This is a genomic window from Candidatus Dorea massiliensis AP6, assembly GCF_964245105.1.
GTDB classification, from domain to species: Bacteria; Bacillota; Clostridia; order Lachnospirales; family Lachnospiraceae; genus Laedolimicola; species Laedolimicola intestinihominis.
The window spans coordinates 115343-173013 of sequence record NZ_CAXTKW010000003.1 but is presented as its reverse complement, the minus strand read 5'-3'; the positions used below and the strand labels follow the sequence as shown (position 1 = coordinate 173013).

Here is a 57671-nt window from a genome sequence, read left to right as displayed (position 1 = left end):
GACGGGCGGGTCGGCAATGGCTGCACGGGCGATGGTCAGAAGCTGACGCTGTCCCTGGGACAGGTTGCCGCCGTCTCCGGTGAGCATGGTATCATAGCCCTGGGGCAGGTGCCTGATAAAGCTGTCTGCGCCTGCCAGCATGGCTGCGCCCTTGACCTCGCTGTCGGTGGCGTCCAGCTTGCCGTACCGGATATTGTCGGCTACGGTGCCGGTAAACAGGTGGCTGTCCTGAAGTACCATACCCAGGGAACGACGCAGATCCTGTTTCTTAATCTTATTGATGTTGATACCGTCGTAACGGATCTTTCCGTCCTGAATATCGTAAAACCGGTTGATCAGGTTGGTAATGGTCGTTTTTCCGGCTCCGGTAGCGCCTACGAAGGCCACCTTCTGTCCGGGCTTCGCGTAGAGCTTAATGTCGTGAAGTACGGTTTTTTCCGGTGTATAACCGAAGTCTACCCCGTCCATGACTACGTCGCCCTTCAGCTCCGTGTATGTGATGGTACCGTCATGATGGGGATGCTTCCAGGCCCAGATACCGGTACGCTCCGGCACCTCCACCAGCTTATCACCCTCATAACGGGCATTGACCAGGGTCACATAACCGCCGTCCTGCTCAGAGGGCTCATCCATCAGGTTGAAGATTCGCTCCGCGCCTGCCAGGGCCATAATGATAGAGTTAAACTGCTGGGCAATCTGCGCAATCGGCTGATTGAAGCTTCTTGTCAGCTGCAGGAAGGAGGCAAGACCGCCCAGGGTCAGGCCGCCGATCCCGCCGATGGCCAGCAGAGATCCTACAATGGTGGTCAGCACATAATTGATATTTCCAATATTTCCCATTACCGGCATCAGCACATTGGCATAGACGTTCGCGTTGCTGGCGCTGTCGAAAAGCTTGTCGTTCAGCTCCTTGAATTTTGCCTTGGCTTCTTCCTCATGGCAGAAGACTTTTACCACCTTCTGGCCGTCCATCATTTCCTCGATGTAGCCGTTGACTTTACCCAGATCCTGCTGCTGCGCCATGAAGTACCGGCCGGACTGGCCGCCAATTTTCTTGATGACGTTTGTCATGACGAATACCATGGCAACGATCATCAGGGTCAGAATCGGGCTTAAGTATACCATGGACGCGAAGACGCTGACGATGGTAATGGCGGAGGACAGCAGCTGCGGGATACTCTGGCTGATCATCTGCCGCAGGGTATCTGTATCATTGGTGTAGATACTCATCAGGTCTCCGTGGGTATGGGTGTCAAAATACGGAATCGCCAGGGTCTCCATGTGGTCGAACAGGCCGTCCCTTACTTTTTTCAGGCTGCCCTCGGAAATGTAAATCATCAGGCGGTTGTACATATAGTTGGAGACCACGCCCACCAGATAAATCACCGCCATAGTGGCCAGTGCCTTCAAAAGCGGCGTGAAATCCGGCGCGGAGCTTCCCACCAGGGGTGTAATGTAGTCATCGATCAGGGACTGCAGGAATAAGCTGCCGTATACGTTGGCCAGTACTCCGACTACGATACCGATGATAACCAGTACGCACTGAATCGGATAGCCCTTTACGATGATGGCGAAGATTCGCTTCAGCGTCTTCATGGGGTTTTTCGCCTTGGGGCCTTTTCTCATGCCTCTGGGTCCTCCGGGACCTCCGGGTCTTTTGCTGTTGCTCATTCTGCGTCACCTCCTTCGCTGTCTGTGGGCTTCTGCTGGGATTCGTATACTTCCCGGTAGATTGCGTTATTTTTCAATAATTCCGCATGGGTTCCGACGCCGCTAACCGCGCCGTCATCCAGCACGATAATCTTATCCGAATCCTGTACGGAAGAGATACGCTGGGCAATGATAATCTTGGTGGTATCGGGAATCTCCTCCCGGAAAGCCTTCCGGATCATGGCGTCCGTATGGGTATCCACCGCGCTGGTGGAATCGTCCAGAATCAGGATTCTCGGCTTCTTCAACAGGGCTCTGGCAATACAGAGACGCTGCTTCTGTCCGCCGGACACATTGCTGCCGCCCTGCTCAATCCAGGTGTCATACTGCTCCGGGAAGCGCTGGATAAATTCATCGGCGCAGGCCAGCTTACAGACGCGGATCAGCTCCTCATCGCTGGCGTCCTTATCGCCCCAGCGCAGGTTTTCCTTGATGGTGCCGGAAAACAGCACGTTCTTCTGAAGCACCATGGACACCTGATTCCGGAGGGAATCCAGGTCGTAATCCCGGACGTCGATGCCGCCTACCCGGACGCTTCCTCCTGTTACGTCATACAATCTGGGAATCAGCTGTACCAGCGTAGACTTGGCGCTTCCGGTGCCGCCCAGGATCCCTACAGTCTCGCCGGATTTGATTTCCAGATTGATATGATCCAGATTCAGATTACCCTCGTCGTTCCGATAGCTGAAGGATACGTTGTCAAAGGTAATGGAACCGTCGGGAACCTCTGTAACAGCCTGCTCCTTATTGGTCAGGCTGCTCTTTTCATTTAAGACCTCGCAGATACGCTCTGCGGAGGATTTGGCCATGGTCAGCATAACAGCTACCATAGCGATGAACATCAGGCTCATCATGATATTCATGGTATAGGTAAAGAGGCTCATCAGCTGGCCGGTGGTCATATTGCCTGCTACGATGGTTCTGGCACCCAGCCAGGACACCGCGATGATACAGGCGTAAACCGTAAACTGCATGGTGGGCATCATGCTGACCATCAGCTTCTGGGCCCGGACCGCGCAGCGATATACGGCCTCGGAGGCCTTGCCGAACTTCTGCTTCTCATGCTCCTCACGCACGTATGCCTTGACTACCCGGATACCGGTCAGATTTTCCTGGATATCCGCGTTCAGGGCGTCGTATTTATCGAACATTTCACGGAAATATTTTCCTACGCGTCCCATCAGGAAGGCAATGACGATTCCTAAGAATACCAGCGCCACCAGATATACACAGGACAGTCTGGCGTTGATGATAAAGGTCATAGTCATGGCCGTAACCAGCATGACCGGCGCACGCATCAGCATACGCATCATCATCTGGAACGCGTTCTGTACATTCGTTACATCGGTGGTCAGACGCGTAACCAGTCCCGCGGTAGAAAAATGGTCGATATTGGAGAAGGAAAATTCCTGGATATGATTGTACATTCCCTCTCTTACATTTTTCGCAAATCCGGTAGACGCGATGGCCGCCTGCTTCGCTGCCATGGATCCGCAGAACAGGGACGCAAAGGATACCAGAAGCATCACCAGTCCCATCGTGATTACATATTTCATGTTGCCTGTCTCAAGTCCGTTGTCGATGATAGCCGCCATCAGAAGCGGAATGATCATCTCAAAGATAACCTCGAAGACAATAAAAATCGGCGCTGAGATGGCCGTTTTTTTGTACTCGCCTATGTAGGCCTTTAATGTCTTCAGCATGTGTGTCCTCCTTGTGTGATTCTTTCTCTATGCTGCTCTACCTGCTCTTCTGCTCCATCATTTTCCGTCATAGTCGCCAGAATCCGATCCAGAAGCTCCAGAAGCTTTGCCTGTTCCTCGTCCGTCATACAGGCGTAGATTCGTTCGTCCAGATTTCTGGCTCCCTCTCCCATATCCTCCATGATCCGATTGCCTTTTTCCGTCACTTCAATGATCCGGTATCTGCCGTCAGCCGGATTGCGCCGCCTGGTGATATAGCCTTTTTCCTCCAGCCGGTTCAGGATACCGGTCACCGTCGGGTTTTTCAACTGGAACCAGTACTCGATCTCCCGCTGATGGATTTCCTTGTCCGGATTGCATTTCAGGTAGCAGAGTATTTCCATCTGCACGCCGGTCAGGTTGTATTTCAGAAGATTTTTATCCCACAGCTCGCGGAACTTGTTGTTGATAATCCGAATCCGCTTGCTGATTGGGCTGGGCCCCCTCCTCATTGGTTGATCCTCCTTCTGTGAATTTTTTCATAATAAATAGGATGCTATATAGTGTCCTATATAGCATCCTATATGTTATTACGATTGTTATGGATTGTCAAGAAAATAAATCTTAAAAATGTGTGAACAGTTATAAATTTCTTATGCTTTTTTAGCGTCCAATATTTTTACAGCAAGAACGGAGGGACAGTCGAAATCATCGCCTTTTTCATTCATCAGCGCTATATAAACACCGGGGCTCATACTACTCAGACATGCTGCCACTGCAACAGCCGACACTCTCTGAAGCCGGGCTCTTTAATCTGCTAAGAAATGGGTAATAAGTGCATACGAGCGCAGATATCGCCATTGGAATCAGCATCAGGCTTCCCGGAATCGCAGTTATCCTTTTTTCATCTCTCTTTATCCTTTTAAAAGACTGGCTGTTAAAGTTGCCTTCAACAGCCAGTCTTTTACATATTTTTTTCCTCTATAAACCTGTAATTTTTCCCGCCAAAATCGTTCAGATCCCTTGCAAGATATTGTACCGCTTTCTCTATATCACGCTCGCGTAATGCCTGTATAATCATTGCATGATTTCGTGTATCCAGTTCCAGTTCCGGCTCATATTGCTCCCAGCAAAATCTCGTATATGCGCGTTTTAATCTGTCCATACACCTTTTCAATTCTTCCATCGCAAAATTATTTCTTCCAAATCCAATCAGCTTCAGATGGAATTCCGTGTTTAAGCTCCAATGCTCCCACATTGTATTTTCTTTTTTTTTGCACTGCTTATCTATATCTTCCAGAATAGAAAAATGAACTTCCGTCAGATCTGAATATTGTTTGCGAAGAATTCCCGCCTCCAAAAGATAGCGGAATTCTATCATTTCACGCACATCATCCATTGTAATTTTTACCACTTCATATCCATATCTCGGAATATTGCGCAACACATTGTCTTTGCACAGCTCTAAAAGCGCTTCCCTGACTGGCGATTTACTACACTCATACTTTTCAACCAGCGCCTTTTCATTTAAAATATCTCCAGGTTTATATTCCAATGAAAACATATCTTCCAGTATTGCATTATAGATAGTGTCCTTCAGGCTCTTTTCGTTTTTCATAATTTCCTCCTTTATTGTTTTGCCATTTCCGCATCTCCTTTCATTCTGCTTTGGCTCTTATATTTCCCTGTTATATCTTATTTTTCAAATTGAACCTGATTCAACATAATTTTCAGGATCTGGTGATCTGTTTCTTTCATTCCCACTCTGCCCACATATCCGACACTTTGTATCGTTTCTTCTACCGTATCCTGTATAATTCCTTCCCCTTCATGGAACGTACGTCCCTTCATACTCAGGCTATGCGCTAAAATCGCCGCATCTACTGCAGAGGCAATTTTAGCAGCGCAGGATGCTTTTGCTCCATCACATACAATGCCACCGACGTTCGCAACCGTATTTATAATAGTTCTTGATACTGCTTCATAAGAACCATCCATCATATAGGTAATTGCCGCTCCCGCGCCGCTGGCTGCAATGACTGCGCCGCAAAACGCGGATAAGCTTCCTATGTAGTGCTTCTGATGAATTGCAACCAGATTACTTACAATCAATGCTCTGTATAATTCTTCTCTTGACTTTCCAAGATACTCTGCGTATACAATGACTGGCAGACTTACTGTCATTCCCTGATTACCGCTTCCAGAATTAATCACCACTGGCAGAGAACAGCCTCCCATTCTGGCATCAGATCCTGCAGCTGCATAGGCACAGGCTCTGGTCCGTACACTTGAATCCGCTTTTTCCATTAAGGTTCTTCCTACTTCAGCACCGTAAGGATTCTTCATTCCCTCATTGGAAACAGCCTGATTCATCTCTATCTGTCTGTTCAAAAGATCCTTCAATTTATCTGTCTCTACTGTATTTGCAAACTCTAAAATATCACGAATCGTTAGCTTTGAATAATCTTCCTTGCTGTTCTCAGCTGCCATATCTATCTGATATATTACTTTTTCATCTTTTACAATCTCTGTAATTAATGTATGCCGGTTGACTATTTTTACTTTTGCCGAATGATTTTTTGCATATACCTCAGCTACAATATATAAGTTCTCCACATCCTTCTGAAGCCTGCATTCAATGAAATCTGTTTTTAACAGCTCCCTTGTCTTTTTTATGTCTTCCTCTGTGATATCCTCTAAAACCTCTAACTCTCTGTCTGCATTTCCGCCTACTGCCCCAAGTACACAGGCTGCGTCTACTCCACGCATTCCGCCTGAATTCGGTACCGTTACTGCTTTTACATTTTTTATTACATTACCGCTGCAATACACAATCATTTTTTCCGGGAACTGTCCCAGTACTTTGCAGGCCTTTGCCGCTGCATAAGCAAGCGCAATAGGTTCTGTACATCCCAATGCAGGCACCAGTTCTCTCTGCAGTATACGTATGTAGCTCTCCTCCAGTTCTTTTTTTAACATATTCTTCCCTCCCTGATATTATCAGTAGTATTATTAATGGCATATTATCATTCAGTCTACAGTTTGTCAATCAGCAATTTGACATGAAAAACACCCCCGGGCATTCACTGCCCAGCTAACAAAAACATCGGCTGCTTTCTTGCTGCCTCTCTTCTTTCGGAACTGAAATTCCTATGATCTGGTAAATTCCATCCGTGACTTCAGGGAGGCGTTGACAATGACGATGGAACCTATATCAATATGTGTGAACTTATGTTATACTGTCCTTATCTTACTTTAGAAAATCGGGGGGGGGGATTTTACTATGGAATTTTTAGAATTACTGCACCTCATTTTGGAAAATATCGTAGACGGAGCGATTCTGCTCTTTGAATTTATCGGCGTGGGCATTATCATTTTCTCGGGCCTGCGAGGCTTCTGGAGCTACCTGCACCGCTCTCCGGAGACAAAGCTGACCCTGGCCCGGGGGCTGGCCATGGGGCTGGAATTTAAGCTGGGAAGCGAGATCCTGCGAACCGTAGTGGTCCGGGACTGGAAGGAAATCGGAACGGTGGCAGGAATTATTGCGCTCAGGGCTGCGCTGACGTTCCTGATTCACTGGGAGATTAAGGAAGAGGAAAAGGAAGCTTAAAGAATAAGAAATAAAAAGATGCTTCAGAGCCTACACAAATTTCTTTGGAGACTATGAGAAAATCTCTGCAAATTAGATTCTTCTATTTCTGTCAGTATCATCCTATGCACCTCCATTGCGCTTTTTCCCAGGATATCCGACAATACTTCCTTCCGGAGGCATTTCTGAATGCTGAAATCAGTCGCCTCCTCCAATGACCAGCCATCGCTCATATACCGCCGAATCTCTCCGATAAAATATGCATACTCTGCCAGTCTGTGGCATTTACGCATCAGTTCCCGGTTCCGACCTGCATTGATATTCAAGATCAGAGCCTTGCATTCCAGGCAGGGTTCTCCTTCCTCCCGCTCCGGTTTTCCAAAGCAATCCGATAGCCTCAGTTCCACCCGGTCCGGCATATCCTTCGTTCCAGGTACTCTGATGCTCATACAGATTCAGGGTGATCCGAAGCATAAAAGACAGATCATTTTTCATACTCAGATAAATCACATCATCCAGCGTCGTAATCTCCAGCTCATTCGGGTCATCATAATCCGTATCGTTCACCGCGTTATACAAATCCAGTAAATCCTCTTTATCCTGAAAAATGTACCGGAATAATCTGTCCTTATGCTGATGATGTACCTTCTTTTGTGTATTTCTTATTTTTCTCTTTTGTCTGGTTGTGGAAGTATTTCGGTTTCTACTCATGCTATGCTTCTCCTCGCATTATACATGCTAAACCAGACGCCTTCAACCACAGTCTTCGACACTCATAGGCGGACTCCTCCTCTTTTTTACAAATTTTTCCTATATTCAGTTATACTTTTTCGGAATCTCATTTCGAATAGGCTTGTTACTATGATCAATGCATAGGACGCCCGACCATTTGTTGTTTTTCCTTTTTTCTGCCCGATAAGCCCAGGCACACAGGATACTTTCGAGAATCACCAGCGCCAGAATCATCACAGCGCAATGCAGGAAATACAGGTCCGGCAGGATATTGATAACCGGGTCTGTAGCCGGGTCAAAAAGCCAGTAATCATTGTTGAAAGCAATCTCATGGAAAGTGACAAAAGTCCGGTCCCAGTTCAGGGCCACGGCTGCCCCAATAATGGCTGGCAGGGCCACGGTCAGGATAGCGGTCAATTTCAGATAGCCATAGCAATGCTTTCGTCGCATCCACAGGATCCCGGCGGTGCTTGCCAGAGTGCCGCCGATAACCATGTATTTGAAGAGATTGAAGATACTCTTTACTTCTTCAAAATGGATGCGCCCGCCTTCTGACATGGGAAAGGTCGGGAATTCCAGAGGCGCGTTTCCGAAACTCAGGCAGTAATCGATGACTGCATTATAATTCGCTTTAATCTCCGAAATCGTGCAGCCGGTAGTTTCCGGAATATGGAGCGCATGGATGTCCAGATAATACAGCGGCTTGCAGGCCAGGGTCAGAACCACGGCCAGAGATATGATAGTCAGGGTCATAATCAAGGATAACAGAATGTTAGATACTTTTATTTTCATGAAGCATCTCCTTCATACACAGACGGTTTTTCTTCAAGTATAAAGTAATTTGTACCACATTTCCAGTAGTTTGTGGGAGGAAAGACGGAAGACCCCGGTGCCGTGTTTTCTCAAAAACTAGGGCCGAGACTTTGTAGTTATCATTGTCAGATAAACGATGAACACAGATAACTACAAAGCCCCGACCCGTCCGGTTAATCTGATCTAGTCTACGGAGTCAGCAGTGTCTCCCCCTTCAGCTATCACCTCAAAATCACTTAACTGACACGTAAAAGCCGTAGCCAAATAACTGTCGCAAGTATAGATATGATCGCTTTCAGAAGTCATCACATACACATTTCCATCCGATGCAGTACTCCCAATGGAAACCGTAATTTCGGTACTGTCATCGCGGGTGATCCGGATCGTGATAGCCGGGTCTGATAAGCTGTAAGCACTTAAATCCTCCGGCGCTTCGCCCAGATCGCGGACAGCAGACAGCGGATTCAAACGGTTCCACAGATTAGACAGGGCGTCCTGATTGAGTTCCATGGACGGGGCGTCAACGCTGGTCCAGGTTTCACCGTCATAGTGCAGGCGCAGAGTACCGTAGCTGCTGGTAATGGCCGCTTCGCTGATTTCCGCAGGCGCTATGCTTAAGGCCTCAATTTCTTCGACAGCCGTATCGTCTTCCTCACCGTTCCAGTCCGCGCGGCTTACCAAAACATAGAGAAGTCCCAGAGCTGCCAGGGCGGCTATAGCCGCCAGCAGTCTTACCTTTCTCTTTTTCTTTGTCATTTACCGTTTCCTCCTTCCAAACCAGATAATGCCGCCGGTGGCAAGCAGAAGCAACGGAATCAATATAATCGTCAGGATGCCCCAGAAGATGGCGCTTCCGGCCGGTACAGTCAGATATTCCGTACTCATGCTTTTCGGCTCAATGGAGACAGTGCTTTCGTGGTCTACCAGCTGGCTCATGACATTCAGAAACAGGGTACTGTTGCCGCCGGATACCATACTGTCTACCTGTTCATCCAGCAGAGTCTCAGAAGAGAACACGATGAGTTTTGCTTCTGTGTCTTCGTCAATGGTCTTGGTGACGACAGCACCCAGGTCAAAGGGCCCCACAATATCGCCCTCCTCCTGATCGAGATTTTCAGATTCCAGGTTGGTCTTGGAATAAGACTTTGCCGATGTGGTCAGCAGGCTTTCATAAGTCAGATCTTCACTGATATCCGCAGCCTCCGTCATACCCTGAGCAAAGGCCAGTAACACATAACGGGAGCTTACGTCTGAGGTATATGCCGAGGACTGAATATCCGGCAGCAGATAATAGGGATAGTTCGGCAAATGATGCTGACTGTCGCCTTCCAGCACCAGCCCGTCCGCCAAAGTAATTCCATAATCGCCCAGCAGACTGTCCAGATTCGGCGTATCCTTGTCTGTGTATCCAAGCAGCATGACTATCTGTCCGCCCTGTTCCATATAGGCTTCCAGCTTATTTTTTTCATCCTCGGAAATATCAGAAATGGACCCGTAGATAATAACAGCTTTTGCGTCCTCCGGCACAGCCTCCTCCGTCAGCAGACTTAAGGATTTCAGTTCAATATTTTCCTTCTCAATGGACGAAGTGACCGTAGTACTCAGCTCTGCCTCATCATGGCCGGTCAGCGTATAAACAACCGGCATATCCTCAGCGGTTACATAGGCAATGGCACTGGTGATCTGACCCTCACCGTCGAAGCTGCTTAAAGAGCTGTTGTAAGTGGAATAATCCATACTATACTGATAGATATCATAGTAATCGACTGCCTTGGAACGGTTCTGGCCCACCACCAGCACGCTGTTTTCAGACAGATTTTCGCTGGTATACTGAGAGACGAAATTCGGGTAAAGCACCGGATCCTTCGTCTCTACTTTGATGTGGGAGGACAGTCCCGCATAGCGATCCAGCAATTCCTGTAAGGTGGCATCTTCACTGCCCTGCTGGGCAATCAGGTAGAGGGTGATATCCTCGTCCAGACCCTTCACAATCTCTGCCGTCTGGTCTCCGGTTGTGAACAGCTTCTGGTCGCTGACATCGTATTTCAGGTACTGGGAGGGTAATTTTCCTGCTGTCAGGTTCATCAGCACGGCGGCCACACAGGCGAAAACTACCATGCTGGCGCGGTAGGTTCCGTGCTTTTTCTGCATGAGCTGAACCGTCAGAAACAGAGCCAGGACAATGACCGTCACATAGTAAAGAATGCCGGTCAAATCAAACATACCCTGCACGAAATTAATGAACGGCTGATAGATACAAAGGGCGTTAAGAATGGACGCCAGAAGACCACCGGCTCCGATGACATTGGCGATACCGGAGGCCATGTTCAGGAAGAACAGGACGCCAAAGGTCAATACCGCCGCAATGACCTGGCTCTCCGTCACTGCTGACAGAAACAGCCCAATGGCCAGACAGGCTGCGCCAAACAGGGTGTAGCCCAGGATCGCTGTATACGCCATGGGCAATGAGACACTGCCAAATTGCAATAAGATCAGCGGATACAGACACAGGATCGCCATAGAAATCAGAAAAATAGTCACCATAGCCAGATATTTGCCCAGTACAATTTTCCAGAGAGAGACCGGCGCGGTCATCAGGAGCTGGTCGGTCTTCTGGCGCTTTTCCTCGGCCATACTGCGCATGGTCAGCACCGGTACGATAATCAACAGCACAAAATAAACAGAGGACAGGATAGCTCCGAATACCGGATAGCCGCCCACCAGGCAGTTGGCCACGTAGTACAGGCTGGTAACCGCCAGCAGTACAGCCATGAAGATATAGCCTGTCATGGAGGTCAGATACGCCCGCAGTTCTTTTTTGTAAATCGCACACATATTACTTTTCCTCCTTTTCGTCTGATTTTGTTTCTTTCACAGAAAATTCTTTCTCTTCTGTTTTGCGTAGCTTTTTTCTCAGAGAAAATCTCTCTGTTTTTTCCTGTTCCTCTGTTGTCTTTGGATTTCCATTATTTTCCTCATTCGTCAATTCCAGGAATACATCCTCCAACGTTGCTGTCGTGGTCTTCACTTCCAGCCCCTTGACTTGCTTCAGAAGTTCTATGGCCTGCTCACAGGCTTCTTTGCTTCCACGCACCTGCAGCTCCATCGCGTCTGTGTGTTTCATGTAACTGCCCAGATTTTCCGGCGTATCGCTGGCCACCAGCTTTCCATTGGAAATAATCAGGACATGGTCGCAGATACTGCTGATCTCCGAGAGAATGTGGGAGCTCAAAATAACCGTATGCTTCTTCCCAAGCCCGCGGATCAGCTCACGGATTTCAATGATCTGCTTCGGGTCCAGACCCACCATGGGCTCATCCAGAATCAGCACCTCCGGATCCCCAAGCAGCGCCTGAGCCAGTCCCACTCTCTGCTTATATCCTTTGGACAAATGACGAATCAACCGATTTTCCATATCTTTGATGCGTGTTTCATCCATGACCCTCTCTATCTCCGTGCTGCGTTCGTTTTTCGGCACCTGTTTCAGCTCTGCTGCGAAACGCAGATATTCCAGGACAGTCATGTCCGGATAGAGAGGCGGAATCTCCGGCAGATATCCGATGCATTTTCGGGCCTCCATAGGCTCTTCCGCTACGTCGTACCCGTTTATAAGAATCTGCCCTTCCGTGGGAGCCAGATAGCCGGTCATCATATTCATAGTAGTAGATTTTCCGGCTCCGTTGGGACCCAGGAATCCGTAGATCTGACCTTTTTGTACATGAAAATTCAGGTGATCGACCGCAGTGTTTTTGCTGTAGCGTTTCACGAGATCTTTTACTTCAATCAAGATTGTTTCCTCCTTCTCCGTAATCGTCCGGCCCTTTTCTCTCTTCTGCAATAAAAAAGAGGAGTATCCTCGGGCAGACGTATCTGTCTAAGGATATTCCTCTTTTGTGTTTTTTCTGAATGGATTCTGTGATTTTTAAGTGAAACTTTTGTGAACACGAGCAAATGGACGAAAGTCCCGTCCGTCTTTCTATACACTAACCGATAACATCACTCATATCATACCGTCCTGCCGGTTTCCCCGCCAGGAATTTCGCCGCCTGAATCGCCCCTTTGCCGAAAACAGCGCGGGAGTAAGCGCGGTGCTCAAATGTGATGACTTCGTCAGTTCCCGCGAAGATCACGTCATGATCACCCACGATGGTGCCGCCACGAACAGCAGAGATACCGATTTCGCTGCTTTCGCGCTTCTTACGCTCCTGGCTTCTGTCATATACATAGTGATATGCTCCGTCAGATGCCTCATTGATGGCGTCTGCCAGTGCCAGTGCGGTGCCGCTGGGTGCGTCCAGCTTCTGGTTGTGGTGCTTCTCTACAATCTCGATATCAAAACCTGCTGCCGCCAGAGTCGGAGCTGCTTCCTTCAGAAGCTTCATAAGCAGGTTGATACCCAGAGACATGTTGGCGGATTTCAGAACAGCCGTTTCTTTGGCTGCCTCTTCGACTTTCGCAAGCTGTTCCTCGGAAAGTCCGGTGGTGCAGAGAACAACCGGGGTTTTGGTCCGTACACAGTAGTCCAACAGTCCGTCCGCTGCCTTTGCGTTTGAGAAGTCGATAACTACGTCTGCCGGCACATCACACTCGTCAATGCTTGCGAATACCGGGTATTCATTTGCGATACCGGTATATCCGTCTACGCCTGCTGCTACCTCTGCCTCCGGATCCTCTTTCAGGAGTCCGGTCAGCATCTGTCCCATGCGGCCATTACAGCCGTGAAGTATAATTTTTGTCATTTGTTATTTTACCTCGATTCCAAAATCAATCATTGCCTGCTTTAACTGTGCCTGGTGCTCCGGCTCCATCTCGGTCAGCGGCATACGAAGGGGGCCAACCTGGAATCCCAGCTGGTTCAGGGCTGCCTTTACCGGGATCGGATTCACCTCGCAGAACAGCTTATCGATAACCGGAATGGCCGCAAGCTGGATAGCAAGGCTGCCTGCCAGGTCGCCCTCCAGATACTTCATGACCATGTCGTGGGTCTGGCGGGGCGCTACATTGGAAAGTACAGAGATGACGCCATTTCCACCAAGGGAAAGGATCGGAACCACCTGATCGTCATTTCCGGAGTAGAGCTCGATGCATCCGTCTGCCAGCTGCATCAGCTTCGCTACCTGGGAAATATTTCCGCTTGCTTCCTTGATGCCAACGATATTCTTGACATTCTTTGCAAGAGCTACTGCGGTCTCCGGCTGGATATTACATCCGGTACGGGACGGTACGTTGTACATGATAACCGGAAGGCTTACGGACTCTGCCACTGCAGTATAGTGAGCAATCAGACCCTTCTGGGTCGCCTTATTATAATACGGGGTTACTACAAGCAGAGCGTCCGCGCCGTATTTTTCTGCTTCCTGCGACAGATAGATTGCAGTCTCGGTGCAGTTAGAGCCGGTGCCTGCGATGACCGGCACGCGCTTAGCGACATGCTCTACAGTAAAGCGGATAGCCTCCAGATGCTCCTCGTGGCTCAGTGTGGATGACTCGCCGGTGGTTCCGCAGATGACGATGGCGTCTGTTCCATTTTCAATCTGGTAGTCCAGAAGCTCTGCAAGCTTCGGATAGTTAATCTCTCCATTGTCAAAAAACGGTGTTACAATTGCTACTGCTGCTCCCTTAAAAATAGCCATTTTCATTTCCTCCTGCTAGATGAAATAAGGTTTAAAAATGAGGCGTACCTGTGAAGGCCCGCCCCAAAAGAATCGCATGTTCTGTTCTATTCCCCGGATAGCGCCCCATCAGAAACTGATGACAGTCATATCGTTCTTCACGGTATGCCCAAGAAACTACTCACAGGAAACAATCTCTTTCGGCGTCGCCCCCTTTCCCTCTTCTTCGTCTATGCCTGCCATATCCGAAAAGGTACTGATGGAAAACGCAACCTCTATCTTTCTTCCTATTAAATTATATGAATTATGTTCAGATTAGCACAGTGTGTATCGCTTGTCAACGCTTTCCGGACATCTCGCAGCATTTGTCCGTATAGCGGATACATCTGTCTTTACTTTAATGTATCAATGCAAAATACATCCTCTACACACGGATACAGCTCCTCATACATCCGGATACCGGTCAGCATCAGCTCTGTATCGCCGTCTCCGGCTTCAATCAGGGCCTTCAGCTCTTCAATTGTCAGGATTCCCCTGTCGATCAGCCCCAGCACCTCATCCAGGATCAATATGTCACAGCCGTCCGTCGTCAGCACTTTCCTGGCGAAATTCAGGCCGTTGCGGATATTCATGGCCTCTTCCTGCTGCTCCTCCGGCGACAGCGCCTCAAAATTCACATCGGATTTTTCAAAACAGAATACCTTAATCTCAGGCTCCAGACGCTTGATGAAATCAATACGTTCGCCAACCTTTCCCTTCAGGAACTGTATAATAATGACGGATTTTCCTGCGCTGGCCCCGAAGATTCCCTGTCCAAGCGCCGCTGAAGTCTTACCCTTCCCGTTGCCGCAAAAGACAGTTACATGTGCTTTCCCCATTTTTTATACGCTACTCCCTTCTAAAGCAATTCCGTATACTACTCCATAATCAGGCTTATCATACAACAAAACAGGAGGAAATGCAAGCGTATCAGTATTCGTATTCCAGCTTGCTCACGGATACCTCGTAGGCAATCCGCCGCTCAGACTCGGTCTCGCTGAGCTTTTTCACGTATTCGCGACTCTGGATGCGGCCCCAAATCTGGGCGTGGCCTCCCACCTCGAAGCCGGATGCAAAGCGGGCGTTTCTGCCCCAGCAGATGCATGGGATGTAATCTGATTTCCCATAGGGGCGGTTGACCGCGATGAGCAGATCGGCGATCTCCCGGCCCAGCGGCGTCTTCCGGTACACCGGCGGCTTGCAGATATAGCCGTCCAGGAAAATCTGGTTGGTCTTGGCATTTTCCACCTCTTCGTCAAGAAATTCCACCTCTCTGGCAAAGACCGAAAGCACTAGCCGGTTCTTCTTCTCTTCGTGCCGGTTATAGGAACGGAACTGTCCGCCGATACGGATATATTCCCCCACGTAATCCCTGGATATGTCAATCAGCCGCTCGGATATCATCACCGGAATCAGATCCGCCGAATCGGACAGGCGGCGAACCAGAATATCCACCATATAAAAGCCCTCCCCGAATACCTCATGGCTGAACGTAAATCCCGATACAATTTCTCCGCTTACCGACACCTGGTTGTTTTCAATTACCTTATCTGACATAGTTTGTGTTCTCCCTTCTTCTCCCTTTGGAAATGACGTTTTCGCGCAGATTTCCGCCGGACTCCTGTATTATTCATAAATATATATGCCCAGATATTTCCATTTAGAACCATTTCTGTAAATTCTTTCTAAGTTGTTTTCGAAAAAGTACGCGCAAGCCTCAGATTTCCCTTGTAATTGGCCGAAAATGTGATAAACTGTAAAGGTTGACGAAGTATTTTTATTTGCATTGAGGAATTGTTTTATGAAAAGAGAAGATATCAGAAATATTGCGATTATTGCCCATGTAGACCATGGTAAGACCACACTGGTAGACGAGCTTCTGAAGCAGAGCGGCGTATTCCGCGCCAACCAGGAGGTGGCGGAGCGTGTCATGGACTCCGGCGATATTGAGCGTGAGCGAGGCATCACCATTCTGTCCAAGAACACGGCAGTTACTTATAAGGATGTAAAAATCAATATCATCGACACCCCGGGCCATGCGGATTTCGGCGGCGAGGTGGAGCGGGTTCTGAAAATGGTAAACGGCGTTGTTCTGGTGGTTGACGCGTTTGAAGGCGCTATGCCCCAGACCAAGTTCGTGCTCCGTAAGGCCCTGGAGCTGGACCTTCCGGTTATCGTCTGTGTCAATAAGATTGACCGACCCGAGGCCCGTCCGACTGAGGTGGTAGACGAGGTTCTGGAGCTGTTCATGGATCTGGACGCTTCCGACGAGCAGCTGGACTGCCCGTTCATTTTCGCTTCTGCGAAAGCAGGCTATGCAATGCGCAGCCTGGACGATGAGCCGAAGGATATGACTCCGCTGTTCGAGACTATCATCGACTACATCCCCGCTCCGGAGGGAGATCCGGAAGCCGGAACCCAGGTACTGATCAGCACCATCGACTACAACGAGTATGTAGGCCGTATCGGTATCGGTAAGGTGGATAACGGAACTATCCGCATCAACCAGGATATGGTCATGGTGAACCACCACGATCCGGACAAGTTCAAGAAGGTAAAAATCAGCAAGCTCTATGAGTTTGACGGTCTGAATAAGGTAGATGTGAATGAAGCCACTATCGGTTCCATCGTAGCTATCTCCGGTATTGCGGACATCCATATCGGCGATACCCTGTGCTCTCCGGAAAACCCGGTAGCCATTCCGTTCCAGAAGATTTCCGAGCCGACCATTTCCATGGACTTCCTGGTAAATGACAGCCCTCTGGCCGGTAAAGAGGGTAAATATGTCACCTCCCGTCACCTGCGTGACCGTCTGTTCCGCGAGCTGAACACGGATGTCAGCCTGCGTGTGGAGGAGACTGATTCCACTGAGCGTTTCAAGGTATCCGGACGCGGCGAGCTGCATCTGTCCGTCCTTATCGAGAATATGCGCCGCGAAGGTTATGAGTTCGCAGTCAGCAAGGCAGAAGTTCTGTATCACTACGATGAGCACGGCAAGAAGCTGGAGCCCATGGAGCGCGCTTACATCGACGTGGATGACGAGTACGCGGGAAATGTTATCCAGAAGCTGGGCGAGCGGAAAGGTGAGCTTATCAATATGCACAGCAATGGCTCCGGTTCCACCCGTCTGGAGTTCCTGATTCCGGCCAGAGGCCTCATCGGATACAGAGGCGAGTTCATGACCGACACCAAGGGAACCGGCGTGCTGAACACTATTTTTGAGAACTATGGCCCGTACAAGGGAGATATTCAGTACCGGAAGCAGGGATCCCTGATTGCCTTTGAGGCCGGAGAAGCGATTACCTACGGTCTGTTCAATGCCCAGGAGCGCGGTACCCTGTTCATCGGACCGGGCGAGAAGGTTTACGCCGGCATGATCATCGGCCAGAATGGCAAGGCGGAGGACATCGAGCTGAATGTCTGCAAGACCAAGAAGCTGACCAACACCCGTTCCTCCAGCGCCGACGAGGCACTGAAGCTGACCACCCCGAGAGTCTTAAGCCTGGAGCAGTGCCTGGAGTTCATCGACACGGACGAGCTGCTGGAGATTACACCGAAGTCCCTTCGAATCCGTAAGAAGATCCTGGATCCGACCCTGAGAAAGAGAGCGGGATTTAAGAAGGCTTAAGAGCTTAAGATAAGAAATGAGATAAATGAAAAAAAGCTATGAACCATTCTTTTAGCAGTATGGTTCATAGCTTTTCTTATTTTATTGTCCTATTCTACATCCTGCAGGGCATCCATATCCACCTCGCCGGTGCGGACCTTGACCACCTTATCCACATTGTATACAAAGATCTTGCCGTCTCCGATGTGACCGGTGTACAGGGCTTTCTTGGCCGCCTCGATGACTGTATCCACCGGGATGCTGCCGACGATGACCTCGACCTTGACCTTGGGAAGCAGGGTTGCGTCCATCTCGACGCCACGGTATTTCTCGCCAGCGCCCTTCTGGATGCCGCAGCCCATAACCTGTGTCACAGTCATGCCTGTCACGCCGATGTCGTTCATGGCTTTCTTCAACTGATCATACCGGGACAGCTTTGCGATGATAGATACCTTGTAAATACCTGTCGCAGACACGGGAGTCTGTACCACCTTGACCGCCGCGTTCTTCTGAGCTTCGGAAGCCGCCTCGTACTCGCCCACGCCCAGGTTTGTATTTTCGTTGACCTCCATAGTCATGGTGTTGGAGATATCCATGATACTGAAGCCTGCGTATGCGGACGGAAGTCCATGTTCCATGGAATCCAGACCCACAATCTCCTCTTCCTCGCTGACACGAAGTCCAAAGACTGCCTTGATGAAGAAGAATACCAGCGTCATGGTAACTGCGGTCCATGCCAGGACGGAGAACATACCGAGAAGCTGTTTTCCAAGGAGTGTGAAGCCGCCGCCGTAGAAGAGACCGGTCAGGGTATCATTTCCCGGAGCGCTGGTAGTGGCGAACAGACCGACTGCGATAGTTCCCCACATACCATTCATGAAGTGAACGGCTACCGCGCCGACAGGATCGTCTACGCGAAGTACATAATCCAGGAACCATACGCCGAAGACCACCAGGACGCCGGCTACTGCACCGATGACGATAGCGCCGAAGCAGTCTGTCACGTCACAGGGAGCTGTAATGGCTACCAGACCTGCCAGGGAAGCGTTCAGACACATGGATACATCGGGCTTACCATAGCGAACCCAGGTAAACACCATACATACGACGGTTGCCACAGCCGGTGCGACCGTTGTGGTAAGAAATACACTTCCCAGCTGCTCTACGCTGGTGCAGGCAGCGCCGTTGAAGCCGTACCAGCCCAGCCACAGGATGAAGCAGCCGAGGCAGCCAAGGGGCAGATTGTGTCCGGGGAACGCGTTTACCCTTGTAATCTTGCCGTCTTTATCTTTTACAAATTTTCCAATACGGGGTCCAAGGATTTTCGCGCCAATCAGAGCGCTGAGACCGCCCACCATGTGGATGGCACAGGAGCCTGCGAAATCATGGAAGCCAAGCTGGGAGAGCCAGCCGCCGCCCCAGATCCAGTGCGCTTCAATCGGATACACCAGTGCGGAAATGATGCCGGAGTATACACAGTAGGACAAGAACTTCGTACGCTCTGCCATAGCGCCGGATACGATGGTCGCTGTGGTCGCACAGAATACCAGGTTGAATACGAAATTGGAATAATCAAAATTCTCATATGCGGTAAAAATATCAAAGCCGGGCTTTCCGATGAGTCCTACCACATCCTCGCCGAGCAGCAGCCCGAATCCAATCAGAATAAATACAACTGTACCGATACAAAAGTCCATCAGGTTTTTCATCAGGATATTACCGGTGTTCTTGGCTCTGGTAAACCCTGCCTCCACCATGGCAAAGCCTGCCTGCATCCAGAATACCAGTGCGGCTCCTATCAGGAACCAGACGGCAAATAACTGACCGTCGATTGCGCTTAAAATTTCCTGGGTCATAACACTTCCTCCTCTTTCTTACAGATTATTCTGAAGGGCTCCGGAGTTGTAATACATTCCCTGCAGAACGGTATAAAAAAAGGAGACCCGGCTCGCGGAATTTCCGCTTCCAAATCTCCTTTGATATGAGCAATATTATAATCAAACATTCCAGAAACTGTCAATGTTAAGATTATCCAAAATTATTCACGAAATTTTTATAAAATTTTTAGTTTTTTCACAAATTTACGCACAAGCTTCTGCTTCTCGTCTGTCGCGATCCCTGTTTCACGTTCATATTTTATTCATATTTCTTTTAAAAATCGTTCAATTAGTGCTCATATCACATTCATTTTCCGCCCATATAATAACAACATAAGATAAAGAAATACTTAATAAACGCTTATTACCTTATTTTGAATAAACTTTTTCATAATAAATGCCAGGCAGAGCAGCTGCCTGGCATCCTCCCTTTTCAGGGGCTTTTTTAATTATCTGTCTTTTCTTCCCAGTCATCCCCGTAGAGCTCTTCCATGGTGTAGACCTTCACCACAGATTTATCCTCCACATCTTTATAGGCAGGCCACATAATTTTCACCACGCAGAACAGGGCGCAGCCTGCGATCCACAGACACGTAAGCGTCACCAGGACAGACGGAACGCGGCGCACCGCCTCTCTGGCCCGCTGCTCCAGCCATTTTATCCAGAAGCTTACACCCCGGACAATATAGTACATGAGCGGAACCAGCATAGGCATACTATAGCGACCCTGGGGCTGATAATCCGTCGCGTAGGAGTACCAGAAATTCAGCACATTCGGCACCAGAATCGCTACCAGTAATCCCAGATGCCAGAACAGGCGCTCCGGATCCGCCGGGCTTTTCTTTCTCCGGCTGCGGCATTTTCCCACAGCCTCGGCCAGTATTCCCAGAATTCCCGCAGCGAAAATCAGTGCGTAACCTACGTACATCCACCAACGGAGAGCGTACCACAGAGGCCCCAATACACCGATAAAACTCTTTATGACAGAGATAACCCAGTCGGAATGAAACAGCATATAGGCCATGGAATATCCCTGATTCCGATAGTTCTGCCGGTTCGACGGCTTCAGAATATCCATGGCGTAATGCTCTGCGTACTGATCCTGGGTCTTCAGTCCCAGAATATCCCCGTCATACAGAAAATAATTCCGCACAAACCACCAGCCCGCCAGAATCAGAACAATCCCCAGAATCAGAAAACCTTTTTTCCAGAAAACCTTCCAGATTTCTTTTTTCTCCTTCGGATTCGCTGCCTCACGGCTCCATTTCAAATGGCAGCCCAGGTAAATAAGCGCGGCTGTGATCAGGAAGCCGTAGGCATTGTAATAGGACAGGATGCAGACAGAACAGGATACTGCAATCCAGATACAATTTTTTACAGGAAACCGTTCTTCCATCCCTTTTATCATATACCATAAAATCATGGCCGACGCCATCAGCGCCATGGAATCACAATTCAGATACGTAAACAGAAAGCACGCCTGGGGAAGACAGACTGTCAGCAATGTAAACAGCCACTGCATATTCGCCCGGTCAAAGAGCTTCTTGGAAATGGCCCGAACGTAACCTGCGAAAACCATGCCGCAGATTACGCTGACCAGACGGCCCGCGAAGATCAGGGAAAAAGCGTCTTTTGTCCAGAGCATGGCCACGCGCACCAGGACAGCCTCTGCCATCTGGGGAAGGATAGGCCGGAAACCATAGGTGAAGCCCCATGAGTAGTCCATAATCTCCTGCTGATAGCCGGTAGGCAGCTTGCCGTATTCCACGATATAATCCACGATGCGGGAACGCATATATTCATCCGGCCCCTCGTTGAAGGGCAGAATCCAGGCCCAGGCAGTAAAGACCAGCAGGATAAAGGCAAAGAAGGCGATCTCCATCCAGTTTTCTTTCGTAAGCTTTTTCATATGTTTAAACGATCCTTTAATTCATATTTTCTTGCATATTGTTTTTATTATAGCAATAATGCCGGAAGAACACAACCGGGAAAGAAACGAAAACGCCCCTGACACAAGGTCAGAGGCACCACACTTACTCTATCTTTTTATTCCGAATCTTATTTTTTCAAAATCTTTCTTATATCCCAGTCCCAAAGCACCAGGAAAGCCACGCCCGCCGCAATCCAGGAAGCGATGTAGATGGCCACGATGCACTCCATGGTCTCATAGACCGGCAGGACAAACAGGATGCCAATGACACGAAGCAGACAGATGAATACCAGGGTGGTCACCATGGGCTTCAGGGTGTCGCCAGTGCCGCAGCAGGCTCCCGCCAAGGCCTCGGCGATGGCATAGAAGATGAAGAACGGAGCCATCATCCGGACATAGGTGCTGACCAGCGGGGCCAGTTTCACCGCATCCTGTGCGGATACGAACCAGGGCGTCATGAAACCTGCTCCCACGAACAGCACTGCGCTTATCAGCGCCACCACGCCCACCGACATGACCGTTCCGGTGGCTACGCCTGCCTTGAGCCGATGGTGATTCTTTGCGCCCAGATTCTGGGCTGTAAAGGTGGTCAGCACCGGTCCCATGGAATCCGACACGAGCCAGATGAGCATGTTCAGCTTATCACAGATGCCCCAGGCCGCGATCTGACTGGTACCCATGGTATTGACACCTGCCTGCACGATGGTGTTCGCGATGGGGAACAGCATGGACTGCAGGGCCAGCGGCATACCAAGCCGTAACATCTGGGACATATGCTCCGCGCAGAAATGGGGCCACCACAGAGGCTTCTCCCCTTTTTCCATGTGAAGCTTTCTCTTCAGCATGCCAAAGGTAATCACCACGCTGACGATCTGAGACGCCACCGTGGCCAAAGCTGCGCCGGAGACGCCCAGATGCAGACCGCCCACCAGCAGCAAATCGCCCGCGATATTGACTACTGCGCAGCAGATCAGCACATATAGAGGGCTTCTGGAATCACCATTTGCCCGGAGCACGCCCGCCGCCATATTGTAGAGCACCATGGACCAGATACCTGCGAAATAAATCCTGGTATAGGCCGCGGATCTTCCGTAGACCTCTGCAGGCACTGCCAGCAGGTTCAGCATACCCGGCGTCAGAAGTACGCCGCCGATAGAGCATACGATACCCAGCAGCACAGCCACGGTGCAGGCGGTCCGGATGGAGCAGTGCATCTCCTTCTCATTGCCGGAGCCGAAACAGCGGGAAATCAGGATCGTAGCCCCGGAGGCCAGACCATTCATAAAATTAATCGGAAATTTAAACAGAGTATGGACCGAATCGATGGCCGCCAGTCCCAGCTGTCCGGTGAACTGTCCCACCACGATGGCGTCCACTGTCACATATAACTGCTGTACCAGGCTGCCCACGATGATGGGCAGCACAAAATACAGGAGTCCTTTACTGATACTTCCACTGGTAAGAGTGTGTTCTTTCATAAGTCCTTATTTCCTATTTTCTTCTCTGTACCGCAGAATCAAAATCCCACGCAGCCGCCAGGGCCTTCAGGTCATCGAGGGTCGCCTTCGGATTATGGGCCTTACATACTTCCAGCAGATCCTCATAGCTGTAGGCGTTCAGCGCAATGCCAGAAGACAACGCGTACTTTTTCTGGAAATCCGCGTAAGTCGTGGAGGTCCAGAAGCCCTGCTGAATAGCAAAGGCCTTACCGTCCTCACGGAACTCATCGCCGTAGCCGCCGATGGCATTGTAAAGGGCCGCAAAGGCCGGTCCGATGATAGACTCATATTTGCCGCACAGATATTTCAGGTGGCCGTTCTTGAACAGCTCGCCGTTCTGGGCGGTGTAGCAGTCGATGATACCGAAGTCCGCGTCACCCAGGGAATCCGCGATGGTCTGCAGCGGAATGACACTCAGAACCACGTCCGCCTTATCGGCCTGGAACTCTGCCACGGCCTGCTGACCTATCTCATCCACACTGATATAGCCCGGGAAAATACACACCTTCAGATCGCCCGCCTGCACATGCAGCGGTTCCTGGGTTGCCGCCAGCTCCTCACTGGTCTGATCAAACTGTACGCCGTAGTTCTCCTGCAGGGCGTCCAGAACTCCGATGGTACGCTCGGAATGCATGACATTTTGGAAGCCCGCGCCGCCGCTTACCAGAAAGTAGCTGTCGCCGGTCCGCTGCTCCGCAAAATAGCTTCCCATATCATAACCGGCCTGATACTCCATCTCATCGCCCGGTCCGAAATAGCCCAGGAAATAGGGATTATCCGCTACCTTCTCAAACTCCTCCGGCGCTGTGGTACTGGACGGACGGATAAAGTAGACGCCGTTATCCGCGCACAGCTTGAGCTCTGTCTCCAAATCGAAGCTATTGAAGGCCAGAAATCCTTCTACGCCCTCATCGATGGCGCTCTGAAGGAACGCAAGCTCCTCTTCCTCTGTGGTGACGCCCGGCGAATACAGGAAGTCCACATCTGTAAAGTTCTCTGCGATATAGCCCTCCAGGTATTCCCGGAATGCCTGTACCTGCTCGTCCTGCAGATCGTAGACTACTACGCCAATCTTATGTACCTGGGTCTCCTCCTGCTTGTCGGCGCAGGCCGCCGTAGCGGTAAACGCCACAACCAGCGCAAGGAGACAAATGATTTTTAACGCTTTTTTCACTGTTTTTCCTCCTCATCAAACAGATGGCAGGCCACCTCGTGGTCCGTTCCCACCGTCCGAAGCTTTGGCTGTTCCTCCGCGCAGCGCGCAGTCGCCTGCGGGCAGCGTCCCCGGAAGGGGCAGCCTGCCGGTACATCCAGGGGGCTCGGAGCCTCGCCCTCGATGCTCTCGATGGGCCTGGAGAAATCCATGCCAATATCAAAGATAGAACCGATCAGCGCTCTCGTATAGGGATGCTTCGCGTTCTTCGCCAGATCCTCCGCCGGAAGCACCTCCACCACATTGCCCAGATACATAACTGCCACCTCATGGGCGCAGGACTGAATCAGGGAGATGTCATGACAGATGAAACCGATGGTAATATTCTTCTCCTTCTGGAGCTTCACCACCAGCTCGATGATGGTCTTCTGCACGGACACGTCCAAGGCGGAGGTCGCCTCATCGAGAATCAGGATCTCCGGCTCCAGAGCCAATGCGCGGGCGATGGCCACACGCTGTCTCTGTCCACCGGACATATTGTGGGGATAACGGTCCGCGAAATCACCTGGCAGCTCTACCATTTCCAGCAGACGGCGGCAGGCCGCGTCCTTTTCCTTCTTGGTAATCCGTCCGAAGTTCAGAAGGGGCTCGCATACGATGTCCCGGATCCGCATCTTCGGGTTGAAGGAAGAGGTGGGATCCTGAAATACCATCTGGATGTGCTGCCGGTTCTGGCGCAGCTCCTCGCCCGTAAGCTTCGTGATATCCTTGCCGCGGTAGAGAATCTCGCCCTCGGACGGCGTATCCAGGGATACCAGGAAGCGCATGAAGGTGGACTTTCCACAGCCGGACTCGCCGACCAGGCCTAAGGTCTTTCCTTTATAGAATTTCAGATTGATATCATTATTGGCTACCAGAGTCCGTCCGCCGGACGCGGGAAAGCGTCTGGTGATATGTCTGGCTTCCAGAATCACTTCGTTATTTTCACACATATTTTTCCCCTCCCATAGAAGGTACCGCGCTTAAGAGGCTGCGGGTGTACTCGTTCTCAGAATGATGCAGGATATGAGCCCGATCACCCTGATCCTCGATGTGTCCATTTTTCATCACCACGATGTAATCCGACATATAAGCCGCCACGCCCAGGTTATGGGTCACGACGATGATGCCGGTGCCGTAGGTGTCACGAAGCTCCATCATCTGGCGCACAATCTGTGCCTGGGTGGTTACATCCAGTGCGGAAGTGGGCTCGTCGGCCAGCAAAAGTCTGGGCTGATAGGTCATACCCATGGCGATACCCACACGCTGACGCATACCGCCGGACAGCTGGAACGGATAGGAACGCATGATATTATCGGGGCTTGGCAGACGCATTTTGCCCAGCATCTCCTCTCCCTTGGCCCAGGCGTCCTTTTTGGAAATCTTTTCATGGGTCTGCAGGTACTCGGTGAACACCGCTCCGATTTTCCGGGTGGGATTCATCATGGCTCCGCTGTCCTGGAAAATCATGGAAATATCACTGCCGCGCAAAGCCCGCCACTGCTCCGGCGTCCTGGAAAGCAGGGACTCTCCGTCAAAGAGAATGTCGCCCTTGGTGACAGCTCCGCCGCCTGCCAGAAGACCCAGCACCGCGCGGATAACCGTGGTCTTACCGCTGCCGCTCTCGCCCACCAGGCTGACAATCTGGCCCGGCTTCATATCCAGACTGAAATCTACGACAGTGGGAACCTTCTTATAAGAAATCGTTACGTTATCAATTTTCAGCATGTTCCCGCCTCCTACTCTGATCTCGGATCCAGGATATCCCGAAGGGAATCGCCCAGCATGTTAAATACAACGACTACAATAAAGATCGCAAGACCCGGATACAGCATCATCCAAGGCGCGGACTGCATACACGCACGGCCCTCGTTCAGCATATAGCCCCACTCCGGTGTGGGCGGCTTTGCTCCAAAGCCTAAGAAGGACAGCGCCGCGATCTCCAGCATCATGCCTCCCACGTCTGTGGCCGCCGTGATGATCAGGGTCGGCAGAGCGTTCGGCAGCATGTAGCGGAGCAGCATGTACGGGGTCTTAGAACCTGTTACCACGGCTGCGGATACATAATCACGGTCGCGGATCTTCATCACCAGGCTTCGTGCCAAACGGGCATACTTGGTCCAGTTGACCGCCACGATAGCGATAATAGCGTTCCGGATGCTGGCGCCCATGACGCCTGCTACAGCCAGTGCCAGTACCAGACCCGGGAAAGCCAGCATCATATCAGCGATACGCATCAGAACCGCGTCTACCACGCCGCCGAAGTAACCGGCGATGACGCCTACGACACTTCCCACCAGGAAAATCAGAAGGACAACGCCGAAGGTAGAGGTCAGGGATGCCCGCGCTCCGTAGATGACACGGGTATAGATATCGCGGCCCATCTTATCGGTGCCGAAAATATGCGCCTTGCTGGGCGCCTCCAGCGCATCCGTCAGGGAACCCTTCAGCGGATCCACGCCGCCGGTCAAAAGCGGAGCGAAGATTGCCGCCAGAATGATCAGGATCGCCAGAAAAGCAAAAAATGTAAACTGTTTATGTTCACGAAGAAATTTTAACGTCTTTTTCATATGCTTACCTCTTCAGGCGCATCCGGGGATCGATATAGATATAGGATGCATCCACAATCAGATTGATGACCATGTAAATCAGCGCCATCCACAGCACATAGCCCTGAATCAGGTTATAGTCGCTGGATGTGATGGCAGTCACTGCCAGATTGCCCAGGCCCGGGTAGGAAAAGATCACCTCTACCACGCTGGTACCGCCAAGCAGGCTTCCGATGGAGAGACCCAGCATGGTAATCAGGGGCAGAAGGGCATTCGGAAATACATTTTTCCAGATAATGGTAGAGCGCTTGACGCCTCGGGCCTCCGCGCCGATGACATAGTCCTGGCTCAGCTCCTCCAGCACGGCGGTACGTACCTGTCTGGTATACTTGGACGCCATGGCGATGGCCAGGGTCAGGGCCGGCAGGAACAGGCTCTTGAAATCACCACCCGAAGCAATAACAGGGAAAATCTGGATCTTTACGCAAAGTAACAGCATCAGAAGAAGTCCCACCCAGAAGTTTGGCATGGCGCAGCCCACAAAGGTCACTGCACGACAGACATAATCAATGAAACCGTCCTTATGCAGGGCGGAAGCCACTCCCAGGGGCACTGCCAGAACCAGCATTAAAATCAGAGACATGAGCGTCAGCTTCAGGGTCGGCAGAAGACGTGCTGCCAGAAGCTCTACCACAGGCTTATTCAGGCTGTAGGATTTACCGAAATCTCCGCGCAGACAGTTGGTCAGCCAGCGCACATACTGTGTCAGGAAGGGATCGTTAAGTCCCAGCTCATCCCGGGTCTGCTGTACCAGTTCCTCCGTGGGCATCACACCGGTCGCAGAGAACATATTCCGAACCGGGTCGCCGGGAGACAGATAGGTCAGCAGGAACGTGATAAAACTGATACCGATCAGCACGATGACAATCTGTGCCAATCGACGGAAGATCTGCTTTTTATTCAAAATTCTCGCTCCTTTGCTGAAAAATGAAGCTGCCCTCACCCGAAACCACCTCTGCGGGGCCGGATGGGGGCAGCCTGTATGGTTAATAGAGAACTACCGATTACTCAGCCGGAGTAATCTCAGTGGTCAGCCAGTAGTAATCTGCTGTGTGAATGTGCGCATAGCCTACATTCTTGGAGTAAATCATGGAAGAGTTGTAGTAGCCGTCAATCAGGACTGCTGCGTCATCTACCAGAATCTGCTGCATCTGGAAAATCAGATCCTCACGCTTATCCTGGTCCATCTCGCTCTTCAGCTCCTCGAACAGAGCGTCGTACTCCGGATTGGAATATCCGCAGTAGGTGGTGTCGGTAGCCCAGTTTGCCATGTAAGCGTACGGGTCGCCGGTACCTACGGTAATCCAGTTATTGTTATTGAAGTCGTAGTCGCCTGCTGCCAGCTTACTCCACTGGTCGTCGGAGCTGCCGTAGTCTGCGGTGCAGCCGATGCCAATCTCAGCCAGGTACTGGATATGCGCATTCGAGAAGTCGTTCAGCAGACGGTTCTCGTAAGATACATAGTGCAGGTTGATGTTCTGTCCGTCGATCTCACGGATGCCGTCGCCGTCGGTATCTACGATACCAGCGTCGTCCAGGAGCTTCTTAGCGCCTTCCGGATCGTACTGATACGGGTTGTTCAGCTTCTCATAACCGTAGGTCAGAGTGGAGGGCAGTACGGAGAAGCCCGGTGTGTACAGGTCACCGATGGTCTTGGAATGGCAGATGGTGTCATAGTCGATACCCATCAGGATAGCCTGACGCAGAGTCTTATTGCCCAACACGCCGTCGAAGTTCATCCAGCTGAAGCCGCAGCGTACACCGGAAGCGATATCTACGGTGAAATCCGGGTTATCCTTGAAATCCTGGATATCGGATACGTTCGTGATGTTCTCTACCAGGTCTACCTGACCGCTCTGCAGAGCCATGGTCTTCGCGGAAGCGTCGCCCATGTACATCAGCTTTACTTCATCATAGGGAACTTCCTCACGATAGTTCGGGTTTGCTGCCAGATCGTAGCCTACACCTACACCGTTGAATTTCTCGATCATATACGGGCCGGTACCGATGGTGCCGTTGTCGAAGTTCTCGGTATCTGCCACATCGACGATGGCCATGGTCGGATGTGCCAGCTGTCCCGGCAGGTTCGCGTAGGGCTGAGTGGTCTGGATGGTCAGGGTATTGGCCTCATCATCCGCGATGATGGTTGCCTCGAACTCCAGGTACTTCTGGGGCTTTGCGGAACCGCTGGGTCCCATCTCCTTCAGGTACTCGAAATACTCTTTTACCTTGGTCGGCGTCAGATCACAGCCATCGGAGAACTTGATGCCGTCCTTCAGAGTGATGACCCACTCGGTATGCTCGTCGTTGACCGTATAGCTGTCTGCCAGCCAGGGCTCTACTTCCATGCTGTCATTGAACTTGAACAGGCCTTCCGTAATACCATAACGCATGGCGTTCCAGCCGCCGTTCTCGTCGGTTACGGTGTTCACGATACCGTCGGTGTACATCTGACATCCGAAGGTCAGAACCTTTTTATCAGAGTTGCTTGCGCTGGAGCTGGAATTGCTTCCGCTTCCGCCGCAGCCGGACAGCAGCAGTGCTGCAGCCAGTGACATGGTGATACATTTCTTTGCGATTCTCATTAGCGTTTCCTTTCTTTTTCTGCTTTGTTGACTGTTTTCTTTGTTCTCCTGTCAGCGCATCCTTTACGATTGAGAAAAGCTTCCTCCATCTCTTTTCTGCATAAAAAAAGCCGGATTCGCATCCGACTTGTTACTCACCAAAAAAGCGCACGCTTATCCCTGCCTTTTAAAGGAAAAGCATCGCCCTCAAGTAAGAATTATCCTGTCTTCCGCAAGAACTCTCTCTTTTATAAATCTAAAAATAAGCAGGTCTCCTGACTTAAGCGTGAACGCCCGCGGCGCCTTCCCAGAATCTCTTCCAGTGGCATCTTGCTTTGGACTGGCTATCACAGTGACGGGATCGCTCCGGATTCTCACCGGATTCCCTTTTAATTGAACCTTCGCTCAAACTTATCTTTTGCGCGGCATTTGCCGACTTTATGAACTTTTCGTTAATATATTGTCATAGTTTACAACTTCTGTCAATTCACATTTTCTTTTTTTTCGGAATGTTTCCCACAAAATACAATTCAACGCAAAAAAGCCGCTCCTGACACAGCAAGAGCACGACTTTTATGAATTTTTTGAACTTTTTATTCTTTTGGTATTCGACTTGTCCGGCTGCGCCGGGAGAGCGCAACCGCAAGGTCGAATAAAATAAAAGGGAGAGATAGGGCCTGGTGCCCTGAAATATAGAAAAAAGGCGTTACCACGGGAATTGGTAACGCCTTTGTTATCATTAGTTTTTCAATATGTATTATCTTTTGTTGAGATGATTCTACTACGGGAATCCGCAAAAGTCAATACCTTCTGCCGTCGAAAAATATCGGTAATTTCTGCTGCATTTTCTGTAATTTGCACAAAAGCAGTCGAAATATGCCGTCTTTCGCCTATCCTAATATCAGCTTGGCGCAGCCATAGATGCCTGCGTCGTTGCCCAACTCCGCCAGAGCGAAGGCAGTCTCACGGGTAGACTTATATGCTACCGGCTGGTAGTGCTTGCGCACATAATCCAGCAGAATCGAACCTGCTTTGGAGACGCCGCCGCCGATAACGATGACTTCCGGATCCAGAATCGCAGTCATGGAAGCAATCGCCTTGCCCAGGTAATCGCCGAATTCATCCGCGATCTTCTTGGCCAGATCATCATCCTCTTTCACTGCATCAAAGACGGACTTGGCGCTGATTTCATGGTCGCGCAGAATAGAAGGCTCGTCGCTCTTTTCCAGCCACTCCCGCTCCAGGCGCGCAATACCGGTAGCGGACGCATACTGCTCCAGACAGCCCTTGTTGCCGCAGCCACAGCAGTTCTCCTCGCCGTCCTTTACATGGATATGACCGATCTCGCCGCCTGCCCCGTGGGCTCCCACCAGAATCTGTCCGTCGATGACGATACCGCCGCCGACACCGGTGCCCAGGGTAATCATCAGCACGTCCCGGTGCCCTTTTCCACCACCCAGCCACATTTCGCCGAGGGCTGCCACGTTGGCGTCATTGCCTGCCTTGCAGGGCAGTCCGGTAAGCTCTGTCAGTTCTTTTGTAACAGCCTTGTAGCCCCAGCCCAGATTGGCAGTATGCGGAACACTGCCGTCCGCAGCTACCGGTCCCGGTACATCTACGCCGATACCCGCGATTTCTTCTTTGTTCAGCTTTTTCTCTTCTATCTTATCCAAAATGGTCTTTGCCAGATCCGGCAGAATCGCTTCGCCCTCATTTTCTGTGTGGGTCGGCACCTCCCATTTATCCAGAACCATGCCATCCGCGTCAAAGAGTCCCAGCTTCATGGTTGTTCCGCCGATATCAGCTCCAAAACAATATTTTTTCATATCCTATATCCCCCAGTATCCTTTTAATTCTTTCTTGTCATGCTTTCCTGCACACGACGGTACAATTCCTGCGCCGCGTTGTAACCCATCTTCTTCTGACGGTTATTAACTGCCGCAGTCTCTACGATAATAGCCAGGTTCCGGCCCGGACGGATGGGCAGGGAATGGCAGACCACCTTATTGCCCAGGAATTCTGTATACTCCTCGGTCAGTCCCAGACGGTCGTACTCCTTGTCCTTATCCCAGTCTTCCAGCTTGATGACCATGTCAATGGTCTGGGTCTCCTTGACGCACTCCACACCGAACAGTGTCTTTACATCCACAATACCGATGCCGCGCAGCTCAATGAAGTGCTTGGTAATCTCCGGGGAACGGCCCACCAGGGTATCGTCGCTGACCTTGTGAATCTCTACCACGTCGTCGGTAACCAGACGGTGACCACGCTTAATCAGCTCCAGTGCAGCCTCACTCTTACCGATACCGCTCTCGCCCATAATCAGCACGCCCTCGCCGTATACGTCTACCAGCACGCCATGGATGGAGATTCGGGGCGCCAGCTGGACATTCAGCCAGCCGATGATAGCCGCCATGAAGTTCGATGTCTTTTTATCCGAATAAAAGACCGGTACATTGTACTTGTTGGCCATTTCCAACGCATAGGGCTCCGGCTCGGTGCGGGAGGTGTAGACAACGCAGGGAATATTGCTGGAGAAAAACTTCTCATAAATCGGCTTTTTTTCCTCGTCGCTTCTGCTCTGCAGATAAGTGTATTCCACATATCCCAGAATCTGCACACGCTCGGTAGCGAAATGCGCGAAATAACCGGACAGCTGAATGGCCGGGCGGTTAATCTCCGGAGACGACAGCTTCATACCGGTCAGATCGATATCCGGCGTCAGATTTTTCAGCTTCAGCTTCTCTACCATCAACGTCATGTCTACATTTTGTACACTTCCCATGTTTGTTTCCTCTCTCTTCTTTATTTTTCATTTTTTATACGAAATGTCCTGTCACGGATGTTGTCTCTATTTTATCACACTGTTGCCTGAGGGGACAAGGCATATCCTTCATCTCAATGGGCAATTTTTTCTGTTATTTCAATGAAAGAATTTCCATACTTTTTCCGCCGCCGCCCGATTCATGGACGGAACGTCTGCCAGGGTTTCCACATCGGCCTCCCGTATGGCTTCCAGCGACTGGAAATGGCGCATCAGTGCCTTTCTTCTGGCCGGTCCGATACCCTCGATGTCATCCAGGACGGAATGTACCTGTTCTTTGCTTCGAAGGGAACGGTGGTACTCAATGGCGAAGCGGTGAGCTTCGTCCTGGATGCGGGTAATCAGCCGGAAGCCTTCGGAGCTGCGGTCAATGGGCAGCTCTACATTATTGTAATAGAGACCGCGGGTGCGGTGGTTATCATCCTTGACCATACCGCAGACCGGAATGTCCAGGCCCAGCTCATCCAGTACCTGCAGGGCAATGTTGACCTGCCCCCGGCCTCCGTCCATCATCAACAGATCCGGAAATTTCGTGAAGCTGCCCATTTCTTCGGGCATATCTTTTTCTTTCAACTCCCGGCTTTCTTCCATACCGTGGGTGAAACGACGGGTCAGAATCTCACGCATGCTGGCATAGTCGTCGGGACCTTTGACGGTGCGGATTTTAAATTTGCGGTAGTCGCTGCGTTTGGGCTTGCCATGGTCGTAGACGATCATGGAACCGACAGCTTCGAAGCCGTTGGTGTTGGAGATATCGAAGGCTTCAATGCGTTGGATCCCATGCATGCCCAGGATGTCAGCGATCTCTTTCATGGCTCCGATGGTACGGCCTTCTTCCCGCTTGATACGCTCCCGATCCTGGCTCAGGACAAGGCTTGCGTTCTTTTTGGCCAACTCCACCAGTTTTTCTTTTTCACCGATTTTGGGGACGCGTAAACGCACCCGGTGGCCCTTGCGGGCAGTCAGCCATTGTTCGATGAGTTCATGATCTTCGACCTCACATTCCAGCATCAGCTCCCGGGGAATATACGGGGTTCCGGCGTAAAACTGCTTGATGAAGCTGCCGAGAATGGCGCTTTTGGGTTCGCCGTCGTAGGTTTTCAGGTAGAAATGATCCCGTCCTATCAGACGGCCATCCCGGATAAAGAAAACCTGAACCACGGCGTCCCAGCCATCGGCGGACATGGCAATGATGTCCTTGTCTTCCATATCGCTGTTAGTGATTTTCTGCTTTTGGGCGATCTGTTTAACGCTGTTCAGAAGATCCCGGTATTCGATAGCTTTTTCGAATTCCATGGCGTCTGAAGCGGCCTGCATTTTTTCTTCCAGTTCTTTCAAAAGGGGCGCATAGTTTCCATTCAGAAAGTCCAGGACTTTGGCAACATTTTTCCCATATTCTTCCTGTGAAATATAGCCCTGGCAGGGAGCGTCACACTGGTGGATGTGGTAGTTGAGACAGGGTCGGTCTTTGCCGATGTCTCTGGGAAGTACCCGGTGGCAGGTGCGGATCTTGTACAGCTTATGGATCAGTTCGATGGTGTCCTTGACTGCTCCGGCGCTGGTGTAGGGGCCATAGTATTTGGCTTTATCCTTTTTCAGCATGCGTGAAAACAGGACGCGGGGGTAGAGCTCGTTGGTTGTAACCTTGATATAGGGGTAGGTTTTGTCATCCATAAGCATGGTGTTGTATTTGGGACGATGCTCTTTGATCAGGTTGCATTCCAATACTAAGGCTTCCAGCTCGGAATCGGTGATGATATATTCGAAGCGGGCGATGTGGGTAACCATTTGCTCGATCTTGGGACCTTTGTTGCGGCTCGTCTGGAAGTATTGGCGGACGCGGTTTTTCAGGGAGATGGCTTTGCCAACATAGATGATCGCGTCTTTCTCATCGTGCATGAGGTAGACGCCTGGTTTGGCGGGGAGTTTTTTCAGTTCTTCTTCGATGTTGAATTGCATGGGGTAGGACTCCTTTTATACGGACGGCCTGGACGGAAAAATACTTTTCCCCGTTCGCCCCACATCAGGGGCTCCTTAGGAAATGTATTTTTCCGCCCAGGCCTGTCTTTGAAAGGTGTTACGTTATGCTTCTGATTCGTTGTTCGATGTGGTGGTCGGAGCACCGGCCTCCTCGCTGCTTAACGAGGACGCGGTCGGCTCCTGCGGAGCCTCCGCAGGCTGTGCTGAGTCGGCATCGCTGCGCTCCCCGACTTCGGCGTCTTTGGTGGAAGGCGCTTTGGAAGCGTCGTCCGGATCCGGAAGACCTTTGACCTCACGGAAGATCTTCATGAATTCCTTACCGGTGATCGTTTCTTTCTGGATCAGGAAGTCGGCGATCTTGTCCATGACCTCACGGTTTTCGCTGAGGAGGCGCTTCGCTTCCTCATAGGAAGCTTTCAGGATCTTCATGACTTCGGTGTCTACCTCGGCTGCGGTGGCGTCGCCGCAGTTCATGACGGTGCGACCGTTCAGGTATTCATTTTCCTGGACTTCCAGACCCATGAGACCGAATTTCTCGGACATGCCGTACTGGGTGACCATGGCTCTGGCCAGGCGGGTGGCTTTTTCGATGTCGTTGGCGGCGCCGGTGGTGACGGTGTCGAAGACGATTTCTTCGGCGGCGCGGCCTGCCAGGAGGCCTACCAACATGGCGTCGATTTCTTTTTTGGTGTTCAGGTATTTTTCTTCTTCAGGTACCTGCATCACATAGCCCAGGGCTCCCATGGTACGGGGTACGATGGTGATTTTCTGAACGGGCTCGGCATCTTTCTGAAGGGCGCTGACCAGGGCGTGTCCCACTTCGTGGTAGGATACGATGCGGCGCTCTTCTTTGCTCATGATGCGGTCTTTCTTTTCTTTACCAACCAGGACTACCTCTACGGATTCGAAGAGGTCTTTCTGGGATACGGCCTTGCGACCGTTTTTGACTGCCAGGATGGCCGCCTCGTTGATCATATTGGCCAGATCGGATCCTACGGCTCCGCTGGTGGCCAGGGCGATGGCATCCAGATCGACGGTTTCATCCATTTTCACATTCTTGGAATGAACCTTCAGAATATCGACACGTCCCTTCAGGTCCGGTCGGTCTACGATGATACGGCGGTCAAAGCGGCCCGGACGCAAAAGCGCGGGGTCAAGGACTTCGGGACGGTTGGTCGCTCCCAGTACCAGGCAGGCTGTGTGACTGTCAAAGCCGTCCATTTCCGCAAGGAGCTGGTTCAGGGTCTGCTCACGCTCGTCGTTTCCTCCGCCCAGGCGGCCATCGCGGCTTTTTCCGATGGCATCGATCTCGTCAATGAAGATGATGCAGGGGGAATGCTTCTTGGCTTCCTGGAACAGATCGCGGACACGGGATGCTCCCACGCCGACGAACATTTCTACGAAATCGGATCCGGACAGGGAGAAGAACGGCACATGTGCTTCTCCTGCCACGGCTTTGGCAAGCAGGGTTTTTCCGGTTCCCGGAGGGCCTACCAGCAGGGCTCCTTTGGGGAGCTTAGCTCCGATCTGAGCGTATTTCCCGGGGTTGTGCAGGAAGTCTACAACCTCCTGTAAGGATTCTTTCGCTTCTTCTTCGCCGGCTACGTCTTTGAAGGTGACGCCGGTGTCTTTTTCAATATAAACCTTGGCTTTGCTCTTGCCGACGTTCATGCCCATCATGCCGCCTCCGCCGCCCATTCTGCGCATAATCAGGGCGAAAGCGCCCCAGAGTAACAAAATCGGCAGTATAATGTTGATCACTGCGGACAGGATAACCTCTTTCATGTCCTCGATGGGTGCGGAATATTCGATTCCCGCTTTTTCCAGGCGCTCCTGGAGCTGATAATCCGGTACGATTCCGGTGGTATAGGTCTGCTGTCTTCCCAGCGCGTCCTTGTCCTTGGCTGTGATTTTCAGGCTGTTGGAGTTGATTTCTACTTTCTCTACCTTGCCGTCGTCCAGCATCTGTACGAACTCGTCATAGGTGATGGTGTTGCTGCTGTTACCCATACTTCCGATGTAGTTCCAGAACAGAATCGCTACCATGGCGATGATGAGAAACATCAGGATACTCTGACGGTTCTTCGGATTCTTATTGTTATCTCCGCCTCCGGAGGGGCGGTTGGAATTATTGTTATGTTCTTCCATATTTCTCCTCCTTGTAGATTACGTTCTGAAAAATAGACTCTATTTTCCAAACGTAACACCTCTATTATAATGTCAGGAAAAGGATAAAGCAATACAGGAAGATCTGAAATTTCTGTAAACAAGTTCAGCCCAAGGTTCCGTGCATCACGAAGCGTGTTACTGAGAACGAAGTGAACAGTAACGGTTTTGCGAGTGGTGCGGTTGAGCTGTCTCCCTTCCTGCTGTTTTTTTGCTGAATCACAGAAATTTCCCTAATTTTTTCGGCTCCTTTTATCTGGATTTTTTCATTCTCCAGTAGTATAATAAATCAGTTATTTTTGGAAACCTATTATCCCACTATGAAATATAACAAAAGGAGGAATCGCACATGCCTGTAAAATACGTCTTTGTCACCGGCGGTGTTGTATCCGGTCTCGGTAAAGGCATCACAGCAGCTTCTCTGGGACGTCTTCTGAAAGCCCGTGGCTACAAAGTGACTATGCAGAAGTTTGACCCTTACATCAACATTGACCCCGGCACCATGAACCCTGTTCAGCACGGCGAGGTATTCGTGACTGACGACGGTGCTGAAACAGACCTGGATCTTGGTCATTATGAACGCTTTATTGATGAATCTCTGACAAAGAATTCGAACGTTACCACCGGTAAAATCTACTGGTCTGTTCTGCACAAGGAGCGCCGCGGCGATTACGGCGGAGGCACAGTGCAGGTTATCCCCCATATTACCAACGAAATCAAGAGCCGTTTTTACCGCAATTTCAATGAGGATGAGACGCATATTGCCATTATTGAGGTAGGCGGTACCGTGGGCGATATCGAAAGTCAGCCGTTCCTGGAGGCCATTCGACAGTTCCAGCATGACGTAGGACATGAAAATGCCATTCTCATCCATGTAACCCTGATTCCCTATATCAAAGCTTCCGGCGAGCTGAAGACCAAGCCGACTCAGGCTTCTGTGAAGGATTTGCAGGGTATGGGTATCTGGCCGGATATCCTGGTCTGCCGAAGTGAGCATCCGCTGGATAATCATCTGAAGGACAAGATCGCGCTGTTCTGTAATGTCCCCAGCTCTCACGTACTTCAGAACCTGGATGTGGAATATCTTTACGAGGCTCCGTTGGCCATGGAAAAGGAGCATCTGGCGCAGGTGGCCTGTGAATGTCTGCATCTGCCCTGTCCGGAGCCGGATCTGACAGACTGGACAGCTATGGTGGACGCGCTCCGTCATCCGACTTCCAAGGTTCACATTGCCATCGTTGGAAAATATATCCAGCTCCATGATGCTTACATCAGCGTGGTGGAGGCCCTGAAGCACGGCGGTATCGCCAGCCACTCTGTAGTAGAGCTGAAATGGGTGGACTCCGAGCTGGTAAATGACGCGAACGCAGCGGAGTATCTGTCTGATGTGGATGGCATTCTGGTGCCGGGCGGCTTCGGCGATCGTGGTATTGAGGGCAAAATCAGTGCTATCCGCTATGCGCGTGAAAATAACGTTCCTTTCCTGGGCCTGTGTCTGGGCATGCAGATGGCCATCGTAGAATTTGCGCGCCACGTCATCGGATATGACGACGCCCACAGTGTGGAACTGGATCCCAATACCACACACCCGATGATTCACCTGATGCCGGATCAGGATGGAATCGAGGATATCGGTGGTACCCTGCGGCTTGGTTCTTATCCCTGTATTCTGGACAAGGATACAAAAGCTTATGAGCTGTACGGTGATGAGACCATTCATGAGCGTCATCGCCATCGTTATGAGGTCAATAATGATTATCGTGAAGTGCTGCGACAGGCAGGTATGACTTTATCCGGTATTTCGCCGGATGGAAGAATTGTGGAAATGATTGAACTGAAAGAGCACCCGTTCTTCCTGGCTACCCAGGCTCATCCGGAGCTGAAATCCAGACCGAACCGTCCCCATCCTCTGTTCCGTGGATTTGTAGCGGCGGCACTGGAATACCAGAACCAGCATAAATAAGTATCCATAACGAAGGCCGGGAGACAATATTCTCCCGGCCTTTCCTTTGCCCTTTCTTATTATCTTCTATCAGCGAATGGTTACACGGGCTTCACGCCGCGGCGCAGTGCGGGCATAGGTGATGTTCGGGTAGCCCAAAAGCATGCAGGCTTTGATGTGTTCTCCTTCGATGCCAAGCCATTTTTTCAGGTTCTCATTCTGATCGCTGATACGCTGAAGATAGCCGTTGTAGAGGGCTCCCAGACCCTGGGCGATGGCCATGTGCTCTATGTTCTGGGCCGCCAGTCCGGCATCCAGCTCCCAATCGGAAGTGATATACAGGACAGCGGGTGCATTGCGGAACAGGAAATCGTCAGACGGATCTTCTTTCCTGTGACGGTTGAAGCTGGCAAAAGGGATCAGTTCCTTCGGAAGCTCTGTTGCAGGGATCTGCGTCAGCGCGTCAATGTGATCCCAAACCAATTCTTTTAAAGTTGAAAGCTCCTGCTGCACCAGAATAAAATGGCTGCTCTGGTTATTTTTAGCTGTGGCTGTATAACGGCCCGCCTGAATCAACTTCTCGATTTTCTCCGGCTCAATTTTACAGTCCTTGTAATCACGAATGCTGCGGCGAAATTTAATAGCGTGAAGTAATACATCCGAGTTCAGTATGAAGCTGTCCTTTTCATAATCTTCCACTTCAACCATGTCGTATTCCGGAATGGATACAGCGGCCTTGGGACAGACGGCCACGCAATGACCGCAGAGGAAGCAGTCGCGCTTGGGCTCTGCTTTTCCGTCTTTTAAAATAATATTGTGGGCGATGCAGTCTTTCACACATTTCCCGCAGCCAACGCAGAGTTCTTTTTCAATGGTTATCATTATCATTTTCTCCCTTCTGTCTCTTGAATATGTGTCAACAGGGCTTCACAGCCCGCTTTTACATCGTCATAGGTCGCATCAAAGTTCCCCGTATACCAGGGATCTGCAATATCCCGCGGATGGTCTGTATAATCCAACAGCAAAGACACTTTTCCTTCGGGGTCTTTGCCAAGAATCCGCATCATGTTCCGGCGGTTCCAGCTATCCATGCCGATGATATAATCATATTTGTCATAATCGGACCGCTGCATCTGCACCGCCCGATGGTCTCCGCAGGGAATACCCACCTCTTTCAGCTTCGCCCGGGTACCGCGATGCACCGGGTTACCGATTTCCTCCATGCTGGTGGCAGCGGAATTGATGTAAAAATGCTCCGCAAGGCCGTGGCGGGTGACCAGATCCTGCATAACGTATTGAGCCATGGTGCTGCGGCAGATGTTGCCGTGGCAGATGAAAAGTACTCGTATACTCATATAAACTCCTTTCAAAAGGCGCTTTTCTGCTGCCATTTGCAGCGTTTTGCGCGGTGTTAATTTTTCTTTATGTATTGGTCATTTCTGTACAGAAATCAAGTTTTTGATTCTCTTCATACATTCATTATAGCTTTTATCATCCATTTTATTTGCCCCAAACAGCCGCTGCATTCGACCTTACAAGCAGTTCTTCCACAGGCAGACCAATCGGACAAATATCATGACAAGATAACGACTTCCCGCATCCCTCAAAATATTTCTTCTTATATTCAGCAGAAATCTCATTCAAATGAGTGCTTTCCTGTTCTTCATTCAGAATCCGAAATGCGTTGACTGCAGCAACAGCGCCTGCGAAAGTCCCATTTGCAGAGAAGTTAGGACACACTTCAAGGCAGCAGCCACACATCAGACAGCGTGCCGACTGGTATCTCGGTTCATGTGTCCACGGATTCATATAAGCTTCACTTTCAAGCCAAAGATTCAGTTTTTTCAAATTTTCAAACAGAATTGACCGGTCAACGATCAAATCTCTTACAAGCGGAAATTTGCTTAAAGGTTCCAAGGTGATTGTAGAACCTTTTAACGTATGTAGAAATGTAGAGCATGCCAGCCTCGGACGTTCGTTAATCAGCATGGCGCAAGCCCCACATTTTCGCACCATACAGCTACATTCCCAGCTGATGGGAGTAACTATATTCCCTGAATTATCTTTCAAAGGGGTTCTACTGTTCAATTCCTTTAGAACATTGGCAACAGAGCTGTTTTTGCTTCCGTCAAACTCAAATTCCTGCCAATAACTGTCTGATTTCTGACTCTCCTGCCGCCTGATTCTTATTTTATATACCAAGTGAATCACCGCCTTTCTGGAACAGGTACAAAGGAAATCTGTATCTGCTTTCCATCAAATCTGGCTACCGTTGTTTTAAGGTAATCATCGTCATTACTCTTCGGATAATCCTCCCGCCAGTGTGCACCACGGCTTTCTTTTCTTGCAAGAGCACTCTTTAGAACTGCCATGCCAAGCAATGGAAGATTTCCTGTCAGCGCTTGTACCGTTTGAACCCCATTTAACAACGTATTCTCATTTCTGACAACGCCCATAGTCTCCTGCATCACTTTGTTTAATTGCTTTATTTCTGAAATTTGAGACGCTGGTGGAAAATCTATCTGTGTCGCACAAGATAGATCTACTACATCTGCCTGTTCGCATGCTGATTTTGCCGCAACACGTCCTCCGTATAACGCTCCTAACAGAGAATTTCCACCAAGACGGTTGGCACCATGATATTGGGCACAGCATTCTCCGGCAGCGTAAAGATTCTGAATCGGCGTTCTGTGCTGCTCATCCACCAGAATGCCTCCCATAAAATAGTGAATTCCCGGTAAAACAGACACCGGTTCCTTTCGTATATCTTTATGCAGATAGGTCATACAATCGTCTGCCAGACCAGATAGCTTATTTGAAATAATCTCCTCCGATATTTCCGTCATGTCAAGAAATACCTCTGATTCATGGCTGACCTTCCATATCTCTCTGGCGGTAATATCTCGTGGCATCAGATTTCCAAGCTCCGGGTATTTTTCCTCCATGAAATACCATTGTTTTCCATCTTTCATGGCAAACAACCTGCCACCTTCCCCTCTGGCCGCCTCGCTGATGAGCATGCGTTTTCCACCACATTTCACAGTTGTCGGATGGTACTGGATCATCTCGCCATTTGCCAGAGGAACACCAAGCCGGAACAATTCTGCGGTGACTTCTCCTGTATTGCTCAGCGAACCCGTTGTATTTCCAAACAATCCGTGCATACCACCGGTGGCAACAATAACCGCATCCCCCGGTAATTCCACAGTCTCCTGACTGTATTCATCCCTGATTACGCACCCACAACAAATATTGCCACACAGACGAAGTGTTAGGAAAGAATGATGGCTGAACCGTTCTACCATACCAGATGCTTCTTTCCTGCGAACAGCGTCTATCATAGCTGTCATGATCTGCTTCCCGGTATCGCTCTGCGCAAAAGCAGTCCTTTTCTTTTTCTGCCCGCCAAAATTCCGCAGATCCACATCATCATAGCCGCTCATGTTAAATTGAACTCCAAGTTTTAACAGCCAGTGCACCAGCTCCGGTGCTGCCTGTGTCATTCCCCAAACTGCATTTGGGTCTGCCAGACCGCAAGCCGCCTTTATTGTATCTGTGAAATGTTCTTCGGGACTGTCGTTTTCATCTTTTGTATTCAAAGCTGCGTTGATACCGCCCTCTGCCATAACAGACTGCGCCCGCTCTGATGGAAAGGAGGAAACCAGTTTTACATTGCATCCATTTTCCGCTGCCTGCAAAGCCGCTGAAAGTCCTGCCAGTCCAGCACCTATAATAATAATTGTCTTACTCATAGATATTGCCACCCAATATAATAGAAAATAACTGCGCCCGCTATAAACAGAAGGAGCACCGAAAGAATCAAATAAATATCACCCCTTCGTTCTTTATAACTGATGATTCCCAGCGATACGAGCAATGGGCGGATATTGATAAAAATATGAACAAAGATTGCCGCCACGAACAAAAGCTGAGTTACCATCTTTACCGTTGTAAAAGGGAACAAAATATATGTCCCATTCTGCACCTTTCCAAACAAGCCAATATGGAAGAACAGCAGGATCAGTATTGCCAGCCCACTGGCTCGTCTCGCCCAGAATATGGCGTTCTGTTTCAGATACATTTTTCCGGATTGCTTCGCTGTCTGTAAACTCTGAACTGTCAGGATGACACCAATCACCGTATGCACAACAAGAATACCAACACCAATCCATGCAAGAAGTTTCCCTGCGCTACTTCCAACTCCGTTCAGCATAAAGCTGCCCATGATTCCATGAATCATAAAAATGAGAAGCATTAAAACAGACAAAATTGTATTCCATTTTCTCATAAATTCCCGCTCACCTCATTTCTTCGCTGTCCATGATCATATAGTCCATCTGTGTTAGCGTTGTAACGTCAATAAAATCATCCGATGCCAGGAATACATCATACTTTCCACTTACCACTCTTGATAGCATCATTGTGTTACTGTACTCTTTCAGATCTACGGAGAAACCGGCCTGTTTCAACCTGTCACAGAGTTTCTTAGCATAACTGACAAGCGGATAATCCGTCTCAGATACATATAACCGAAAACTAATGTCCGTTTTCATGAGATCTGTTTCATTTGTTTCCGAATCGTCCAGTGCCAATTCTTTTAATTTATTCCGGGTGTTCTCGTTGTCGAGACCATCTGACATCATATTAATACCGAGAACATAAGAGCCTTCCAACTGTGCGGAGGCTTGAGCCGCCTTTTTTGACTTCGGTGTTGCTCCTGTGACTGCATCAATCATAGAAGGCGGTGAATGTAAAATGGCACCAAACCCTACAAGAAAAACAATCGTAACAACTAACAGAATCAGTTTTCGTTTCACATTCCCACCTCATTTCCTATTTTTTCAAAATTCTCATTGCGTTCAAAACAGCAATTATGGTAACGCCTACATCACCAAATACAGCTTCCCACATTCCCGCAATACCAAGAGCGCCAAGAATCAGGAACACACTCTTAATCCCAAGAGCAATCACTATATTCTGCATGACAATCTGTTTTGTCGCTTTTGCTACTTCAATCGCGTCCACCAGCTTAGACGGTTCATCTGTCATCAGAACTACATCTGCTGCTTCAATGGCCGCATCCGAACCAAGCCCACCCATTGCAATACCAACATCTGCACGGGCAAGGACAGGAGCGTCATTGATACCATCACCAACAAAAGCCAATTTGCTTCCCGGTCTCTTTTTACCATCTAAAAGCTCAACCTTTTCCACTTTTTGGTCAGGAAGCAGCTGTGCATAATATTCATCCAACTGCAATTCTTCTGCAACAGACTTCCCAATTTTTTCATCATCACCGGTAAGCATGACTGTTTTTTCCACACCGATATGTTTCAAATCAGAAATTGCTTTTTTACTGTCCAGCTTCACTTCATCTGTTATCAAAATACATCCTGCATATTGACCATCTACCGCCAAATAAACTTTTGTACCTGCGTTTTCACAGGTTGTGTACTCTATACATTCTGTATCCATAAGTTTCGTATTGCCAGCAAAAACTTTCTTTTCCCCTGCCATTACACTGATTCCATATCCTGAAATTTCCTTATAATCAGAAATCACTGACTGATCAATTTCTTTTTCATAAGCAGCAAGAATGGATTTTGCAATAGGATGGTTAGAAAAACTCTCTGCCTCTGCCGCATACTCCAGAACCTGTTCTTTTGAAAATCCATTTGCAGGCAAAATATCCGTCACATTGAAAACACCTTTTGTAAGTGTTCCGGTTTTATCGAACACAATAACGCTGACATTATTAAGCGCCTCTAAATAATTACTTCCTTTTACAAGAACACCTCGTTTAGATGCCGCACCAATGCCTCCAAAGAAAGTCAGCGGGATTGAAATGACCAATGCACATGGGCAAGATACCACAAAAGTAATTCTCAGAAGAGTGTGGTTTAATGCCACACTCTTTTTTGCATGTGAGGTATAAGTGGCAACAAAGGTAGATAAGAAAAACGCAATACGACAAGGTATTACAGAGGCGGAAATCGTATATTTCCAAAATTTGGCAGATAAAACATTTCTGTATGTTTGTGGAGATGAATATTTTGAAGTTTCTTTTCCAATAGATCACTTTCTACATTTAACAGGAGTAGAGACAAGACTTTCGGCCAAGGATTTTTATAAGAATGCAAAAAAAATCTATTCTTACAAATAATCAGTTCTATTTTGACGCAAGACATGTATATGCAAATGCCAAAAGGAAACTTCCGTGTTTAAAACGCTTGCCGGAATTAACGAATGAAATGGTATGTGTTCTAAAAAATATGGAAACCATGACAATTACATATAAACTCAGCGTTACAAATTTGGGATTTACAGGAAGTGTGACAAGAAAGCCAAAACGGTATACTGGGAAAAAAGATTAAGAAAAGAATAAAGAGCTGGTTTTAATTGTAAAATTTATGGGGAACTAACATCAGCTTATTGACATGAATTTAAAAATAAGTATAATAATAGTTGAGTAATTGTTCAACTATTATTATTTGGAGGTGAATATATGCCAAAAACGTCTTATATTTGTAATTGCGATGTAATTCATGAGGATATTGTGAATGATGTGAAATCCAAGATGCAGCCAAAAGATGATTATATCCAGTTGGCTTCTTTGTTTAAGCTATTTGGAGATGGAACTAGAGTACAAATCTTACACGCTCTAGAACAGAGTGAGATGTGTGTATGTGATCTTGCAGTGCTACTGGGGGTAACAAAATCTGCAATTTCGCATCAGTTAAAGGCATTACGCCTTGCGAATCTGGTAAAATTCCGTAAAGAAGCACAGATAGTTTACTACTCGCTGGCAGATGATCATGTGAAAGAGATTATTGACAAGGGATTTGAGCATCTTTGGCAGAAATAATATTTTTTAACATTATAGTTGAGTAATTGAACAATTAAACAAATTATAAGGAGATTATCATGAAACGCATATTTCTATTAAAAGGGTTGGACTGTCCAAATTGTTCCGCAAAAATTGAAAAAGAAGTCGGAGAATTGGATGGAGTACAATCCTCAGTTGTAAATTTGATGAAGCAGACGCTTACAATCAATGTTGCTTCAGCTGCCGCAAATACAATAGCCAGTCAGATTGAAACGATTGTTCATAGTCATGAGCCCGATGTGGAAGTTTCTGAAATTGTACAGGAATCTTATATACCGGAAAAAAAGCAGGAGGCCAATGAATCCTATAACAATGAGGACAAGAAGTTGACGATTCGTTTAGCGATTGGCGCAGCAATCTATGCTATTGGTATGGCATTGACTGTTTTTGCGAAAGTGCCACTGCCTATCGAGTTAGCTTTTCTCATTGTTTCTTATGTTATTCTTGGTGGAGATGTTGTATGGCAAGCTGTGAGGAATATTTCAAAGGGACGTGTGTTTGATGAACATTTCCTAATGAGCGTTTCTACGATTGGTGCTTTTGTCATTGGTGAATATCCGGAAGCAGTTGCTGTTATGCTGTTCTATCAAGTTGGTGAATTTTTCCAGTCATTGGCTGTTAAGCGTTCCAGAAAATCTATATCAGATTTAATGGATATACGTCCGGATTGTGCTACAGTCAGAAGGAACGGAGAATTGATTACCATATATCCAATATATCATTGATCAGCGAGAGCAGATGGTTGCTGGAGGAAAGGATCTTGCCCAGATAATCCCGAACCCTTTTCTGATCATCAATATTACTTACAGCAAGTGTTGAAAAACCGATAATCGCATTCATAGGCGTCCGGATATCGTGAGACATATTTGAGAGGAAGGTACTCTTTGCCCTGTTTGCTGTCTCCGCTGCGCGTACCGCCTCGGAGAGTGCCTGATTCATTTTCCAGTCAGAGGTACGATCTGACATAACCAGGATATATTTCTTTTGCCCGTTTACCTCGCTGCCCATTGCAACAATATAAAACCATCGTTTTTCCCCTGTTTTCTGATGAACACATTCAAAATCCCATTCCTTTTGCTCATAAACCTTGATTTCTTTCAGATAATTCTTCTCGGAAGCTTCAGATTCTTCAGGATGCAGTTTTCCCAGAATACAAATATCTTTATGGATCTGTTCTACTGTAATGCCCAGCAATTTTTCCGCATTCGGACTGACGTAATCCGTCTTGTAGGTTTTTGCATCCAGCATCAGAAAAACATCATCCACATTCATGGAAAGCTTTTGAAACAGTTCGTCACGATACAGAATCTCCGTATCCTTTTTTCTGAGGTCTGTTCTGCCTTTTTGAATAATCAGACTGATAAAAAATGCAGCAATACAGAATACAATCGCACCGACAAGGAGTATTGTACTATGCTGAAGACTGTTCATACTGGCATTGACGATATCCGCCTGGACCAGTCCCAAAAACATCCAGTCCTGAATATCCGATTTTTCATAGACCAGATAGTAGTTCCTTCCATCCAGCTTCAGCAGCATCGCATCGGTACGTCCCGCTTTGAACTTCTCCAAAAGCTCATTGATCTCTTTTTCGGACATATCTGAATGCTCTCTCAGGACACCGAAAAAACTATACACATTTCCCCATGACTCAGAAGAATGATCAATCACAACACGGCCATCCGGATGAACAATAAAACTCTGAGCATTTCCATTGAAAGCAGAAATATCCAGCACATCTACGATATCAGCATTTTCATACGCAATGGCGATCGCATCATATTCAAAATCCTGATAGATCCCATGAGATCTTGGAGTGGCAAAAACAAGCAGCTGAGATTTTCCAGGAACTGCTGCATTCGCTATCACATCATTTCCCTGCCGGATCTCCTCTTCCATATTTTCCTGTAATCCAAGATACCCTGTTTCTCCTGTTGTCATCTTATAGTTTCCGTCTGCTGACAGGAAAAAGAAGTCTAAAAAGCCGACATCTGCCTGCGCTTTCTTTGTATAATCACGAATTTCGTCTTCGTTGGAAATATCCTGCAGATTCTCACCCCACATATGAAGATAGGTCAGGTTCTTATCTGTCAGTTCCCGCAGCATATTATCAGACTGATGAAAAACCTCTGTCAGATGAGAAACACTTTCCTCATAAATAGTTTTCGACACAAATCTATAATATTGGAAAACCAGCAGAACAATTCCCACAAAAGCAACAATAAAGCCCCCTATCCTTAATCGTTTTCTCATGACAGGCTTCTTTCTGTCTGTGTTATGATTCTTAATATCCATTCTTCTCACCTCAGAGTCATGTAGTCTTCTGGCTCTGCAAGAATGGCATCACCATCTGAAATATATCCTGTCCAGGTCTCTTTTACAGTGGCATCGCCTCCATCAAATACAATGTTCTCATCTGCCGGATACGCTTCCATGTGTTTTGGTATCGCAAGACAGGTTACTGTAAAAGTATCCTTGTCCTGAATTTGTTTTCCGTCCTTCGTAACTTTGCTCAGTGTATAACCATCCTCTGTTTCTTTGACCTCCACAGAAATACCGCTGAGCACAGGCAGAGAGCCGCGGTTGAACGGAATGAAGCCACCCTGGTAGCCTTCTACAAAGCTTTTCACTGTCTCTTTTAGTTCAGCTCCGCTCATCTTACTGCTGTAAGCCGAAAGACCATTTGGCATGATCATATCACCGGCCATTTTTTCAGTATAACCGGCCTTCAGCACATTTCCTGTAAAGCTGTTTCCGGTTGCGATCAGCACATCTGTCCCATAAATGCCGCGCAAGGTGTTTGCCATAACAGAATATGCTGCATTTCCGTCACTGCTATGAAAGCGGTTGGAATAGGATTTCTGTGAATCCAGCACGATATTCTCAGAAGTGGATTTCTCTTCAAGAAGCTGCTTGTTAAATGCCTCATAGGCCTGCTCTGCATCGTACTCTCCTGAGATCATCCCGGAAACCACATCCTTGGAAACAGAAAAAAAGTCATTTGACGCAATTCGGATATACATATGGTTTTCTTCGATCACAGATTTCACATCCTTCAGATATTCCGTAAGCTGCATATCCACATCCTGACTGTAGCTTAACAGATCCTGTCCATCGTAAATGATCTGGTTCTGTGCATCCTCTGAAAGCATTGTATTCAGTACCCTCATTGCTTTCTTTCGACGTGTTTCATCCTTTGACAGGTCGCTGTTTAAAGCCACCTGAAAATATGGCGTAGTCATAATCCACTTTTCACCGTTCTCCTGAAAGAATGGCAGAAATGTTGTGTTTATACCCTGATCCTGAAACATTTTTACACCGTAAGAGCTGCCGAAGTACATGGCAAGCTTACCACTTTGATACATCTCAACGATGTCGTCGTAATTCATATCCAGATCATCCCGGCTCAGACCGGTATCCCGGATAAACTGCTCCATACGTTCAAAAGCCTCCGGCCAGACGGTACTGTCCAGACCTTCTCTCTTTGTATTATCCGGGTCACTGTAGGCGGTACGCCACTTACGTCCATCTATGGAAGAAAGTTCTGATGCAGACAGCCCCTGCAGTGTTTCCATACAGGTATAATCATAATAATAGTCTGCCGTAAACCCGCGAATGCCCACTTTGTCAAATGCCTGGCAGGCAGAGATAAAGCTTTCGTAATCTGTTGGAAGAGGAATATCATACTTTTCAAAAAGATCTTTATTCACCACAAATCCATGGGCATCCGCACACACCGGGAGCCAGTTTACGCTTCCATCCTTATTCATAAAATTGCTGAGGTAGGTATCATAGACAGCGCCTGCCATATTGGTTGTGGAAAGGTCCATCAGACTGTCTTTCAGGGGATTTGCATCGTGCAGGGAAAAGCGGCAGCAGGTTATAATATCCGGTAATCCACCATTTTCATTCAGAAATTTGTAGAAATCCAGATCGTTATTTCCCACGACAAATTCAACCTGGATGTCCGGAAGCTGTTCCTGGATGTATGGCGCATATTTTTCATACAGGCTTGTGCTCCATAAATACACCGTGATGGTTTCTGCATCTTCTTTTTCCGCGCTTTTGCTGTCGCAGCCCGAAAGAAGTGTTACGGCAGTCATCATCACAAAAAGCACAGCCAAAGCCCTGTTCCATTTTTTCTTTTTCATTACGAATCCCCTATCTGAAATTATTTTCCGCTAATTCTGCAATTCATGAATTACCTTTACCAATAGCTTCCCATCAACAGGCTTAGAGATATGTTCATCCATTCCTGCTTCTTTTGCTCTTATTCTGTCCTCCGTAAACGCATTTGCTGTCATTGCAATGATTGGTATTTTCTTTGCATCCTCTCTGTCCAAGGCCCGGATCATCTTTGTAGCTTCATAACCATTCATGATCGGCATCATAATATCCATCAAAATCACATCAAATTCACCAAGTCTGCTTTTTTCAAATATCTGAACAGCCGCCTGTCCATTCCATGCTTTTGTCACATCAGCACCTTCATTCTGAAGCATAAACTCTGCAATTTTCATGTTCAGCTCATTATCTTCTGCCAGAAGAATATGCAGCCCCTTTATAGATTTTTCTGGTATATCTTTCTGAACTTTATGTTCATCCTCATCCGGATCTATTTTAAACGGAACCCGGATCACAAACGTTGACCCTACGCCTTTTTCACTTTCAAAGGTAATCGTTCCCCCCATTTTCTCGACCAGCTTCCTTGAAATGGCCATTCCCAGTCCTGTTCCAGCAAATTTTGCACGGCTTCCCGTATGTTCCTGTGCAAATGGTTCAAACACACGTTTCTGGAACTCCTCAGTCATTCCGATTCCTGTATCCCGGCAGACAAATTCCATTGTCGTCATTTCCGGCTGTTCGGATGGAATTTCTATGCAGCTGATATAAATTTCTCCGTTTTCTCTGTTATATTTCACCGCATTCGACAGAATATTCATCATCACACGTTTCACATACCCCGGACTTCCAATAAAATCGCGGTGTGTAATTTCTTTTTTCTCCCACATGATCCGGATATTCTGTTCTGCAGCCATCTGCTCGATCACAACAAATACTTCCCTGAAAATACTGCTCAGATTAAACGGAATCTCTTCCAGAACGATTTCACCTGACTCAAGCTTACTCATGTCCAGAACATCGTTTACCAGTTCCAGCAACAGATTGGATGCCTCTTTAATCTTTGTCCTGTATTCCGTCTGCTTCTCCATATCATCTGCGTAATGGTCTGCCATATTGACCATTCCGCGGATTCCATTGATCGGAGTCCGGATATCATGGCTCATCCGCTGGAGAAACTCCGTTTTTGCCTCATTGGCGGCTTCTGCCTTTTTTGCAGCTATCAGAAGTTCTGCCTTATATTTTTCATCTTTTTCCTGTTCCTGTTTCTGATGTGCCTGCTTTATTCTGTATGTCCAGAACCAGAATGTGCTGAATATCAGAAAATAAAGAAAAATAACACTTATCACACTTAATGGAAGATTACTGAATACTTCCGTATCCGAAAGATACGCATAGATATAATAATCACGCTGCTTCAGCATAATTCCGTAGCATCCGGCTCCTTCATTCTTCAAATGATAAATGTGCTGACTGTCTGTATGCTTTTTCATTGCCTGAACAACTTCGTTGTCGGCTGTATTCTGCCCTAACAGGCTCTCATCATTGCTGGCAACAACGATTCCCTCGTCTGCAACAATAATCGTTCCATCTTTCTGGACACTATAACCATTTAAAAGCCCCTGTATCGTCAGTGTGTAATTTCTGGTAAATTCAGGAGATGTGTAATAATAGATTGCAACGATACCCGGCGCATCTTTTCTGGCACAGGCTGCAATGTCGATAAGTGCCCCGTCTGCTCTGCTAAATCGTTCCGAATAAGATCTTTCTTCATATCCGCTGAAATCCATGATAATATCTTTTTGCAGATACTCCGTAATCTCATCAGCCAGAGACTCATCCGTGCTGTATTCACAGTCCTTCTTTCCTTCTGCATCCAGTACAATGATACCATCCACCCAGAGAGTCTGCAGATTTTCCTTCAGAAACTCCCTGCTTAGCTGCCCGCCGTTTTCTGTTTCCATTTTAATATTTGTACTCATTTGTCTGGCACTTTCAATGGCACGGAGGAGACTTTTAGATTCCGAAGATTCATTATAATGGGTATAGGTGGAGCACTGCACTTTCACATAGTTTACAATCTCCACCATTCTTTTCTCTGCTTCCTCTTTTTCCGCGTGGAAGAAATAAAACAGAGAGACTACAGCCACACAGATTCCAATCAGACCACCGAGCAGCTGGATTCGTTTTTCCTTTTTCTTTCTCTTAATACCCAAGATCATCCACCTCCAGGTACTTCTGGGGATCATCCAGATATTTTTCAATGATTTTCAGGGACGTGCCATCCTGACGCATTTCTTCCAGCGTCTGGCTCATCTGCTCACAAATTCCTCTGTCATCATTTTTTGCGAAAGCGACACCTATTCCTGTGATCATCAGAGGCTCTTCCAGAATACGAAAACTTGCGTCATAATCCTTCATATATTGGACAATCGATTCCTCATGTGCGGCAGCTGCATCTACATATCCTTTCCCAAGAAAGGTATAGATCAGTTCTCGGTGTCCAAGACTGATCAGATTTCCCAGTTTGGGAATTCTCTCATCCGTCCGATTCAGGAAGATGCCTTCCGGTTTGGTTGTGGACTGGACAGCCAGGTTCTTTCCCTCCAGATCACTCAGTTTATAGATATCACTGTTCTCATTTACCGCAACCACCTGACGGCTTGCTATGTACGGTCCCGCCCAGCGATAATCGTCAAGGCGTCCTTCCATGGAAAAACAACCCATGATACAGTCAATCTCTCCGCTCTCCACCAGTTCCTTTTTCTTCTCCCAGTTAATCTGGACAACCTCCACCTGATAGCCCATTCTTTTGAATGCTTCCGTAGCCAGTTCTACATCTATGCCCGTCGGCACACCATCCTCATTCAGATAATTATAGGGTGGATAACTGTCGCTGCCGAGCGTAATGACCGGCTTTTCGGTTTCTTTTTTACTGCTGTCTGTATTTTTACACCCTGTCAGGGTGACTGCTAAAATTCCCGCAAGCAAAATGCCTGCAATTATTCTTTTTCCTTTCATTTTTCTTCTATTCCTGCTATTCTGCTATTTTCCTTTTTTACAATATCAAAATATCCAACAATTCCTATGTATCTGATGAAGCTTTATTTTACCATAAAAAAAGCACTGCCAAACAGACAGTGCACCTCATTTCATGCAACTGGCTGCCATTTTACAGGCCCTGTAGCTTTGCGTCCCAGACTTTCATCTGGTTTGCCGAATATCCTATTAAAGCTTTTAAACTCAAGCGAAAATATTGATATCATTATACTCCCATATTCCACTGTACGCAAGCAAAACCACGCCGTTTTAATGCTTTTAATGCTTTTGAAACGGCGAATCATTGAGATTGATCAAGATTCAATCCTTTTTTCTGATACTTCGACCGAATCAGCCACTTCTGATCAATCTTCCGCACCCCATCTTCAAACCGGATATGCAGATTCACCGAGCCCGTTTTCTGCTCTACTTTTTCCACCCTGCCATGCCCGAATTTGGGATGAGACACCTGCTCACCGATTTGATACTGAATTACGCTGTCTTTCGCTTTCTTATGCTCCTGCTCCCGCCGATACCGATCCCGCAGAGGGACCGTCTTATCGTGAATCGGATTTTTCAGGACCTTGTCGTAATTATGCTTCATCAATGCCTCGCCTGCCTTGTAATAGGGCGTCGGTGCTGCGCCCACCAGGGAACAACAGTATTTCCAGGCGCTGCCGTGGGTGCCTGACTGCCACTGATACTGCTTCGGAATCGGCATATTGTACTGCATGTAATGGGCGTATTCATGGCGGTAGAGATCTGTCCGCTCCTCTTTGCTCAGCGGATGCTTCACCGCATAGCCGATAAAAAGCAGAGAAAAATGAAAATGCTCCTTCTCATTGTGACTGCCCCGGGTGTAGGAGCCCAGACAGTCCGTGTCCATGCCGAAGGTAATCGGCACCATAGCCCCCTGTAGGTGAAATTTCCGGTCAAGCTGCTCGTAGAGATTCTGGATCTGCGTCCGCAGAATCGGAATTTCTTTCTCCAGATTGGCCTTTAAAAACAAATTATCTTCAAAATTTTCCATACCTGTTCCTCAAATACTCATTTTCTGTGGTTCCATTCACGCGACTCGCGAAATCATTTCCCTTAGGCTGTCCTTATAACTGCCCCTCACGCAGGATCCCAAAATCACGATGACCGTCGGCGCCACGCCTTCCGCCGCCATGTGACACTGAATAACGAAAAACAGGTTCAGAATCACATTGATTACACCCGCAAAAGCAAGATACATCAGCGGATGCTTTGTATCGCCCGAAGCGCTCATGACGCCGTTGCCAAAATTGTAGATACCCATGGCCGGCATGCCGACGGCATAGATTTTCAGATATAAAACCGCACCATCGATAAGCTCCGGCTTGGTGTTCATCAGCGACAGCATCCCCTTCGCAAAGAAAAAACAGATTCCGCCTGTCAGAAGTCCTATAAGGCCGCAGAGCAAAAAAGCCGTATGAATGGTCTTTTCCACAGCGAACCGCTGACCATTTCAATCCCCTTTGATTGTTTCATATTTTCACTCATGGTAAATCTTTCCCTCACTAGAGCATACTATCTACCTTTCTTTTTGTAAATATGGAAATTTTGACGGAATTATGGGATATTTTCTCTTGCGAAAAATGCAGCAAGAACCCCATACCTCACAAAATGAGACTGATAGATTCCACTCTCAAAAATGACGCAGATTCCCATGGGGGAACCTGCGCCATTTCGTCCGTCTTATATAAAAATTTATCCTAACAGTTCTTCCACCATCTGTGCATCAAATTTCACGGCTTTTACTCCATTTACTTCAATCTGGTACAGCGCATTGGCCGCGATATGCTCCGCCGCCTGCTCCAGGTCGCGGATTCCGGTCGTATCCGCATACTTGGCAATGACTGCGTCCAGGCCTTCCGGCGTCACGATGCACTCATCCTTACGAAGGCTCATGCGCTTCAACACCTTCGGCAACGCAAATTTGGAAAAAATCACCTTTTTCTCTTCTTCCGTGTAATCCGGAATATCAATCACCGCAAAACGGGACATGAGCGGCGCGCTGATCTGGCTCTTATCGTTGGCTGTGGCGATTGGGTACACGCCTACGGTGGGCACCATACATTCCATGTAGTTGTCGGTGAAGCCCAGGTTGTCCAGCAGTGTCAGCAACACATCTGCGGGATTGCCGTTGCCCTTTCCGGCGTTGGCCTTGTCCAGCTCATTGATAATGAACACCAGGTTAGACTCGCCTGACATGGAAAACGCCTCCATGATGATACCCGGCTTCGCATTGGCATAGACACGGGAGCTTCCGGTCAGCTGCTCCGGATCGTTGATGGAGCTCATGTCCAGGGTGGTCCACGGCAGCTTCAGGATACGCGCCACCGCATAGGCGATCTGGGATTTTCCGGTTCCGGCCGGTCCCACCAGAAGCAGTCCGTAAGCCGGAAGTGTATGGGTACGGTTAATCTGTATGATGGTTTCGATAATACGCTGCTTTACTTTCTCCATGCCGTAGAGCTCTTCATCGAGAATTCTGCGGGCTTCCTTCGGATCAATAGACTCAAAATAATTGCTCTTCCACTGAATATTCATCATAATGGACAGGGCCCTCTGGGCGTGACGCTTCTCCTCCGGGGATACTTCATGGGAGCGGGCCACCGCCAGGTTTCTTCTGGCCCAGAGCTGAATATTGTCCGGAAGTGTACGGCCTGCACAGGTCATAAAATCCGTAATACTCTGAAGGCTGGTCAGCTTCATGTCGTCGCCGACCTCGTCCTGATCCTCATCCGTTTCTTCCTCGGAAGGCGCGTTGCTGGCAAAAAGCCGGTCGATCATAAACTGCAGAAAGCCGTCCTCTGCAGAAAGCTTGGTGCCGCCGCCAAAGGCTGTCTCCCGAATCTTGTATACGGCATATCCGTCCTCCCGGTTGGCGCCGGACAGGCGTACGTGGATCTGATGCTCGCCCAGCCATTTGATCAGGCTCACAAAACGGGCGTCAATCAAAAGAATATCCGCGTTGAATTTTCCGTCCTCCTCTTTAAATTCAAAGGCCGTCTGCTTGGCCGGATTGGTGAATACACCGCAGGAATGATGCTTCCACTGACGCTTTGTATTGTCCAGCAGAAGAATCGGCTGCTCCGGGCTGGCCTCCGCCCCATTGGTGCGGTATGTAGTATAGGTACACTCCGGCTCCTTCGGGGCGCCTGCCGGGGCACTGTTAAAATCGAATACTGGCATGTCGTTACTCCTTTATCTCTGATTTTTGTATTTAAATTCCGAGAGCTTCATCTGAGATCAGCTCCTCGTCCTCTCTGTCTCTGTAATATTCCATATTTTCAAATCTGCATATTTTACGGATGACACTAAATGGGAAACTGTGAATCGCCACATTATAATTTTCCACACAGGTATTGTAAGTCATCTTCTGTCCTGCCAGTCCATTCTCGCACTCGCGAATCTGCCGGAGAAGCAGCTGTATATTCTCATTGGAACGCAGCTCCGGGAATTTCTCGATTGCCTGCTGAAATTCCGAACCATTGCGAATTTTTACCACCATTCCTTTTCCCTGGCTTCTGGCTTCCTCAATCTGCGTATACACTTTTTTCTCATGCTTCATGTATTTATCCGACACCCGATTGGCCTTATCCAGCAGGCGATCTGTTTTTTCCTCGTAAACCTTGATGTCGCTGAACGCTTTTCTGGCTGTCTGCTGCGTTCTGTGCGCTCCGTTAAACTTGATAATCATCAGTACCAGAATTCCTGTTACCGCTCCCAGTAAAATGGAAATACCGCTTTGGAAATTGCTGATATCCTGCTCTTCCGGTATGATGGCGGCAAAAATAAAAAGCCATAAAATCCACCCTAAAATGATTGCCCCAATGAGCTGCAGTAAACCAATGAGCACATTTGGCTTTTTCATGTGAATCTCCTCCTTAGTCCACTTTTTCTCATCCATTATACACAATTCAAAGGGCGGGTTCAACCGGAGAAAGCCTGTTCTCCGCCAGTTTTTTACTGTATCTATCGCACCCGCATACTTTCCTGAATCTGCCGCCATTCCGGCATCTGGCTGTCCAGATAGGCTTTGAAGCGAGCGTTGTGGCTGGGCTCATAGAGGTGGGTCAGTTCATGGAGAATGACATATTCCAGACATTCCGGACCGAGGTTCGCAAGCTGTAGGCTCAGCCACACCTTCCGGGTCTTCACATTGCAGGTGCCCCAGCGGGTCTTCATATCGCGAATCTGCCAGCAGGAGCAGTAGAGACCGGTCTTTTTCTCCCAGACCGGAAGCCGACGGGCTACCTCTTTTCGCAGGCTTTCCTTCTTCCAGATCTGTATCAGTTTTTCCTTTTCTTCCGTTCTTGCGTCTGCGCGCAGGAACAGGTATAGGGTATCACCTGAGGCCACCGCACGGTTTTTCCAGGCATGGGACTGAATCTCAAGTTTCAAGCTTCTGCCTAAAAATGATACTGTCTCGATTAAATCCATTTCTATCGAATCCGTTTCTGTCAAAACTTTCTCTCTTTCTGTAGAATCACTTTTTCTCTGCATACAGTTTCCTTACTCTGCGTGAATCTCATCCTTCAGGCAGAAGGAATAGATAATCTTCTCCTTCACCCGTTTTCCGGTGAGCCGTTCCAGGGTCAATTGATAATAGTCCAACTGTTTCTTATATTTTTTCAGGAGTTCTCCACCGTCTTTTACAAAATCGGTCTTGTAATCCACAACGACAATCTCGTTTTCCCCATTTTCATTTTTCTCATAGAACCAGGCATCGATGATTCCCTGGATCAGAACCGGCTCGTCGCTTTCACAGCCGATCTCCAACTCCCGGGCGGGCAACTGAATTACGAAGGGCTGCTCCGTATGGAACTCATTCCGGTCCCGGGCTGCGCTCATGCGCTTCGCCAGCGGCGTCTGGGCGAAGGCATAGATATCGTAGGGACGCACCACGTCTGCCTGTTCCCGGGTCATACGTCCTTCCTCCACCAGACGCTCCAGTCCTTCCTTCACCTTTTCCGAATGGTACAGTCCCCGGAAATCCAGACATTCCAGCGCCCGGTGATAAGCAGTACCTCTGGCTGCTCCGCTGACCGGCTCCTTCTCTGACATAAACCGCGGAATATAAGGCACAATTTCTTCCGCCGGATAGAGAAGGGTATCCGCATCCTCCTCTTCCGTCTGTCCCATTTTCTTCAATTCTGATACACTGAACTTGCCCTGCAGGGTGATATCCTCCTGCCACGGGTAAGTGTCGGACAGCTGTTTCTCCAGA

The 57671-nt window shown here is 48.6% G+C and carries 49 protein-coding genes, 1 pseudogene and 3 riboswitches (2 of these 53 running past the window's edge); of the genes and pseudogenes, 6 read left to right on the top strand and 44 right to left on the bottom strand.

The window, feature by feature from the left end:
• The 5 genes from ACESZP_RS04660 to ACESZP_RS04640 all read right to left on the bottom strand — a co-directional run.
• Window positions 1–1671, bottom strand: the 5' portion of a protein-coding gene (locus tag ACESZP_RS04660; RefSeq protein WP_499708177.1) for an ABC transporter ATP-binding protein. Its footprint begins 249 nt before the window's first position; only the first 1671 of its 1920 coding nucleotides appear in the window; the start codon lies at window positions 1669–1671; its stop codon lies off the left edge, out of view.
• Window positions 1668–3413, bottom strand: a complete 1746-nt coding sequence (locus tag ACESZP_RS04655; protein ID WP_158364145.1) for an ABC transporter ATP-binding protein — start codon at window positions 3411–3413, stop codon at window positions 1668–1670. The genes ACESZP_RS04660 and ACESZP_RS04655 overlap by 4 nt, the downstream gene beginning before the upstream one ends.
• Window positions 3407–3904, bottom strand: coding sequence for a MarR family winged helix-turn-helix transcriptional regulator (locus ACESZP_RS04650; RefSeq protein WP_499708176.1), 498 nt, complete (start codon window positions 3902–3904; stop codon window positions 3407–3409). Before ACESZP_RS04650 ends, ACESZP_RS04655 begins: the two co-directional genes overlap by 7 nt.
• A 452-nt stretch (window positions 3905–4356) precedes the next feature.
• On the bottom strand, window positions 4357–5010 hold the full coding sequence (locus tag ACESZP_RS04645) for a GntR family transcriptional regulator (protein WP_499708175.1): 654 nt from the start codon (window positions 5008–5010) through the stop codon (window positions 4357–4359).
• Window positions 5011–5087: 77 nt separating this feature from the next.
• Window positions 5088–6371, bottom strand: a complete 1284-nt coding sequence (locus tag ACESZP_RS04640; protein ID WP_178038905.1) for an L-serine ammonia-lyase, iron-sulfur-dependent, subunit alpha — start codon at window positions 6369–6371, stop codon at window positions 5088–5090.
• Window positions 6372–6675: 304 nt separating this feature from the next.
• On the opposite strand from ACESZP_RS04640, the gene ACESZP_RS04635 reads away from it, so the two are divergent.
• Window positions 6676–7002: a DUF1622 domain-containing protein gene (locus tag ACESZP_RS04635; protein WP_440321412.1), complete on the top strand. Its 327-nt coding sequence runs from the start codon at window positions 6676–6678 to the stop codon at window positions 7000–7002.
• 264 nt (window positions 7003–7266) lie between these two features.
• Here ACESZP_RS04635 and ACESZP_RS04630 read toward each other — a convergent pair whose 3' ends face one another.
• The 9 genes from ACESZP_RS04630 to ACESZP_RS04590 form a co-directional block, all read right to left on the bottom strand.
• Window positions 7267–7692, bottom strand: coding sequence for a hypothetical protein (locus ACESZP_RS04630; RefSeq protein ID WP_499708174.1), 426 nt, complete (start codon window positions 7690–7692; stop codon window positions 7267–7269).
• 105 nt (window positions 7693–7797) lie between these two features.
• Window positions 7798–8505, bottom strand: coding sequence for a TIGR01906 family membrane protein (locus tag ACESZP_RS04625; RefSeq protein WP_499708173.1), 708 nt, complete (start codon window positions 8503–8505; stop codon window positions 7798–7800).
• A gap of 204 nt (window positions 8506–8709) precedes the next feature.
• Entirely contained in the window at window positions 8710–9282 is a 573-nt protein-coding gene (locus ACESZP_RS04620; protein ID WP_499708172.1) for a DUF4340 domain-containing protein, read from the bottom strand.
• Window positions 9283–11361, bottom strand: coding sequence for an ABC transporter permease (locus ACESZP_RS04615; RefSeq protein ID WP_499708171.1), 2079 nt, complete (start codon window positions 11359–11361; stop codon window positions 9283–9285).
• A 1-nt stretch (window position 11362) separates the two neighbouring features.
• A complete protein-coding gene (locus tag ACESZP_RS04610) occupies window positions 11363–12313 on the bottom strand; it encodes an ABC transporter ATP-binding protein (protein ID WP_440321425.1) in 951 nt (316 codons plus the stop codon).
• A gap of 196 nt (window positions 12314–12509) precedes the next feature.
• The gene (gene dapB / locus ACESZP_RS04605; protein ID WP_349164436.1) at window positions 12510–13265 is read right to left on the bottom strand and encodes a 4-hydroxy-tetrahydrodipicolinate reductase; all 756 of its coding nucleotides are present in this window, start codon (window positions 13263–13265) and stop codon (window positions 12510–12512) included.
• 3 nt (window positions 13266–13268) lie between these two features.
• Window positions 13269–14159 (bottom strand): 4-hydroxy-tetrahydrodipicolinate synthase, encoded by an 891-nt coding sequence (gene dapA / locus ACESZP_RS04600; protein WP_178038896.1) that lies wholly within the window; start codon window positions 14157–14159, stop codon window positions 13269–13271.
• 90 nt (window positions 14160–14249) lie between these two features.
• Window positions 14250–14424: riboswitch (Lysine riboswitch) on the bottom strand.
• A gap of 106 nt (window positions 14425–14530) precedes the next feature.
• Window positions 14531–15016 carry a cob(I)yrinic acid a,c-diamide adenosyltransferase gene (locus tag ACESZP_RS04595; protein WP_499708170.1) on the bottom strand — a complete coding sequence of 162 codons (486 nt, stop codon included), beginning with the start codon at window positions 15014–15016 and terminating at the stop codon, window positions 14531–14533.
• 91 nt (window positions 15017–15107) lie between these two features.
• Entirely contained in the window at window positions 15108–15734 is a 627-nt protein-coding gene (locus ACESZP_RS04590) for a single-stranded DNA-binding protein (RefSeq protein WP_349164434.1), read from the bottom strand.
• A gap of 244 nt (window positions 15735–15978) precedes the next feature.
• On the opposite strand from ACESZP_RS04590, the gene typA reads away from it, so the two are divergent.
• Complete coding sequence (gene typA / locus ACESZP_RS04585) at window positions 15979–17805, top strand: translational GTPase TypA (protein ID WP_178038894.1); 1827 nt, start codon at window positions 15979–15981, stop codon at window positions 17803–17805.
• Window positions 17806–17894: 89 nt separating this feature from the next.
• On the opposite strand, the gene ACESZP_RS04580 is transcribed toward typA, so the two are convergent.
• The 13 genes from ACESZP_RS04580 to ftsH all read right to left on the bottom strand — a co-directional run bounded on the left by ACESZP_RS04580 (window position 17895) and on the right by ftsH (window position 36407).
• Window positions 17895–19640 (bottom strand): ammonium transporter, encoded by a 1746-nt coding sequence (locus tag ACESZP_RS04580; RefSeq protein WP_499708169.1) that lies wholly within the window; start codon window positions 19638–19640, stop codon window positions 17895–17897.
• A gap of 466 nt (window positions 19641–20106) precedes the next feature.
• Window positions 20107–21570: a DUF2142 domain-containing protein gene (locus ACESZP_RS04575; RefSeq protein WP_499708168.1), complete on the bottom strand. Its 1464-nt coding sequence runs from the start codon at window positions 21568–21570 to the stop codon at window positions 20107–20109.
• A gap of 149 nt (window positions 21571–21719) precedes the next feature.
• The gene (locus tag ACESZP_RS04570) at window positions 21720–23069 is read right to left on the bottom strand and encodes an MATE family efflux transporter (protein WP_499708167.1); all 1350 of its coding nucleotides are present in this window, start codon (window positions 23067–23069) and stop codon (window positions 21720–21722) included.
• A gap of 13 nt (window positions 23070–23082) precedes the next feature.
• Entirely contained in the window at window positions 23083–24264 is a 1182-nt protein-coding gene (locus tag ACESZP_RS04565; protein WP_499708166.1) for a hypothetical protein, read from the bottom strand.
• Entirely contained in the window at window positions 24261–25235 is a 975-nt protein-coding gene (locus tag ACESZP_RS04560) for an ABC transporter ATP-binding protein (protein WP_499708165.1), read from the bottom strand. Before ACESZP_RS04560 ends, ACESZP_RS04565 begins: the two co-directional genes overlap by 4 nt.
• On the bottom strand, window positions 25228–26010 hold the full coding sequence (locus ACESZP_RS04555; RefSeq protein WP_499708164.1) for an ABC transporter ATP-binding protein: 783 nt from the start codon (window positions 26008–26010) through the stop codon (window positions 25228–25230). The genes ACESZP_RS04560 and ACESZP_RS04555 overlap by 8 nt, the downstream gene beginning before the upstream one ends.
• 11 nt (window positions 26011–26021) lie before the next feature.
• The gene (nikC, locus tag ACESZP_RS04550) at window positions 26022–26852 is read right to left on the bottom strand and encodes a nickel transporter permease (RefSeq protein ID WP_499708163.1); all 831 of its coding nucleotides are present in this window, start codon (window positions 26850–26852) and stop codon (window positions 26022–26024) included.
• Window positions 26853–26856: 4 nt separating this feature from the next.
• On the bottom strand, window positions 26857–27795 hold the full coding sequence (gene nikB, locus ACESZP_RS04545; RefSeq protein ID WP_499708162.1) for a nickel ABC transporter permease: 939 nt from the start codon (window positions 27793–27795) through the stop codon (window positions 26857–26859).
• 100 nt (window positions 27796–27895) lie between these two features.
• Window positions 27896–29476, bottom strand: coding sequence for an ABC transporter substrate-binding protein (locus ACESZP_RS04540; RefSeq protein WP_499708161.1), 1581 nt, complete (start codon window positions 29474–29476; stop codon window positions 27896–27898).
• A gap of 227 nt (window positions 29477–29703) precedes the next feature.
• A riboswitch (cobalamin riboswitch) is annotated at window positions 29704–29885 on the bottom strand.
• 460 nt (window positions 29886–30345) lie between these two features.
• Window positions 30346–31281, bottom strand: coding sequence for an ROK family glucokinase (locus ACESZP_RS04535; protein WP_499708160.1), 936 nt, complete (start codon window positions 31279–31281; stop codon window positions 30346–30348).
• A 23-nt stretch (window positions 31282–31304) separates the two neighbouring features.
• Complete coding sequence (gene hprK, locus ACESZP_RS04530; RefSeq protein WP_440323075.1) at window positions 31305–32240, bottom strand: HPr(Ser) kinase/phosphatase; 936 nt, start codon at window positions 32238–32240, stop codon at window positions 31305–31307.
• A 138-nt stretch (window positions 32241–32378) separates the two neighbouring features.
• Entirely contained in the window at window positions 32379–34238 is a 1860-nt protein-coding gene (gene uvrC, locus ACESZP_RS04525) for an excinuclease ABC subunit UvrC (RefSeq protein ID WP_499708159.1), read from the bottom strand.
• Between the two features lie 123 nt (window positions 34239–34361).
• The gene (ftsH, locus tag ACESZP_RS04520; protein WP_499708158.1) at window positions 34362–36407 is read right to left on the bottom strand and encodes an ATP-dependent zinc metalloprotease FtsH; all 2046 of its coding nucleotides are present in this window, start codon (window positions 36405–36407) and stop codon (window positions 34362–34364) included.
• Window positions 36408–36774: 367 nt separating this feature from the next.
• On the opposite strand from ftsH, the gene pyrG reads away from it, so the two are divergent.
• Window positions 36775–38388, top strand: coding sequence for a CTP synthase (gene pyrG / locus ACESZP_RS04515; protein WP_499708157.1), 1614 nt, complete (start codon window positions 36775–36777; stop codon window positions 38386–38388).
• A 69-nt stretch (window positions 38389–38457) separates the two neighbouring features.
• Here pyrG and ACESZP_RS04510 read toward each other — a convergent pair whose 3' ends face one another.
• From ACESZP_RS04510 to ACESZP_RS04480, 7 genes are all read right to left on the bottom strand, one after another.
• A complete protein-coding gene (locus tag ACESZP_RS04510) occupies window positions 38458–39249 on the bottom strand; it encodes a nitroreductase family protein (RefSeq protein WP_499708156.1) in 792 nt (263 codons plus the stop codon).
• A 2-nt stretch (window positions 39250–39251) separates the two neighbouring features.
• Window positions 39252–39722 carry a low molecular weight protein-tyrosine-phosphatase gene (locus ACESZP_RS04505; protein ID WP_499708155.1) on the bottom strand — a complete coding sequence of 157 codons (471 nt, stop codon included), beginning with the start codon at window positions 39720–39722 and terminating at the stop codon, window positions 39252–39254.
• 145 nt (window positions 39723–39867) lie between these two features.
• The gene (locus ACESZP_RS04500; RefSeq protein ID WP_009203877.1) at window positions 39868–40578 is read right to left on the bottom strand and encodes a succinate dehydrogenase/fumarate reductase iron-sulfur subunit; all 711 of its coding nucleotides are present in this window, start codon (window positions 40576–40578) and stop codon (window positions 39868–39870) included.
• The gene (locus tag ACESZP_RS04495; RefSeq protein WP_499708154.1) at window positions 40575–42119 is read right to left on the bottom strand and encodes an FAD-dependent oxidoreductase; all 1545 of its coding nucleotides are present in this window, start codon (window positions 42117–42119) and stop codon (window positions 40575–40577) included. The genes ACESZP_RS04500 and ACESZP_RS04495 overlap by 4 nt, the downstream gene beginning before the upstream one ends.
• Window positions 42116–42655: a hypothetical protein gene (locus ACESZP_RS04490; RefSeq protein WP_008703787.1), complete on the bottom strand. Its 540-nt coding sequence runs from the start codon at window positions 42653–42655 to the stop codon at window positions 42116–42118. The genes ACESZP_RS04495 and ACESZP_RS04490 overlap by 4 nt, the downstream gene beginning before the upstream one ends.
• 10 nt (window positions 42656–42665) lie before the next feature.
• Window positions 42666–43184, bottom strand: coding sequence for a DUF6921 family protein (locus ACESZP_RS04485; RefSeq protein ID WP_009532262.1), 519 nt, complete (start codon window positions 43182–43184; stop codon window positions 42666–42668).
• A 16-nt stretch (window positions 43185–43200) separates the two neighbouring features.
• Window positions 43201–44334 carry a heavy metal translocating P-type ATPase gene (locus ACESZP_RS04480; RefSeq protein ID WP_499708250.1) on the bottom strand — a complete coding sequence of 378 codons (1134 nt, stop codon included), beginning with the start codon at window positions 44332–44334 and terminating at the stop codon, window positions 43201–43203.
• On the opposite strand from ACESZP_RS04480, the gene ACESZP_RS04475 reads away from it, so the two are divergent.
• The 3 genes and pseudogenes from ACESZP_RS04475 to ACESZP_RS04465 all read left to right on the top strand — a co-directional run.
• A complete protein-coding gene (locus ACESZP_RS04475; RefSeq protein ID WP_499708153.1) occupies window positions 44303–44530 on the top strand; it encodes a PBECR4 domain-containing protein in 228 nt (75 codons plus the stop codon). The two genes, ACESZP_RS04480 and ACESZP_RS04475, sit on opposite strands and share 32 nt — an antisense overlap.
• 342 nt (window positions 44531–44872) lie before the next feature.
• Window positions 44873–45232 (top strand): ArsR/SmtB family transcription factor, encoded by a 360-nt coding sequence (locus ACESZP_RS04470; protein WP_005330964.1) that lies wholly within the window; start codon window positions 44873–44875, stop codon window positions 45230–45232.
• Between the two features lie 59 nt (window positions 45233–45291).
• Window positions 45292–45966, top strand: a pseudogene (locus ACESZP_RS04465) (heavy-metal-associated domain-containing protein); the annotation flags it as partial.
• Here ACESZP_RS04465 and ACESZP_RS04460 read toward each other — a convergent pair.
• From ACESZP_RS04460 to ACESZP_RS04415, 10 genes are all read right to left on the bottom strand, one after another.
• Entirely contained in the window at window positions 45953–47548 is a 1596-nt protein-coding gene (locus tag ACESZP_RS04460) for a PAS domain-containing sensor histidine kinase (RefSeq protein WP_499708152.1), read from the bottom strand. The pseudogene ACESZP_RS04465 and the gene ACESZP_RS04460 sit on opposite strands and share 14 nt — an antisense overlap.
• 5 nt (window positions 47549–47553) lie before the next feature.
• Window positions 47554–49404 (bottom strand): extracellular solute-binding protein, encoded by a 1851-nt coding sequence (locus ACESZP_RS04455; protein WP_499708151.1) that lies wholly within the window; start codon window positions 49402–49404, stop codon window positions 47554–47556.
• A 30-nt stretch (window positions 49405–49434) separates the two neighbouring features.
• On the bottom strand, window positions 49435–51597 hold the full coding sequence (locus tag ACESZP_RS04450; RefSeq protein WP_499708249.1) for a hybrid sensor histidine kinase/response regulator: 2163 nt from the start codon (window positions 51595–51597) through the stop codon (window positions 49435–49437).
• Window positions 51581–52396 carry a substrate-binding periplasmic protein gene (locus ACESZP_RS04445; RefSeq protein WP_499708150.1) on the bottom strand — a complete coding sequence of 272 codons (816 nt, stop codon included), beginning with the start codon at window positions 52394–52396 and terminating at the stop codon, window positions 51581–51583. The genes ACESZP_RS04450 and ACESZP_RS04445 overlap by 17 nt, the downstream gene beginning before the upstream one ends.
• A 131-nt stretch (window positions 52397–52527) precedes the next feature.
• A riboswitch (cyclic di-GMP riboswitch) is annotated at window positions 52528–52603 on the bottom strand.
• Window positions 52604–52715: 112 nt separating this feature from the next.
• Window positions 52716–53444, bottom strand: a complete 729-nt coding sequence (locus ACESZP_RS04440; protein ID WP_349164414.1) for a hypothetical protein — start codon at window positions 53442–53444, stop codon at window positions 52716–52718.
• 36 nt (window positions 53445–53480) lie between these two features.
• Window positions 53481–53885, bottom strand: a complete 405-nt coding sequence (locus ACESZP_RS04435) for an MATE family efflux transporter (RefSeq protein WP_499708149.1) — start codon at window positions 53883–53885, stop codon at window positions 53481–53483.
• Window positions 53886–54145: 260 nt separating this feature from the next.
• On the bottom strand, window positions 54146–55633 hold the full coding sequence (locus tag ACESZP_RS04430; RefSeq protein ID WP_499708148.1) for an AAA family ATPase: 1488 nt from the start codon (window positions 55631–55633) through the stop codon (window positions 54146–54148).
• A gap of 31 nt (window positions 55634–55664) precedes the next feature.
• Window positions 55665–56315: a LemA family protein gene (locus tag ACESZP_RS04425; RefSeq protein ID WP_499708147.1), complete on the bottom strand. Its 651-nt coding sequence runs from the start codon at window positions 56313–56315 to the stop codon at window positions 55665–55667.
• Between the two features lie 101 nt (window positions 56316–56416).
• Window positions 56417–56884: a YgjP-like metallopeptidase domain-containing protein gene (locus ACESZP_RS04420; RefSeq protein ID WP_499708146.1), complete on the bottom strand. Its 468-nt coding sequence runs from the start codon at window positions 56882–56884 to the stop codon at window positions 56417–56419.
• Window positions 56885–56956: 72 nt separating this feature from the next.
• Window positions 56957–57671, bottom strand: partial view of a UvrD-helicase domain-containing protein gene (locus ACESZP_RS04415; protein WP_499708145.1) — the 3' end only. It continues 3062 nt past the right edge of the window; the window shows 715 of its 3777 coding nt (coding positions 3063–3777); its start codon lies off the right edge, out of view; the stop codon is at window positions 56957–56959.

What these genes read in the sequence shown, in the direction of transcription:
- ACESZP_RS04655 (WP_158364145.1), bottom strand. Translation starts at nt 3,413, where the DNA reads ATGCTGAAGACATTAAAGGCCTACATAGGCGAGTACAAAAAAACGGCC.
- ACESZP_RS04650 (WP_499708176.1), bottom strand. Translation starts at nt 3,904, where the DNA reads ATGAGGAGGGGGCCCAGCCCAATCAGCAAGCGGATTCGGATTATCAAC.
- ACESZP_RS04645 (WP_499708175.1), bottom strand. Translation starts at nt 5,010, where the DNA reads ATGAAAAACGAAAAGAGCCTGAAGGACACTATCTATAATGCAATACTG.
- ACESZP_RS04640 (WP_178038905.1), bottom strand. Translation starts at nt 6,371, where the DNA reads ATGTTAAAAAAAGAACTGGAGGAGAGCTACATACGTATACTGCAGAGA.
- ACESZP_RS04635 (WP_440321412.1), top strand. Translation starts at nt 6,676, where the DNA reads ATGGAATTTTTAGAATTACTGCACCTCATTTTGGAAAATATCGTAGAC.
- ACESZP_RS04630 (WP_499708174.1), bottom strand. Translation starts at nt 7,692, where the DNA reads ATGAGTAGAAACCGAAATACTTCCACAACCAGACAAAAGAGAAAAATA.
- ACESZP_RS04625 (WP_499708173.1), bottom strand. Translation starts at nt 8,505, where the DNA reads ATGAAAATAAAAGTATCTAACATTCTGTTATCCTTGATTATGACCCTG.
- ACESZP_RS04620 (WP_499708172.1), bottom strand. Translation starts at nt 9,282, where the DNA reads ATGACAAAGAAAAAGAGAAAGGTAAGACTGCTGGCGGCTATAGCCGCC.
- ACESZP_RS04615 (WP_499708171.1), bottom strand. Translation starts at nt 11,361, where the DNA reads ATGTGTGCGATTTACAAAAAAGAACTGCGGGCGTATCTGACCTCCATG.
- dapB (WP_349164436.1), bottom strand. Translation starts at nt 13,265, where the DNA reads ATGACAAAAATTATACTTCACGGCTGTAATGGCCGCATGGGACAGATG.
- dapA (WP_178038896.1), bottom strand. Translation starts at nt 14,159, where the DNA reads ATGGCTATTTTTAAGGGAGCAGCAGTAGCAATTGTAACACCGTTTTTT.
- ACESZP_RS04595 (WP_499708170.1), bottom strand. Translation starts at nt 15,016, where the DNA reads ATGGGGAAAGCACATGTAACTGTCTTTTGCGGCAACGGGAAGGGTAAG.
- ACESZP_RS04590 (WP_349164434.1), bottom strand. Translation starts at nt 15,734, where the DNA reads ATGTCAGATAAGGTAATTGAAAACAACCAGGTGTCGGTAAGCGGAGAA.
- typA (WP_178038894.1), top strand. Translation starts at nt 15,979, where the DNA reads ATGAAAAGAGAAGATATCAGAAATATTGCGATTATTGCCCATGTAGAC.
- ACESZP_RS04580 (WP_499708169.1), bottom strand. Translation starts at nt 19,640, where the DNA reads ATGACCCAGGAAATTTTAAGCGCAATCGACGGTCAGTTATTTGCCGTC.
- ACESZP_RS04575 (WP_499708168.1), bottom strand. Translation starts at nt 21,570, where the DNA reads ATGAAAAAGCTTACGAAAGAAAACTGGATGGAGATCGCCTTCTTTGCC.
- ACESZP_RS04570 (WP_499708167.1), bottom strand. Translation starts at nt 23,069, where the DNA reads ATGAAAGAACACACTCTTACCAGTGGAAGTATCAGTAAAGGACTCCTG.
- ACESZP_RS04560 (WP_499708165.1), bottom strand. Translation starts at nt 25,235, where the DNA reads ATGTGTGAAAATAACGAAGTGATTCTGGAAGCCAGACATATCACCAGA.
- ACESZP_RS04555 (WP_499708164.1), bottom strand. Translation starts at nt 26,010, where the DNA reads ATGCTGAAAATTGATAACGTAACGATTTCTTATAAGAAGGTTCCCACT.
- nikC (WP_499708163.1), bottom strand. Translation starts at nt 26,852, where the DNA reads ATGAAAAAGACGTTAAAATTTCTTCGTGAACATAAACAGTTTACATTT.
- ACESZP_RS04540 (WP_499708161.1), bottom strand. Translation starts at nt 29,476, where the DNA reads ATGAGAATCGCAAAGAAATGTATCACCATGTCACTGGCTGCAGCACTG.
- ACESZP_RS04535 (WP_499708160.1), bottom strand. Translation starts at nt 31,281, where the DNA reads ATGAAAAAATATTGTTTTGGAGCTGATATCGGCGGAACAACCATGAAG.
- hprK (WP_440323075.1), bottom strand. Translation starts at nt 32,240, where the DNA reads ATGGGAAGTGTACAAAATGTAGACATGACGTTGATGGTAGAGAAGCTG.
- uvrC (WP_499708159.1), bottom strand. Translation starts at nt 34,238, where the DNA reads ATGCAATTCAACATCGAAGAAGAACTGAAAAAACTCCCCGCCAAACCA.
- ftsH (WP_499708158.1), bottom strand. Translation starts at nt 36,407, where the DNA reads ATGGAAGAACATAACAATAATTCCAACCGCCCCTCCGGAGGCGGAGAT.
- pyrG (WP_499708157.1), top strand. Translation starts at nt 36,775, where the DNA reads ATGCCTGTAAAATACGTCTTTGTCACCGGCGGTGTTGTATCCGGTCTC.
- ACESZP_RS04510 (WP_499708156.1), bottom strand. Translation starts at nt 39,249, where the DNA reads ATGATAACCATTGAAAAAGAACTCTGCGTTGGCTGCGGGAAATGTGTG.
- ACESZP_RS04505 (WP_499708155.1), bottom strand. Translation starts at nt 39,722, where the DNA reads ATGAGTATACGAGTACTTTTCATCTGCCACGGCAACATCTGCCGCAGC.
- ACESZP_RS04495 (WP_499708154.1), bottom strand. Translation starts at nt 42,119, where the DNA reads ATGAGTAAGACAATTATTATTATAGGTGCTGGACTGGCAGGACTTTCA.
- ACESZP_RS04490 (WP_008703787.1), bottom strand. Translation starts at nt 42,655, where the DNA reads ATGAGAAAATGGAATACAATTTTGTCTGTTTTAATGCTTCTCATTTTT.
- ACESZP_RS04470 (WP_005330964.1), top strand. Translation starts at nt 44,873, where the DNA reads ATGCCAAAAACGTCTTATATTTGTAATTGCGATGTAATTCATGAGGAT.
- ACESZP_RS04460 (WP_499708152.1), bottom strand. Translation starts at nt 47,548, where the DNA reads ATGGATATTAAGAATCATAACACAGACAGAAAGAAGCCTGTCATGAGA.
- ACESZP_RS04455 (WP_499708151.1), bottom strand. Translation starts at nt 49,404, where the DNA reads ATGAAAAAGAAAAAATGGAACAGGGCTTTGGCTGTGCTTTTTGTGATG.
- ACESZP_RS04450 (WP_499708249.1), bottom strand. Translation starts at nt 51,597, where the DNA reads ATGATCTTGGGTATTAAGAGAAAGAAAAAGGAAAAACGAATCCAGCTG.
- ACESZP_RS04445 (WP_499708150.1), bottom strand. Translation starts at nt 52,396, where the DNA reads ATGAAAGGAAAAAGAATAATTGCAGGCATTTTGCTTGCGGGAATTTTA.
- ACESZP_RS04440 (WP_349164414.1), bottom strand. Translation starts at nt 53,444, where the DNA reads ATGGAAAATTTTGAAGATAATTTGTTTTTAAAGGCCAATCTGGAGAAA.
- ACESZP_RS04430 (WP_499708148.1), bottom strand. Translation starts at nt 55,633, where the DNA reads ATGCCAGTATTCGATTTTAACAGTGCCCCGGCAGGCGCCCCGAAGGAG.
- ACESZP_RS04425 (WP_499708147.1), bottom strand. Translation starts at nt 56,315, where the DNA reads ATGAAAAAGCCAAATGTGCTCATTGGTTTACTGCAGCTCATTGGGGCA.
- ACESZP_RS04420 (WP_499708146.1), bottom strand. Translation starts at nt 56,884, where the DNA reads ATGGATTTAATCGAGACAGTATCATTTTTAGGCAGAAGCTTGAAACTT.